Below are 57,671 nucleotides of genomic sequence, written 5' to 3'. Positions count from 1 at the left end.
TACTAGCCGCAGGCAGCACGAAGCGAAGCTAAACTAGCCTCCGATGCCCTTCTTTGCAGAAAACGACGAAGCCCACCTCCGCGAAGCCATCGCTGAAGCCAACGACGCCGAAGTAAACGGTGAAGTCCCCGTTGGCGCCATCGTCGTCCACAGAGACAAGATCATCGGCCGAGGCCAGAATCGTGTTCTGCGCGACAGCGATCCCACAGCCCACGCCGAGATCGTCGCACTCCGTCACGCCGGCCTTCATCTCCGCAACTACCGCCTCGAAGACTGCACCCTTTACGTCACCCTCGAACCATGCGCCATGTGCGCCGGAGCCATCCTCCACGCACGCGTCAGTCGCCTCGTCTACGCCGCCCCAGACCCCAAAGCCGGAGCCTGCGGCAGCGTCCTCTCCGTCATGAACCACCCCCAGCTCAACCACAAAGTCGACGTCACACCCAACCTCCTCGCCGAAGAGTGCGGCACCCTCCTCACAACTTTTTCCGCAAGCGCCGCCAGGAAAAGTCCCAGGCCCGCATCCTACAAAGCGAAGCAGCGGCCTACGACGCATCGCAGGAGACACTCATGGCGACAAAAAAGAAGTGGTCCGCAGAAGTAGACACCGACTCAACCCATCCCGACGAAGGCCTCTTCAAAAAGAGCGCGTCAGCCATAGCTAAAGCCCTCGCCACAAAGAAGGTCTCTCCCAAAGGTCCCGCCTCGGGCATGCAGATGTTGAACTTCTACATCAACCGCGCCGGAAAAAATCTCACCCAGGAACGCCACGCCGAACTAGAAAAAGCCAAAACTCTTCTCTCCGAAATCATCGCCAAACAAAAACCAGAATCCGAAGAGTCAACTCCAAAATCCGCAAAGAAAGCTCCGAAGAAACAGGCAAAGAAGGCCACGAAGAAAGCTCCCGCAAAAAGAAAGTCCCTGCAAAGTCGCCCGCCAAAAAAACCACCAGGAAATAGGAGCCTTCCATGTCAGGTCGTCTCGCAGGCAAAGTAGCAATCGTCACCGGCTCCGGTTCCGGCATCGGCCAAGCCATCGCCATCGGCTTCGCCAGCGAAGGCGCCTCCGTCGTCGTCGACTATCGCAACCACATCGATCAGGCCCAGGAGACCGCCTCCAAAGCCGAAGCCGCCGGCGGAAAAACCATCCTCGTCAAAGCCGACGTCTCGAATCTCGCTGATACGCAAAATCTCGTCGATCAGGCCTACACTCAGCTGGGCCGCTGCGACATCCTCGTCAACAACGCGGGCATCGAGAAGGAAGCGGCGTTCTGGGACGTCACCGAAGCCGACTACGACGCCGTCCTCAACGTCAACCTCAAGGGAGCCTTCTTCCTCACACAAGCCTTCGTCCGCCGCCTCCGCGACGCCAAACTCCCCGGCCGCATCCTCAACATCTCCTCCGTCCACGAAGACATGGTCTTCCCCAACTTCTCCACCTACTGCGCCTCCAAAGGCGGTATCCGCATGCTCATGCGCGACCTCTCCGTCGAACTCGGCCCACTCAACATCACCGTCAACAACATCGCCCCCGGCGCCATCGCCACCCCTATCAACACCAAGCTGATGGCCGATAAATCGCAACTAGACGCGCTTCTGAAAAACATCCCGTTAGGCCGCATGGGAACACCTGAAGACGTCTCTGGCGTAGCCCTCTTCCTCGCCTCAGACGACGGCGCTTACGTCACCGGCTCAACCTACTACGTCGACGGCGGCCTAATCCGCAACTACCACGAGCAATGAATCCACATCCCGACCAACGGGAGGGCCAGCGGCCAGTAAATCAGCAGCAAGCAAGGTATACCCGCCACGAAGTGGCCGCCCCGCGCGCAGCGGGCCCGTCCGGCAGGACAACCGATCTTTAGCGAGTCGCGTAATAAGCAGTCAGGTCGGTATTAGGCGGCTGCACCCCAAAGCCGCGGAGCATAGTAACGATCTGGCCGCGATGATAGCTGCAGTGGTTAATGGCGTGAAGCACAATCTGCCATCGTGGAACACAGAATCGCCCGCCGTCAGGCAACACCGTCAGAAGCTCCAAAGTGAGATCGGCCTCAGACGAAGAATCAAGCCATCTCCGATACCCATCCCACACCTCTGGCCACGATCGAACCAGAAACTCGAACGAGTGCTCCGGAGCGGTGCCACGCGGAAGCATTTCATTATCCGGGTCCACGAGCCTGCGAAGCCAAACTCTCTCTCCGTCATGAATGTGACGAAATGTCCGCAGAATACTCGAATGAGACACCCCCAGTTCCTGATCAAGCTGCTCAGGTGTCAGCGTGGCGCAGGCATCGAGAACCCGCTGTGTTCCCCACGCAGAGTACCCCGTATGCGCAAGCAGAAGTTCCTTAAGCTGCGACATAGACGCGATTGTAGTCCAACCGGCCCCGGTCCCCATCAGGTAACGGGTAAAATAAAACTCTATGGATCTGACCGTCTACTCCGCCTCCTGGTGCCGCGACTGCCGCGAAGCCAAGCGCTTCCTCACCACCCACAACATTACCTACAAAGAGATCGACATCGAGAACACCCCGGCGCCGCCGACCTCGTCATCGCCAATGTAGGCAAACGCGCCATTCCCCAGTTCGTCATCGACGGCAAGTGGGTCCAGCCGTACCGCCCCGGCGAAGGCTTCCTCCACGACGAAATGGCCGAACTCCTCGGCGTCTGTCAATAACTGCTCTCCTCGGTCGGCAACAGTCACTCACGAAGCACACGCCGCCCGCTCTGCCCTAAAGCTGTTGCCTTTGTAATTGCGGTTGCTAGTTCTTGGGCTTGTCATCCCGCAGGGATCTGCTGTTGCCGTTGCGTTTGCCGTTGCGTTTGCCGTTGCAGTTGCTAGTTCTTTTGCTTGTCATCCCGTAGGGATCTGCGTTTGCTGTTGCTGTTGCCGTTGCGGTTGCCGTTGCTCTGCCGGTGCAGTTGCTTTGCCGCTGCAGTCGCTGTCCCCTTTTGCCGGTCGCTGATGCTTTGTAATAGATCCGAGGTTCAGCCCTGAGATATGCCTTTGTCCGGCGGTCAACACCGCCATTCAAGAGCGACGCATTCGAATGTACAGCCGCAGACTTTACCAATAGAAGGAAACATCATGATCGCCCGCTACACACGCCCCGAGCTAGGCCGCATCTGGTCCGACGAAAACAAATATCAGTGCTGGCTCACCGTAGAAGTAGCCGCGTCGCAGGCCCTCGCCAAGTTCGGCCTCGTCCCCCAGTCCGCCGCCGACACCATCCGCGACAAGGGTGCCTTCACCGTAGCTCGCATCAACGAGATCGAAGCCGAAGTCCGTCACGACGTCATCGCCTTCACCACCACCGTAGCCGAGCACATCGCCGACCCCGAAGCCTCCCGCTGGCTCCACTACGGCCTCACCAGCACCGACGTCGTAGACACCGCGCAATCGCTCCAGCTCAAAGAAGCCTCCGCCATCATCCGCGCCGGCATCGTAACCCTGTCCGAAACCCTAAAAAACGCGCAATCGAATTCAAGCACACCCCCATCATAGGCCGCACTCACGGCATCCACGCCGAACCCTCCACCTTCGGCCTCAAGCTGCTCCTCTGGTACTCCGAGATGCAGCGCAACCTCACCCGCTTCGACGCCGCCGCCGAAGACCTCCGCGTAGGCAAGCTCTCCGGAGCAGTCGGCACCTTCGGCCACCTCAAGCCCGAACACGAAGAAGCCATTTGTAACCAACTTGGTCTCAAACCCGTAGCGATCGCTACACAGGTAGTCCAGCGCGACCGTCACGCCGCCTACATCTCCACCCTCGCCGTCCTCGCCAGCACGCTCGACAAGATCGCCACCGAGATCCGCCACCTCCAGCGCACCGAGGTCCGCGAAGCCGAGGAGTTCTTCTCCGAAAAACAAAAGGGCTCCAGCGCCATGCCCCACAAGCGCAACCCCATCACCAGCGAACAGATCTCCGGCCTCGCCCGCGTCATCCGCGCCAACGCCCAAACTGCCTTCGAAAATGTAGCCCTCTGGCACGAGCGCGACATCTCTCACTCTTCTGCCGAGCGCGTCATCCTCCCCGACTCCACCATCCTCGCCGACTACCTCCTCGCCAAAACCGAAAACCTCATCGCCAAACTCCTCGTCTACCCCACCCGCATGCTCAAGAACCTCGAATCCACCGGAGGCCTCATCTTCTCCGGACAACTCCTGCTCGACCTCGCCGAATCCGGCATGTCCCGCGAAGACGCCTACCGCCTCGTCCAGGGCCACGCCATGAACTCCTGGCAGAACGACCTCATCTTCCGCGACGAGATCGCGAAAGTCCCCGAGATCGCCAGTCGCCTCTCCCCCGAAAAACTCGCCCGAGCCTTCGACTACAACCGCCAGCTAGCTAATGTAGACGCCATCTTCGCCCGCGTCCTCAACCAATAGGCCTTTTCTTACCAGGACGAATATTCTTCCCCATCCATTGCCGCATCCCATCTATGGGAGTTTCCATGCACAAGAGGCTGTTTTGCAAACTAGTCCGAGTCGTCGCCGCCCTCACGCTATTCGTCCTACCCCTCGCCGCGCAGACCTCCGACTACGACCAGCCCTACCGCCCGCAAGTCCACTTTTCCCCGAGGAAAACTGGGCCAATGACCCCAACGGCCTTGCCTTTTACCAAGGCGAGTACCATCTCTTCTTTCAGTACAACCCCTTCGGCAACCAGTGGGGACACATGAGTTGGGGCCACGCCGTCAGCACCGATCTCCTCCACTGGCACGAACTCCCCGTCGCCATCCCCGAGCACGACAACACCATGATCTTCACCGGCAGCGTCGTCGTCGATCACCAGAACACCAGCGGCCTCTGCACTCACGGCGACTGCCTCGTCGCCATCTACACCGGCCACACCCAAACCTCAGAAGGCATCCGCCAAACCCAAAACCTCGCCGTCAGCCTCGACAAGGGCCGCAACTGGGCGCAGTACCCCGGCAACCCCGTCCTCGATCTCCACATGGCCGACTTTCGCGACCCCAGCGTCAGTTGGGATCCCATCGCGCACCATTGGGTCATGGCCGTCTCCCTGCCAAAAGAACATAAAATCCGCTTCTACTCCTCCCCGACCTCAAGCTGTGGACACAGCTCAGCGACTTCGGCCCAACCGGCGACATCAACGGCGACTGGGAGTGTCCCGACCTCATCCGCGTCCCCTCCTCCAACAGCGCCAAGAGCATCTGGGCCCTCAAAGTAGGCCTCAACCCAGGCGCCCCCAAGGCGGCTCCGGCGAGCAGTACTTTCTCGGCGACTTCGACGGCAAAGCCTTCCACCAGTCACGCCTCCCCGGCTCCCACGGCTGGACCAACTACGGCAAAGACGACTACTGCGCCATCAGCTTCAACGACCTGCCAAAGACCGAGAAGCCCATCCTCCTGGGATGGATGAGCAACTGGCAGTACGCCGCCAAGATCCCCACAACCCCCTGGCGAGGACAGATGAGCCTTCCACGCCGTCTCTCCTACCTCAGCGACGCCGCCGGTCTCGCCCTCAAACAGGAGCCCGTCGTCGCTCCCCTCCGAGGAAAAACTACGAGATCTCCGCCCTCTCCACCAACACCTCCGCCCTCTACGGCAGCGGCCACATCCTCCAGCCTCCCTTCGAGATCCAGCTACACTTCGGCCATCCCGTCGAACCCGTCTTCGGCCTCAAGATCTTCTCCGACCAGCAGCACTGGATCGAAGTAGCCTTCGACACCACCAAAAAGAGTTCTACATCGACCGCACCCACTCAGGCGCAGCCATCAGTGCCGACTTCCCCACCCGCACCAAAGCCCCTCTCGTCACCACCCGCCCCTACGACCTCACCCTCATCGTCGACCGCTCCTCCGTCGAAGCCTTCGCCCAGGACGGCACCATCGCCATGACCGACCTGGTCTTCCCCGTCTCCAACAACCTTCAGATCCAGATCTTCCCAGACAACGCCAAGCCCATCCAAAGCGAAGGACAACTCTGGGAGCTCAAATCAATCTGGTAAAAATATTCTTCCCGTGGCTCTCTCGTCTTCGCCGTTTGTCCTTTCATTCCGAAGCGCGAAGGAATCTGCTTCGAAGTTCCAGGCGCGCGCCAAGGCAAAAGAGAAACGAACTCACCCAACCCGCCTTGTTCAGGCGAGCCCAGCGTTATAGGATTTCCATATGAGTGATTTCATCCCTAAAGCAGGCGAGCAAAAGATACGCGGACTGGGCCCGGCAGCGCAAAGACTACAAGCAGCGCGCGAAAAGGCCGCCAAAGGCAAAAATGGCAGCAAGCAACTTGCCGGCGCATCCGAAACTTCCGTGAAGGCGAAAGACTCCTTCGCCGGCACCAAGAAGACCACCTTCCAACGCAAAGCTGTCTAAACGATCTGGCACCGAAGCTCAGGCACTCTACAAGAGCCGAGCCGGTGCCTTTATCAAAAGCTCAGCCGCCTTCGTCCCATCCCAATAAGTCAGGCATCCGCTCCAGGCGAATCATCACGCCACCACCGTCATCCAATCGAGAGCGGTTCTGATACCGCCGACCGCAGCCCAGCGATCTGACCCAAAGGATCTCTCATGTCCCGCAACGCACTCATAGCCGGAGTCACCGGCATCGTCGGCAACAACCTCGCGCACCAGCTCCTGTCCAATGGCTGGGAGGTACACGGCCTAGCCCGTCGCTCCTCCAACGATATCGAAGGCGTAAACTTCATCGCCGCCGACCTCCTCGATGCCGCCGCTTTGCGCTCAGCCGTCGCCGAACTCAAACCCACACACGTCTTCATCACCACATGGCTCCGCCAGCCCACCGAAACCGAGAACATCCGCGTCAACTCCGCGATGGTGCGCAACCTCCTCAAGGCGGTCGCCCCCGCCAAGTCCGTCCGCCACGCAGCCCTGGTCACCGGCCTCAAACACTATCTCGGTCCATTCGAGGCCTACGGCAAGGCAAGCTCCCCGCCACACCCTTTCGCGAAGAGCAGCCCCGTCTCGACATCGACAACTTCTACTACGCCCAGGAAGACGAGCTCTTCGCCTCCGCCACGCATCACCAATTCAGCTGGACGATCCATCGCCCGCATACCATCATCGGCTATGCCCTCGGCAACGCGATGAACATGGGTGTCACCCTGGCCGTCTACGCCACCATCTGCCGCGAAACCGGCCGCCCCTTCGTCTTCCCCGGCTCTCCAACACAGTGGAACAGCCTCACCGACATGACCGATGCAAGACTGCTGGCCCGCCATCTCGAGTGGGCCTCAACAACTCCTGCCGCACGCCATCACGCCTTCAACGTAGTCAACGGCGACGTCTTCCGCTGGAGCTGGATGTGGTCTCGCCTCGCCGCCTGGTTCCACATCGAACCCGCCCCATTCCCCGGCCAGATCACGCCGCTCGAGCAGCAACTAGCCGGCGCCGAAGAGATCTGGCACAGCATCGCAAAATCCCACAACCTCATAGAGCCTGACCTCAACAATCTCATCTCCGCATGGCACACCGACGCCGACCTGGGCCGCCCCATCGAGGTCGTCACCGACATGAGCAAGAGCCGCAAGTTCGGCTTCCTCGACTACCAATCCACCGACGAAAGCTTCTTCGACCTCTTCACCCGCCTCCGCAAAGACCGCATCATCCCCTAACGCTACTTCTTCGTACTCCATTCAACGAATAACGGCCCACTTCAACCATCTCGCGCCCATCCCACCGGGACCGCTTCCCAAATCTCTAGCTGGGTCATCTCGATCCCCAACTGTGAACACTTCGGAACGAGCAACTCGCTCACACGCGCGCTAAACAAGGCCTTTCCACTAAGAATTGCTTCAGCACTCATCTCGCCAACAGCCGCACGAATGGCCTGTCGCAACTCAAGGTAGCATGCGCCAAAAGCATCGCTGCTTCCAATCACGAATGTACTCGGGTCAGCGATCCGACACTCGCAACCAAAACTCATCCTTATGCCTATCCCATCTTGGGTTAGCGCCTCTTGTCCTTGCACTTGAAATGGTTTGGTTCGCATATCGCAAAGTAGGAGAGTCTGCTTAGGAGTCATCCAGTGATGTCCTGGGCCAACGACCCTCTCCACATGCCCACCGCGTAATACGACTCCCTGCTGGAACGCCAACACGTTGTGTCGCTGCGGCACCGCGAAGACCTTGCCCCAGATGCGATAGAGTACGCCGAGCGCGGCAGCTACAATGAACACCTCAACAGTAACGCCCACCACCATCTCAACAGGGCTTTCCACGAAATCTCCTCGATGCTTATTTTGCCGGATTGCAACTGCCTCGCATAATCCTACAGGCGTTTAGAATCGACATAGGTCGTATCGTGTCCGAAACCGACTCCCTCATCCAAATCGTAGATGCAGCCGTAACCGACGCCTACAAGCGCGGAGGCCGTCACCTCGTCTGCCGTCCCGGCTGTTCCCAATGCTGCATCGGCGTCTTCCCCATCGCCCACGAAGACGGCGCGCGCCTGCGCGAAGGCCTCGCCGCACTCGAGCAAACCGACCCAGCCAAATCCCTCCGCATCAAACAACGAGTAGCCGACTCCCTCACCCGCCTTGACCCATGGTTTCCCGGCGACCCCTCCACTGGCATCCTCAACGAAGACCACGAAGCCGCCATCCTCTTCGAAGAGTTCGCCAACGACGAGCCGTGCCCGGTCCTCGACCCCGACCACGGCACCTGCGACCTCTACGAGCACCGCCCCATCCTCTGCCGCACCTTCGGACCACCCATGCGCAGCGAAGGCGACAACGGCGAAGTCAACCTCGCCACCTGCGAGCTCTGCTTCATCCACGCCACCACCGAAGAGATCGCCGCCTGCGAACTAGACCCCACCATCCCCGCCCAGGAAGAAGCCAGCAACCAAGCCTTCAACGCCGCCCACAACCTCCACGGCCAAACCCTAATCGCCTACGCCCTGCGCCCCTGAACGATCCCCTCAAACCACCAAAAACTCGTCATCTCGACCGAAGCCATGCAGTTTTATCGCATGGCGAAGTGGAGAGACCCCGTATTTCGTCTTTGCTTTTATTTCTGACGTCAGCAAGTATGCGCAACTAGGTGCCTTCCACCCCATCGGCGATAATCATTCTGTGCCACAGCCCCTCCACACCGAAGCCCCAACCAACATCACCCTAGCCGTCACCGGAGCCAGCGGCAGCATCTACGCCGCAGAGATCCTCCGCGCCCTCGCCGCCGACACCCGCGTCACCAAAATCAACTTCGTCGCCTCCGACAGCGCCCTCCGCGTCTTCGCCGAAGAGCTCAACCTAAGCGGACGCAACGACCTCGCCGAAAAGCTCCTCGGCGCCCCCTGCCCCAAACTCCAGCAACACGCCGAAACCGACATCGGAGCCAACATCGCCAGCGGCAGCTACCCCACCGCCGCCATGATCGTCCTCCCCTGCTCCATGGGCACCCTGGCGTCCATCGCCAACGGCCTCGCGCAAAACCTCATCCACCGCGCCGCCGACGTCTGCCTCAAAGAAAATCGCCCTCTCATCCTCTGCATCCGCGAGACACCCTTCAACCGCATCCACATCCGCAACATGCAGCTTGCCTCCGACGCCGGAGCCACCATCTTCCCCGCCATCCCCACTCTCTACAACCATCCTCAGAGCACGCAGGACATGGCCCGCCAGTTCGTCCACCGAGTCCTCGCCCACATCGGTCTTCCCCAGCCCAACGCCTACCAGTGGCAACCTGACTAGGATCAATCCCTCCGACCAACGGGAGGACCAGCAAGAGATCACTCGCCGCTAAAAGGTATAAAAGTCACGAAGTGACCGCCCCACGCGAAGTGGGCCCGTCCGGCAGGACACACCTCCCAAAGCCTCTAATACCCCGCAGCAGCAAACGTCTTCTCCCCTCCGTGCATCGGCGGCTGCGCTAGCAAAAACTCCACAGTTCCCTCAACCACCGGCTTCGCACACTCCGCTGGAGCCAAATGCCCGCACCCCTCAACGATATCCAGCACAGACTGCGGCACACTCTTATGGATCGCCTCGCCCGAGGCCAGAGGAATTAACTCATCCTGCGCGCCCCACACAATCAACATCGGCTGCGAGATATTGTGCAACCGAAAATCCAGCAGATCTCGCCCAGTGATCATCGAAGCCGTACTCCGATTCACCACCCAGGCATTGGCCTGCAGCTTCCGCACCATAGCCTCCGCCGCAAAGTCAGGAATCACACGAGGCTTCGGCGTCAGAATTGCGACCAACTTCCTCACCCCAACCGCATCCGTCGGAGTAAACAACTCAGGCCCAAACGTAGCCGGGAAATAGAGCCCCGCGCTGTCATACACCATCAGTCGGTTGACCATCTCCGGATGATCCAGCGCAAGCTTCATCACGACCCAGCCGCCCATCGACCATCCACCCACATCGGCCTTCGCAACATGCACCGCCCGCATGAACTCAGCCACAGTCTGCTCCTGCAGCGAGATCGAATAGCTCACATCCGGCTTAGGCGATCTACCGTACCCCAGAAGATCCGGCACATACACATGAAACCCCTGCGCCGCCAGCGCCGGAATCATCGCCCCCAGTCTTCCCCCCGAGCCCCCAGCCCATGCACCAACACCAGCGGCGTGCCACCCCGCCCACCGGTCCCGCCTCAAAATAATGCAGCCGGTACCCGCCAGCTTCGACATACTCGCTCTTCACGCCCTCGCGCCACAGATGAAAACGAGTATGCTGATCCGCGAACCAAAGCGGATACCGGAAAAAAGCCAGCCCGGTCGTCACAACCAAAAGCAAAAGTACAGCCAAAGCGCGCAGTGCAAGCTTCATAGCCCGATCATCTCCACACTAGAGCTTCAACGGCTTTCCATACTCTTCGCCGAAGACTGTATGTCCCATATCGAATCGTCCACCATCGAACTTGTCCGGACCGTTGGCATGCCCAATTGCCAATAGCGCAACCACCCAATAGCTCAGCGGAAGCCGCAGCACCTCATGCACCTTGTCCTGTTCGAAACCTTCCATCGGCGCGGTGTCATACCCCATCACCTCCGCCATCAACATCATGTGCGTAAACGCCAGCATCACCTGCTTATTCAGCCATCCCTGCATCTGCCCGCTGCTAAAGCTCGACATGTAGTTCGGCACGCTGCTCTGTGCCTGCGCCGCGTAACTCTCCGGCATCCCCCTTGCGCCCCTTCTCCAATATCAGGTCCAGATCCTTACGCCACCCATCTGTATCGCCGCAGGCTACAATCACCGCCGACGCCTCTTCCACCTTGCCCTGGTTGTAACTCGCTCCACGCAGCTTCTTCTTCTGCTCCGTCGCCTGTACTACCACAAACCGCCAAGGCTGAAGGTTGTACCCACTGGGTGCATGCAGCCCCGCATCGAGAATTTGGCGCAGATCCTCAGCAGGAATCGGCGCACCATCAAAACTTGGTGTCGCTCTGCGTTCCTGAATTGCCTGACTCAATGTCTTTTTATTTTTTGTCATCATTTTTTCTTTCTTTCCATATCAATAGGGTGACAGTTTTAACCTGGAAGGTGAGTCTTCGTCCGGCGCATTGCTTACCGTCCTGCAGAAACGATTCTCAAGATATCACTACCCAATCAAACCCTCATCAGACATCTGAAAATAGGTGCTGCGGTCGTCTCCGTCCGTTCAGTGAATCTGGCTCATCGCCTGTTCCGTCGCGAAGGGATTCTGACCGGGAACCTCCGCGATCATCCAGACTCCGTGAAACGGCTTCCTCAGCTCCGGATACGCAGCCAGCAGCGCGTTCATCGCATCCGAGTTTCGCTTCCGGGCCGCAGCTGCATCCCCAAGCTGGTCCACCTTCAGGTGTGCTGTGACATCCACCTTGTCGTTCCCCAGGGAGTCATCAACGCCTAGCGCTGTAAAGCGGTACTCCGCTCCATCAGCTCCCTTCACCACCAGCGGCGACTCTGCACTCACGCCCTCCGACAATGCGGGCGGAGCAGCGGCGGTCTCCTCTGCCTTCAGCTTCTCAAGGTGCGTGCTCTGAATGAAGTTTGTCGGCCTTAGTAAACTCTCCGCTTGTTGATAGTAGAGCCACGCATCCCAATGTTCCTTCTGCGCGGACATCAATCGCGCCTGCGTCCAGTACCACAACCCATCATGCCCCGCCGCCAGCAGAGGTTTCGGATAAAATCCCGCCATCACCCACTGCCCTTGGTCCTGACGTAAAAGGAACGACAGCCGCCACGGCGAGCTTCCATCCCGAACATCCACAATCGCAAACCCATAACGTCCCGGAGCCAGCCCGGAAATAATAAAATCTGCCTCAGCCGACGACTTATTCAACGAGCAGAAAAACTGTGCATCCGGCACCGACCCATCCGCACCGCGTTTCAGCTGCGACCCATCCAGCAGATACACCTGTTCCACCTGCAACGCGCCGCCCTTCACATGCGCGGATGTACTGCCCACCACCTCTCCAATGCCGCCAAAGTCCTTAGCGTACTCAGCGGCTGTGGCCGCACGCAGGCCATTCACATCACCGGCCTGAACCTTTGTCGCCAGCCCGCGAGCCGCTAAAGATAAAGCGTCCCGCTCCGGCCCCGTCATCTGCGACTGCGTCGTGCACACTTCAGCCGACGCAACCCCTCCCACTAGCAACCCCAACGTCACCAATCCAGTCTTCAATCTCATCATCACGCCCGCCATATCAGCCTGTTGCCGTGCCCCGACGACTCACAGGAATCAGACGCCTGATTCGAGACTCGCCAAAGGCATCCTCAGTCTACAGCCACTCTCACAAATCCAGACAGGTCAACGCCCTCGAAGCCCGCCGTCATCGAATACCAGAATCAAAAGAGTCTGATCCTTCCCTCATGGCTGCCAGGCCACTCGAAAGCCAGGTCTCAAGCTCCGTAACGACCAGGACCAACCCGCCGGCTACGATAGAAAAGTAACTCTACTAAGCCTCGTCCGCGATAAGCTGATTCATGACGGCACGTACTCGCAAAGGATGACATTTCTTCGTCACAACTCGTCCTACAACTAAAATGCAGAGCAACACGCCAATTCGTTTCATCGCCGCCGCCAGCTTCGCCTTCTCCGCTCTGCTGTCGGCGCAGACCGCAACAGCCCCGCAGGCTAAACCCGCGGTCGCGGTCCAGACAGTGTCCACACTCCCAGCCACAGCCCCCACCACTGCACCCACGACGCCGCTCACTCCCCCCACGCCTCTCACTCCATCCCAGGAGCAGCCGAAGCGCGCCCAGGTCACTCTGGCTAACGGCATCCTTTCGGTCACCGCCGACAACTCCAGCCTCAATCAGATCCTCCGTCAAATCTCCCACGAGACCGGCATAAAGATCACAGGAGGCGTCACGGACGAGCGCGTCTTCGGTCACTACGGTCCCGCCGCGCCGGATCAGATCTTAGCTGATTTGTTGGATGGCACGGGTAGCAATATGCTCCTCGTGGCTCGCGATGGCACCACCCCGGCCGAGCTCATCCTCACCCCGCGTCAAGGCGGTCCAACGCCTCCCAATCCGAGCGCGCAAACCTTCGACGACAAATCCGACAACGAACAGGCGCAACCAGCACCAGAGCCGCCGCCGCCCTCCACCTTTGAAGGGTCTTCGCCCCGGAATAGAACGGTCCCGCCCATCACTCCCGTCACACCGGATTCAGCCGCTCCGGCAGACGCGTCCCAGCCCGACTCACCCAATGGCGTCAAAACGCCTCAGCAGATCTACGAGCAGCTTCAGCGCCTCCGCCAGCCAGCCCCGCCTCAATAACACTCGAATGTCCGGTTGAAACTTCAGAAAGACCGCGACTACCAAACTCTTGGCATCGCCGCCTAGCTCTTCAACACCTGCACAGTGGCCGACACCTGACGGGCAGCATTCCCCGCGATCTGCCGTGCATGCATCTGGAACGCACTAAACATAGCGATACAAACTCCGTAGGCCACCAGGACGCCCACCGCCAACGAAGCCAACACCGCAGACACCAACACAATCGACGAATTCACACCCACTCCTCAATTTCCAGGCCGCCAGCCCATTCCGCCAGCAACAATACTTTTACATCGTGGTTATTGTTACAAACTTCCGTGTGATTACAATGGCCCGAAAGTCGCTGTTATTGCTCTTTCGGATACATCTTTCCCATTCCGGGGTTGCCTCGATCCAAACCAACAGTCCTCCAGCAAATCTCTCCCCTGAAAATGCCGTATTCTAGAGACTTGGCCGAACATCGCCACAGACATCTCATGGGCATTACTCACATCACCGTCCGCGGCGCTCGCCAGCACAATCTGCGTAACATCGACGTCAGCATTCCGCGCAACACCCTCACCGTGGTCACCGGCCTCTCCGGCTCCGGCAAATCCTCCCTCGCCTTCGACACCATCTACGCCGAAGGCCAACGCCGCTATGTAGAAACCTTATCGGCATACGCCAGACAATTCTTAGATCAGATGGAGCGCCCCGACGTCGACGCCATCGACGGCCTCTCCCCCGCCATCTCCATCGAGCAGAAAACCACCTCCCGCAGCCCCCGCTCCACCGTCGGCACCATCACCGAGATCTACGACTACCTCCGCCTCCTCTACGCCAGCGTAGGCCAACCTCATTGCCCCAGCTGCCACCGCCCTATCACCCGCCAGTCCGCCGAGCAGATCGTCGAACGCATCGCAGCGCTCTCACCCGGCGAACGCATCACCGTCTACGCCCCCATCGTCCGCGGCCGCAAGGGCGAGTTCCGCGAAGAGCTCGAAGCCCTCGACCAGCAAGGCTTCCGCGCCCGCATCGACGGCGAGATGATAGAGCTCACCGAAGGCATGCGCCTCGAAAAGCGTAAGAATCACACCATTGAAGCCGTAGTGGACCGCATCATCCTCAAGCCCCTCCCCGCCAACGGGAACAGTAGCGCCGACAAACCCGCTACCCCAGGCACCAATCCGGGTGCCCCACCTCTCGATTCTGAGATGTGGGCTGGAGCGCAACCAAAGCCGAAATACGACACCCGCCGCCTCGAAACCAGCGTCCTCAAAGCCCTCCAGATGGCCAACGGCCTCGTCCTCATCGCCATCGCTGGCATGGACGAGACCCTCTACTCCTCCTCCATGGCCTGCCCCGACTGCGGCATCAACGTGCCCCGCCTCGAGCCCCGCAGCTTTTCTTTCAACTCCAACTACGGCGCATGCCCCAACTGCCACGGCCTCGGCAGCATCTACGACTTCGACCCCGCCAAGACCATCACCGATTGGTCCAAGCCCCTGCTCGACGGTGCCATGGGCCCCGGCAGCGGCTCAGCCTACCTCCTCCGCCTCATCAAGCTCTTCGCCGATAAAACCAAAATCAACATCAATCAGCCCTTCGAAGACCTCACCACCGAGCAGCAAAACCTCTTCCTCTACGGCCCCCCACGCGCCGAAGCCGGACGCACCGGCTTCCACGGCATCTTCGAATACCTCCGCTCCAACCTTGAAGACACCAAATCCGAGGGCTACCGCGAGTACATGATGCAGTACATGTCCGCGACCATCTGCCCCGTCTGCAAAGGCCGCCGTCTCCGCCCCGAATCCCTCGCCGTCACCATTCCCATACCATCCACAAATCCCGAGAAGGGAAAAATCCGGGTGCGGGTGCGGGTGCCCCACATCTCGATTCTGAGATGTGGGATGGAGCGGCAAAAATCGGACGGAAGCCACGGCTTCTCCATCGCAGACTTCACCGCCCTCCCCTGGAACGCGCACTACAAGCAGCGCAGAGCATGAACTTCGTAGGCCGCGACCGCATCATCGCCGACCGCCTCCAGCGCGAGATCATCGAACGCCTCGAATTCCTCAACGCCGTCGGCCTCGGCTACCTCGCACTCGACCGCTCTGCCGCCACTCTCTCCGGCGGCGAAGGCCAGCGCATCCGTCTCGCCACGCAGATCGGCTCCAAACTCCGCGGCGTCCTCTACGTCCTCGACGAGCCCTCCATCGGCCTCCATCAGCGCGACAACCAGCGCCTCATCAACGCCCTCGAAGACCTCCGCGACCTCGGCAACACCGTACTCGTCGTCGAGCACGATGAAGACACCATCCGCAAAGCCGACTACGTCCTCGACCTCGGCCCCGGCGCAGGCAAAAACGGCGGCCTCCTCATCGCCGACGGCACCCCGCAGCAGATCATGGACAACCCAGCGTCCATCACCGGCCAATACCTCGCCGGCAAAATCGAAATTCTGGCCCGCACTCAACCGCGCGAACTCACCAACAACTGGATCACCGTCGAAGACGCCCACTCCCACAACCTGCAGAACGTCACCGCCCACTTCCCCTCGGCGTCATGACCGTCATCACCGGCGTCAGCGGCAGCGGCAAATCCACCCTAGTCAACGACATCCTCTACCGGTCGTTAGCAAAAGAGCTGTATGGAAGCCGCGAAGAGCCCGGCCAGCACGGCAAAGTCATCGGCATCGACCAACTCGACAAGGTCATCCAGATCGACCAGTCCCCCATCGGCCGCACCCCACGCTCGAATCCCGCCACGTATACCGGCGTCTTCACCGCCATCCGCGACCTCTTCGCCATGCTCCCCGAGTCGCGTGAGCGCGGTTACAAGCCCGGCCGCTTCTCCTTCAACGTTCAGGGCGGACGCTGCGAAGCCTGCCAGGGCGAAGGCCAGCGCCGCATCGAGATGAACTTCCTCCCCGACGTCTACGTCCTCTGCGAAGTATGTAACGGACGTCGTTACAATCAGGAGACCCTCTCCGTCAAGTTCAACGGCTACAGCATCGCCGACCTCCTCGACCTCCCCATCGCCGACGCCGTCCCCATCCTCAAAGACATCCCAACCGTCAACGTAAAGCTGCAAACCCTCGTAGACGTAGGCCTCGGCTACATCCACCTCGGCCAGTCTGCCACCACCCTCTCCGGCGGCGAAGCCCAGCGCATGAAGCTGGCCCGCGAGCTCTCCAAGCGCCAGACCGGCCGCACCCTCTACCTCCTCGACGAGCCCACCACCGGCCTCCACTTCGACGACGTCCGCAAGCTCCTCGAAGTCCTCCACCGCCTCACCGACCTCGGCAACACCGTCGTCATCATCGAGCACAATCTCGACATCATCCGCAACGCCGACTACATCCTCGACATGGGCCCCGAAGGCGGAGAAGGCGGAGGCCGCATCATCGCACACGGCACGCCAGAGCAGATCGCCACCGTAGCCGCATCCCACACCGGCAGCTTTCTCGCCCGCTACTACGCCACTCACGCCTCCAACTTCGCCAGTCGCAACGGCACCAGTCACGCCGGACCCCAGCCCGCAAATATCGCCGCCGCCCCCGACGCGATCAAACAACCAAAAACCAAATTCATCGCGCCCGGGAAGAAAACCGGCCTCGCCAAAGCCAGCACCAGCAAGCCCGAAGAGAGATCCCCCAAAAGCATCAAGCCAAAACCCGCAAAGAAGTCCACAATAAGCAATGCAGGGACTCGAAAAGATTCAGAACCAAAGAAAAAAGCACCCGCCTCAAAGCCGGCCCCAAGCACGAAAAAAGCATGAGCGAACGAACCCCGAACCCCGCAACCCAAGCCTCCGGGTCCCCCGTGTCCCGATCCATCAGCTCGCACATCGCCCAAAGCACAGCCGCTTTTCTCTCTCCGGATCCAGTCGCCGCCGGCCCCCAAAACCGAAGCCAATCCGACGCGCCCGTCGTGCGCCCCTTGCTCCCCGAACGCTCCATCCTCCCTGAAGGCGAGGCCATCCTCCAGCCTCCCATGGACAACACCCCCAACGACGCTCCAGAGGACGCTCCTCACCGCATCCCCAACCTCGGCCACGCGCTCCTCTTCCTCGCCATCGCCGGCGTCTTCCTCTTCCTTACCCAGCTCCTTCTCCTCGGCGTCACCCACGCTCCCGCGATCGGGGGCAAGCTATCCGCCGCCTCCATCCCCCCAAGTTGCTCATAGCCTCGGAGACGTTCGCCTACCTCGCGACCCTCGCCATCTCCTGGTTTGTCTTCCCAATCCTTTGGAAACGCCCCTTCACCACCGGCATCGATGCCAACCCTGACGCCGCCCGACGCAACGCACTCCGACTCATCCCACTGGGCCTCACCCTCTCCTTCGCCGTGCAGGCCATCTCGTCCGTCATCGCCATCCCCAAAGACATCCCCATGGACGACTTCTTCCGCACTCCATCGGACGTCTGGCTGGTCACCCTCTTCGGCATCCTCCTCGCGCCTCTCTTCGAAGAGATCCTCTTCCGCGGCTTCCTCCTCCCCGCCGTCGCCATCGCCTACGACTGGCTCTCGCTCCCCGCACCCCCGCCGCCCGCGAGCTGTGGCACTCCAACAACAAGATCTCCATGCCTGCCCTGGTCTTCTCCGCCGTCTTCACCAGCATCCTCTTCGCCGCGCTCCATGGCCAGCAGACTGCCTTCACCTGGCCCGTGCTCCTTCTCCTCTTCTGCGTCTCGCTCATCCTCAGCGCCGTCCGCATCCGCCTTCGCTCTGTTCTCGCCTCAACGCTCATCCACGCCAGCTACAACTTCACCATCTTCCTCACCGCCTTCATCGCCACCGGCGGCTACCGCCACCTCGATAAACTCTCCCACTAGCACAAACGTCGTTGCTCGTCATCGTTGTAATCACCTTTGCACGTTTCTGCTGTCATTCTGAGCGCAGCGAAGAATCCCGAAGAACACAACCAGCCACGACCCACGCCCTCTAGGAGAGAAACCAGTTGTACTCTTTCCTTTCTCCGAGCCCCTTCGCTCGGGTGCCCATCCGTGCACATACGAGTAGGACAAACCGCTCGCGCGATTGTCTTCCTATTTCGGAGGCCACGGTCCAAGAGGATCAATGCCATTCGCCTTCTCCTCGCGAGCAAATTTAGCGGCATCCTTGGAAAGGTACTTATCTGCCGCTCTCTGCGCCTGAGGATCATCGAAATACACCAACACCTGCGAAGCAAAAGCAGCCGCCAATTCCGGTGACGCATTCTTGCACGCATCAATGATCAGTGGAACCGAAGCCTTGTCCCGGGCCCGGACCAATCCAGCCGCCGCAATAAGCTGAATGTCAGAATCAGGAGATGAAAGAGCTCTTTGAAGGATCCGCACTCCCCTGGGATCCCTGGTTTCAGCCACGGTTTCAACAAACAGCAACACCATGTTAAAGTTCGCATCCTGCTTGGCCCACGCGTCATAGGACGAAGGCCCCTCGATTGGCTTTCCCTGCGAATCGTTCTTCACGGCACACGAGGCCGCGCTTTCCAGCGCCGATGTCACTTGCCGCAACAGAAAATCCCAGTAGATATTCTCCTTGTCTCCGAGTCCGATCAAAGCACTCGCAATCTCCGCCTTAACGCGTTCATCCTGAGTATTCCCAAAGTTTTCTTTCAGGATGACAACAGTCTCTGCCGGATGTTTCGCTGCGGCTTTCCCAACGTAAGACATCGAGTCCCCGTTGTTCCGCTTCAAGGCTTCAATCGGATCGGGAGGGGGCAAACATTGTTCCTCAGCGGCTTGTGCAGCAGCTCGTGTCTCAGGATCGCGTTGAAATTGCCTTTAAAGTATGCGCGATTTGGCGCACCTCATCTGGATCATGGAATCGCTTGCATGCCTCGACAATCAACGGAATCGAATCCTTGTCATGAGCACGCGCTAGTCCGTCGGCCCCTGCAGAGACGATCTCGCGGTAAGGGGACTTGAGGGCTTCGCGAAGCAATGGAATCCCTCTTGGATCGCCAGATACCAAATAAACTTTGCCCTCAAGCCAATACAACGCCATCTCTGCTTGTGAGCCTTCAGGAACATTATGGGCTCGGGCCCACGCCACATACTCCGCTGGATGCCCCGACACGCAGTTCGCTGAAGAGAAACACCGTGGAGACGGAGCATCGCTCTCGATCGCCAACTTCGCCTGCTGCACCAGAAAGTCCCAGTACGCATTGCTCTTCTCACCCAGGTCCATTAAAGAGCGCGCGACTCTCGCCTTCACATCCGCATCCTGGCTCGTCACAAACCGTGCTTCAAGGATTGGAACAAGCTGTCCCGCCTCTGCCTCAGCAATTTGCTCTTGAGTCGCCGGACCGTAAACGCCCTCCTCTAGGTGTCCAATCACGCTGCGGACTCTCTGGCTAAGGACCTCGTCAACTTGGTCCTGCGACGTTTGCCCATAGCCAACACCAACCAGCAGACCACACCATACCGCGACGTACAGGACTTTCAACATCATCACACCGCGTAAAGGAAGCTGCTTGATAGACATTCCACTCGTCATGTCACACCCTCTCGATGAACCACGTGCCCGCGTCTGGGACGGCCAATGTTAGCACTGCTCCAAAATTGGGATGCTCCATAGCCGGTGCCCCATATCTCAATTCTGAGATGTGGGATTTGAGCGAAGCTCGAACCGCTTCTCCCTCACACATAAATTCACTTGACGCTCCCCAAAAGCGAGCGCACCCTCATCCCACTTAAAATTCGAGAAGGGAATCCCTCCATGCGCAAAGCTCTCTTCGCACTTCCGCTCCTGGCCTCCGCCCTGATCTTCCCTCGCACCGCCCACGCAGACACCCTCTCCTTCATTGTCTCCGTCATCGGTTCGGGCTCCATCGGAGACACTGCGTTCACAGACCAACGTGTGACGTTCACTGAATCCGCACCGGCGCAACTTGTGAATGAAGCCGTAACGGACTCCGGTGGCACCCCGAGCAGCTTCGGTATCTGCTTCGATTCCGGATCCACCGTAACGGTCCAGAGCCTTGGCACTTCCGGCGGCCCCGAACTCACCTGCGTATTTCACAACTTCACCGCGCCCAATGAGTTCTACATCGTCGATGGGAACGGTGATCTCTCCATCACAGTTCCTCTTGCCTTCGATAGTTTTCAATCTTCGGTCGGACCGGTCGCCGGCAATGCCTACGTCAATTTCAACTCCTGCGATCCCGGCGGACTCACGCCGTGCCCACCGTACTTCGGCGGGTTAACCTTCACCTTCTACGAGGCGGATACGGGAATCGCGGCGCTCCTCGTCACCTCCTCTACTCCCGAGCCATCGACCTTCGTATTGCTCGCTACCGGCTTTCTCGGGGTTGGTTGTTTGTTGCGCCGGGGTAGATCGATCAACGCCTAGGCCCTTGCGGCACCAAAAAACGTATGCCGGGTGCCGGGTGCCCCACATCTCGATTCTGAGATGTGGGCCTTCGAGCGAAGCTCGAACCGCTTCTCCCTCACACATAAATTCACTTGACGCTCCCCAAAAGCGAGCGCACCCTTATCCCACTTAAAATTCGAGAAGGGAATCCCTCCATGCGCAAAGCTCTCTTCGCACTTCCGCTCCTGGCCTCCGCCCTGATCTTCCCTCGCACCGCCCACGCAGACACCCTCTCCTTCATTGTCTCCGTCATCGGTTCGGGCTCCATCGGAGCAGACACTTTTACGGACCAACGCGTGACCTTCACCGCATCCATACCCGAGCAGGATCTGCTTCAAATATTCTCGGAGTCCGGTGACAACCCGGGCAGCTTTGCAACCTGTGGGATACCCTCCACCGCAACGGTCCAGGGGATTGGCACCTTCGGTGGTCCTCAACTCACCTGCGTAGTTCACAACTTCACTGACACTGGTATTTTCTCGATCGGCGATGGGGACAACGGTCTCACAATTTCGATGCCTTTTGCCTTCGATAGCTTTCAATCTACGGTCGGACCCGTTTATGCCGACGCCTTTGTCAACCTCGATTTTTGCGACCCCGAAGATCGTTTTCCGTGCCCACCAATCTTCAATACGTCCGGGGGGCCATAACCATTACTTCGTACGAGGCGAGTACGGGATTCTCAGAGCTCCTCGTCACCTCCTCGACTCCCGAGCCATCGACCTTCGCATTGCTCGCTACCGGCTTTCTCGGGGTCGGTTGTCTGTTGCGCCGGGGTAGATCGATCAACGCCTAGGCCCCTTCAGCAATTCGAAAATCTCTCTTCACCCCGCCGCCACACCCGCTCCTAAGGGATGAACACAAACCCGCACGCCCGGCGAGAATGGGCGCGGTACAGGCCACTAAACTGCCAGTGTGAAACATCCCTTGGCGGTTTGCCCCGTTCAAGGGATTTGCTTTTAAGTTTGCGGGAACTTCTTTAGCCTGAGAGCATGGCTGACATGGGCATCAATTCCCAAGTCGTAATTTGGTCTCTTGGCTCCATTCCGTTCTTCTGGTTCGCTGCTAAGCTGCGGAATATTGAAGTTCCCCATGATGCTCCTCCAGCCTTCGTGGGACTCTCCTTAGAAAAGAGAAAAAGGAAGATGCGAAGGTCAATCTGGCTTAGCATTCTCGCGGGATGTATGGCTTTAGCTATTGCGGCCCGATTCGCTTTCCACTGAAAACTAGAGCCGAGGGAGTGATGTACTTAAATCCCCAAATTTAGCTAAAACCCCTTTCGATGGTATATCTTAGCGGTACCAAAAAACATATATCATTGCAAACACTAGACTTACTCTGGGATACCCCCGGGGGGTGCCCTCAACCACTAGCCAGCTGCTCTACAATCGACCTGACCATGCCGACAGATAGCCGCACTGCCCTCCTCGACCTCATCGCCACCCACTCCTTCAAGCTAGGTGACTTCACCCTGGCCAGCGGCCAGAAGTCGGACTACTACATCGACTGCCGCATCACCACCCTCCACGCCGAAGGCGGCCGCCTCTCCGGCCTCGTTCTCTACGACCTCATCCGCGAAATCCTCCCCAACTCAGAAAAGATCGAAGCCGTAGGCGGCCTCACCATGGGAGCCGACCCACTCGTCTCCAACACCGCCAGCGCCAGCGCCTGGGCTCTCGCCGATCACAACGAAATAGCCGAGCTCTCCAGCGCCCTCGAACTCGAAGCCGACGAAGATCCCGGTCCAACCCCCACCCTCATCCACGGCTTCCTCGTCCGCAAAGCCGAAAAGACTCACGGCACCGGTCGCCGCATCGAAGGCTTCCTCAAACCCGGCGCCCACGTCATCATCGTAGACGACGTCTGCACCACCGGCGGCTCCACCATCACCGCCATCGAGGCCACCCGCGAGGCCGGAATGAACGTAGCGGGCGTCCTCTGCCTGGTAGACCGCGAACAAGGTGGCCGCGCCAACATCGAAGCCGCGATCCCGGGCGTCCCCTTCCACTCCGTCTTCACCGCTTCTGACGTCCGCGCCGCTCACATCGACCTGCAAAAGAAGAAATGAGCCCAACCGATCAACAATCTAGAGCGCTCGCTTTCCTGCGCATCTCTATCGGCCTTCTCTTCCTCATCTTTGCCGAATACAAACTGACCAGCACGAAGTTCATCTGGGGCGGAATGGCCCAATACATCCGCCAGTTCCTCAACCAGGGCTCTTACCCCTTCATTCGGCCGCTCTTACGAGACATCATCCTTCCCCACGCTGTCTTCTTCGGCGCACTGGTCAGCATCTCTGAACTGTTGATTGCGCTCAGCTTTCTCACCGGAGTCCTGATCCACGGGGCAAGCCTCTGCGGCCTGATCTTGATGCTCCTTTTGCTCTTCTCCTCGAACTATCCCGGCCCCGACTCCCTCCCTGGCAGTTCTTCGGTGCCTCTCTCGAGCACTCTGTTCTCGCCCTCTGTTTTATCGCTCTGCTGATCGGCCCTCCCAGTCAGCGCTGGGCTCTTCGCCGGTCCAAACGATAGGGCGGTCCAGGCCTCGCCAACAAGCCCGGCGCGTACAGTCTCTTACGCTCGAACAGAGCTTCGGAACCGGGGTTATGTTAATTTTCTTGACTGACCCATATTGCCACTGGTAGGGTTCGTTCGCTCTTCAAACAATAAATATTTTGGGCCTGAAAAGTTGTAACACCTTCCGGAGGTTTCCACGTGATCATGCTAAAGAAACTAAGACTCATCATTCCCCTTCTCATCCTCGGTCTATCGCCCTATGTCTTCGGTCAAGCGGTGAACGCAACACTGCTCGGAACGATCAACGACCCAAGTGGGGCAACTGTTGCCGGGGTCAGAGTCACCGTGACAGAAGCCGCGACCGGTGCCGTTCATCAGACCCTGACCAATGAAAGCGGTAACTACACAATTCCCGATCTCGCCCCCGGAACCTACAACATCACCGCTGAGGCCCCAGGATTCAAGAAGGACACCCACCAAAACATCGATCTCCTCACGAACTCCTCCACACGTATCGACATCTCGATGGTGACCGGCAGCGTCTCGGAGACCGTTCTTGTGACGACCGCGCCCCTCTCCTTCAGACCGACCGTGCCGACATCAGCACGAAGATCGAGTCAAAACAGGTCGCCGATCTACCTCTCGGAACCAACCGCAACTTTCAAACTCTGCTCAATCTCGTTCCCGGCATGGCGCCCGCCACCTTCCAGCACTCGCAATTCTTCAACGCTGCAAGCACCCTGCAAACCGAGGCGAACGGCCTGCCGCGCATGGGCAATCTCTACCAGATCGAGGGCATCGACGATGATGAGCGCACTGGCCTTCTGCAGATCATCATTCCCCCGGCAGAGTCCATCCAAACTGTAGATATCTCCACCAACAACTTCGAAGCAGAACTTGGTCGCGCTACCGGCGCCGTCACCAACGTCATCCTCAAATCCGGATCGAACGCCTTCCACGGTTCGGCCTTCGAATTTATTCAGAACAACGCCGTCAACGCCCGCTCCTACTTCGGCGGCCCCCTCGGTCATCTGTCGTACAACTATTACGGCGGCAGCATCGGCGGTCCCATCATCAAGGACAAACTCTTCTTCTTCGCCGACTACCTCGGAACCTCAGACCATGAGCGCGTTAGCAGCACTCTCACCATTCCAGATTCGCGGTATTACACTCCGAATGCCCAGGGCAACATCGATCTCAGTGCCGCCCTCGGAGCCGTCGATCCAGCAAGTCAAGCAAAGATCGGGCAGGTCTTCAACCCTGCAAGTGGAGACGGCAAGACGACACCGCGCACACCTTTCGCGAACAATCAGATACCGTTCAGTGCGGTCAATCCCGTTTCGCTAAAGATTCTGCAGATGGTGAACGCTGCAGCCCTTACCAATGGAAAGCTGAACTCTAGCGCACCTCTCATCAACCCTGCCAACAACTACACGACAAACCTTCCCTTCACCAAGGGCACAAACAGCTTCGATACAAAGGTCGATTGGACCATCAACGAGCGGAACCACCTCAGCGGCCGATACAGCTATCAGCGTGTCAACACCTTCCAGGCTCCCGCATTCGGCTCTTTCCTCGGTGGTCCGGCTGGCGGCGGCTTTGAAGGTACAGGTCTCCAGACCTCTTACAGCACTGGCGGCAACTACGACCACATCTTCTCTCCGACCCTCTTCACGGAAGTGCGATTCGGCGTCGCTCACCTCCGAAACAACTCTCAGCCCAGCGACTACGGCTCCAACGACGCTGACACTCTGGGTGTTCCAGGCGTAAACATTGCGGGACAGCCCTTCACCTCCGGACAGGTCGGCCTCACCATCAACGGCGGCTTCTCCGGAACTCTCATCGGATACTCAGCCTCGGTCCCATGGATTCGTGGCGAATCGAACATCGACTTCGTCAACAACTGGACCAAGGTCATCCGCAACCACACCATCAAATTTGGTGGCGACCTTCGCCGTGTCCGCGACGACCTGCTCCAGGATCAAACCTTCAGTCCACGCGGTGCATTCACCTTCTCCGACGTTCAAACTTCGAGCAACGTCTGCCCGTCCGGACCAGCCAGCTGCGTCGCGGCAAAAACAAACATCTCCAACGACATCGCCAGCTTCCTCTTCGACCTTCCGAGTCAGACGGGACGCGACCTCAACACCTTCTTTCCGGCCTACCGCCAGTGGTGGTTCTTCGCCTTCGCCAGCGACAAGTGGCAGGCAACCTCCAAGCTGACTGTCGACCTCGGCCTTCGCTGGGAGTTCTATCCGCCTGCAACGCCACGGCACTCCGGTGGTTTTTCCAACTACGATCCCACGACCAACAACATCGTCATCGCAGGCACAGGCGGCAACCCATCCAATCTTGGTTTAGAGACTCGATATAAATACTTCGCCCCGCGCACAGGATTCGCTTACCGCGCGACAGACGATACAGTCATCCGCGGAGGCTTCGGCATCAGCTACATGCCATTCCCGGACAACGTCTACGCCTACAACTACCCTGTCCGCGCCAACAACAGCTATCAGCCAGCAGGAGCATCGCCCTTCACGCCTGCAGTAATTGGCGATGGGGTAACGCCAGCTACCTTCCAGGCCGGCTTCCCCGCCCCCGTAAAGATCGATATCCCCTCCAGCGGCATCATTCCCGCGAACACCAGCTTCTTGCAAAATCAAGCCTATTTTTACATCCCTAAAACCTTCAAAAATGCATACGCCGAATCCTGGAACGTCGCAGTGCAGCAGGGATTCCGTGGAAATCTCTCACTTCAACTCGCGTACGTCGCAAACCACGGCGTCGATATCTCCGGCGCTCAGAACATCAACCAACCCACGACCTATGGCGGAGGCGCGAAGTCTGACCCTGAAAATATCGCGTTCGGACGCACCGCGGCGACCAATCAGTACTTTCTACCCTTCTCTTCCAACTATCAGTCACTGCAAGTCCAACTCACCAAACGCTTCTCCAACAGCCTTGCATTTGGATCCGCCTTCACCTGGGGCAAAGCAATGGGCTACATCAGCAATAACGTCTCGCCGGCAAACAGCCCTGACGATGGCGGCCTCTTGTTCTATGCGAACCCTCGCAAAAACTACGCTCCACTCGACTTCGACCGTACCCTGAACTTCGAGCAGAGCTTTACCTACGAGCTTCCCTTCGGCCGCGGCCACAGCATGTTCAGCTCCGGCTTCGCGAACATCGCTCTCGGAGGCTGGAAGGTTTCCGGAATTATCTCTGTCCTCTCCGGCCTTCCCTTCAGCGTTCTCACAAACGGTGCAAACCTTAATACTCCCGGAACCTCTCAGACGGCGAACCTCACAGGCACATACCATGTCACGCATCAGGTCGGTGCAAACGCGCACTGGTTCGACCCAACAGCCTTCTCTGTCCCCAGCGGATGCCCGGCTAGTACCCCAACAAATCCCGTGCCCTGCACTGCCCAAAACGCCGGATTAGGCAACACGGGGAGGAATCAGTTCCGTGGTCCCGGTTATATTCAGGACAACTTCTCCTTGTTCAAGAGCTTCAATCTCTTCCGCGAAGCAACCATGGAGACTCGCATCGAGGCCTTCCAACTGAGCAATACCCCACAATTCGTCTTCAATTCAAACTTTAGCAACACCAACAACTGCTGCACGGCTTCCAGCTTCGGTCAGATCACAAACACCCTCGGCAGCGGTCAGGGCAGCGTAAACGGTGTCGGAGGCGGACGCACCCTGCAAGCATCCGTGCATTTCCTCTTCTAACGCTCAAACTTAATGGCCGGTCAGCACGTCCACCAGTTGACCGGCTTTTGCACCGCCGTTTATTCACATCGATTTTCAACCACCAAGAAACAGGAGAAACATGCCAGGCGTTTCCAGAAGAAATTTTCTAACAGGAGCCGGAATGGCCGTCGCAGCCACCGCAGCCCGACCGTTGTTTGGTCTCCCGACCGCGGCGCAATCCCCCTTCAAAATTGCAGTCATCTCGGACGAGATCTCGCAAGACTTTGATCATGCCTGCTCCGTGATCGCAAACGACTTCGGCTTGCACTATGTAGAGCTGCGCGAGATGTGGGGTAAGAATCTCCAAACCGTCTCCGACGCCGAGATAGCCGAAGCTCAGAAGATTCTCGCGAAGTACAGCCTCCAGGTCACGGACATCGCGAGCCCACTCTTCAAAGTCGACTGGCCCGGGGCCCCCAAGTCCCAATACAGCTCCAAGGGAGACCTCCACGGGGCCGCCGAGTCCGCCTACAAGCAGCAGGACGACGTCCTCGCTCGTTCCATCTCTCTCGCCAAACAGTTCAAGACCGACAAGATTCGCTGCTTCGACTTCTGGCGCCTGGATGACGTCGCTCCCTACCGCGCAGCGATCAACGAGAAACTCCGCGCTACGGCCGAGGTCGTTGGCCAGCAAGGTATCCTTCTGGTCATTGAAAACGAATTCGCCTGCAACACTGCCACTGGCCGCGAAGCAGCAAAGACGCTCGAAGCGGTTCAATCCCCCACTTCGTCCTCAACTGGGACGCCGGAAACGCAGTCATGCGCGGCGAACTCGACGCCTTCGCCGGTGGCTGGGACACTCTGCCCAAAAACCGCATCCATCACTGCCACTGCAAAAACGCCGTCAAGGACGACACAGGAAAGATCGTCTGGTCACCGGTAGACAAAGGCTTCATCGATTGGACCGCACAGTTCCGCGCACTCAAACAATCCGGCTACCGCAACGCCGTCAGCCTTGAAACGCACTGGCGCGGAGCGGGCACCCCTGAAGCGTCCACGCGGATCAGTTGGGCTGGCATGAAGCAATGCCTGATGAACTCGGGAACCTTCTAAACCGTCTCGGGGCAACAGCCATCACTTCGAAAAATATTCTGTGCCGCTTCAGACCATGGGAGAAAAAATGATTACCAGACGTGAGTTTCTCGACACACTAGCAGTAGGAGCAGCGGGCCTCGCTGTCGCATCAACCGCAAAGAGTTACGCGCAGATCCTCGGCTCCAACGATCGCCTCAACTTTGCCGTCATTGGCGTTCGGAGTCGGGCGTACGCTCACCTCTCCGCGCTCAAGGCAAACAAAAAAGATGCACGCATCGCCTATGTCTGCGACGTGGACAGCAACACGGTAAAGAAGTTCGCCGATGACACGCAGAAAGAGATGGGCGAAGCACCGGTAGCTGAGAAAGACTTCCGCCACATCCTTCAACAGAAGGACGTCGACGCCATCACCATCGCTGCGCCCGACCACTGGCACACCCCAATGGCAATCGCGGGACTACAGGCAGGCAAACACGTCTACGTCGAAAAACCCTGCAGCCACAACCCCGCCGAAGGCGCGCTCCTTGTACAAGCCCAGCAAAAGTACGGAAAGCTCGTCCAGATGGGCACGCAGCAACGCTCCTCCCCGCACACCATTGAGATAGTCGACAAGATTCACAACGGCCTCATCGGTCGCGCCTACTTCGCCAAAGCCTGGTACAGCAATGTAAGAAAGTCGATCGGCACAGGCAAGGAAGCGCCCGTACCGCCGCAGCTTGACTGGGACCTCTGGCAGGGCCCCGCGCCACGCCGTGCCTATACCGACAACATCCAACCCTACAACTGGCACTGGTTCAGAACCTATGGCACCGGAGAAACCCTCAACAATGGCACTCACGAGATCGACGTCTGTCGTTGGGCGCTGGGTGTCGACTTCCCCGACCGGGTCACCTCATCCGGCGGACGCTATCAGTTCAAGGACGACTGGCAGTTCTACGACACCCTCGTCACCAGCTTCTACTACCCCGACAAGATGATCACCTGGGAGGGCAAGAGCTGTCAGGGAATGAAATACTACAACCGCGACCGCGGATCGGCCATCATGGGAACCACCGGCACCGTGCTCGTCGATCGCGATGGATACGAGATCTACGATCTCAAAGGAAACAAAACCAGCGAGTTTGCCACTGGAAAAGAAACATCCTCCTCCGATCTCACCGGCCGCGACTCCATGACCGACGCTCACTTCGCGAACTTCATCGCCGGAGTCCGCAAGGGAGAAAAACTTAACGCTCCCGTCTCAATCGGAAACGTCGCCGTTACCATGCTTCAACTCTCCAACGTCGCCTGGGAGGTCAACCGCGAGCTTCAACTCGATAACACCGACGGGAAGGTGCTGCATGATTCTGAAGCCATGAAGATGTGGGGACGCGACTACGAAAAAGGGTGGGCGCCACACCTCTAGGACTCTCAACGTGATGTTCGGACTACTGCAAGCGGTAGTCCGAACATCGCCCTTCCAACTCCACCGCGGTCGTTGTATCAACGGGCAAAATTCAAGCGCCTGTCGGCGAGAACATTGCAACAAACTCAAAGAAAGCGCGAGTCAAGACCTCTCATGACCAATAAGTTCTCACGTCGCAGCTTCGTTCAATCCAGCGCCCTCCTCGCAGCAGCAGGTGTTTCCTCGAGCGCCCTGCCTTCGTTAGCGCTGCAGCCCTCGCCCGTCACCGGAGCGCCATCTCCAATTCAACTCGGACTGGCCAGCTACACCTTCCGCAACTTCAGTCGCGCACAGATGATCGGCTTCATGAAGCAGCTCCACGTCACCGACCTCAACGTGAAGGACATTAAAGACCATCTCCCAATGGACCCCACCGAAGAGACCAAGGCCCTCGCAGACTACACCGCCGCCGGCATCAAGCTCCACGCCGCCGGAGCGATCTACTTCGCCAAAGACGAGGATGCCGACATCCGCAGCAAGTTCGAGTACTGCAAACGCGCCGGAATCTCCGTCATTGTCGCCGGTGACCCCGCTCCCGAAACTCTTCCGCGCGTTGAGAAGTTCGTCAAGGAATACGACATCCGCATCGCCATCCACAATCACGGCCCCGAAGACAAGCTATGGCACTCCCCGCTCGACATCCTTAAGGCCGTCAAAAATTTGGACCCGCGCATCGGCTGCTGCATCGACGTCGGCCACACCGTCCGTGCCGGCACAGATGTAGTTCAAGCGATTCACGAGGTCGGGCCGCGGCTGTTCAATTTGCACATGAAGGACCTTACCAACTTCGAAAGCAAGGAGAGCCAGGTCGCCGTGGGAGACGGAATCATGCCGGTAAGAGGAATCTTCGAGGCTCTCATCAAAACCAAATACAAAGGTTTCGTGGACCTGGAATACGAGGTCCACGCCGACGACCCAATGCCAGGTGTCATCGCCAGCTTCTCGTACATGCGAGGCGTCCTGGCAGGAATGGGATATCTAACCCACGGCTGATCCACAATATCTCCTGGAAGCACTCTCAATCCGAACCCCACCAGATTCAAATCTCCTTCATCCGATGTCAGCGTGAGCGCGAGAATGTTATCCTGCCGCTGGCTGGTTCGGCTCAGCTCTCTGTGCCGCCAACGGACTTGACAGTCGACATAAGCCCTCAGGATCGGTCATTCCAGAAGGCGGTCGTCGAGACGGAGGAGCAGCATTGAACACGCTTGAGATAAAAATCATGAACCACGGGGAGTAGAAGCCGTAGAGCTGAGCGGCGCACTCGTCCTCGGCGTTCCGGTCAATAACCTCCGACAAAAAATCGACAATCTGACTGCTCATGGCGCAAACCAATTCGTCTTCAATCTCACCGGGATCAGCCGCATGGACTCGAGCGGCATCGGCCTTCTGGTGATGATCATGAGTTCAACGAAAGAGGCGGGCGGGGCCCTGAAACTCGTAAATCCATCGAAGCAGGTAACCCAGACCTTGAAGATGTGCAACCTCTTACCGCTCTTTGAGGTGTTTTCCGAAGAGCAGGAAGCTATCTCCTCTTTCTCTAAACCCTGAGTGACCACCGCGCCTTTCACACGCTGGCTCCAGCATCGACGCGTGCAGAAATTCTTGCACTAGATCCTCTCAAGTCCAAATTTAAACACCAGCAGCTCTGAGACCGCGAACCGATGCTCATCGACCCTCGCGCTTAGACCCGTATACGGAGCTACCGTTGGGAATCCACGCCTGAACGAACAGAAGAGCAGTCCTATGACCTGAGCCACGCCGCAGGGCTCACCTGTTCCGGGCACTAAGACCGATATCCGCGAGGAGAGGTTCCAGATCTTTTGATGAGCCTGAAAGCCCCCAAGCCCAACCTTGACAGTCATTTGTCGGGACGCGCATAGTCGCTACCGGTCAAACGTTTGCCTAGATCCACCTTGTCTCCAGAGGAAGCTCTGCCATCGTGGATTTCCTCAGACGTTTCCAATCAGGAGGCATAATGCAACACTTTCGTTCCAGCAACATCACTCATCTCACGAGGTTCCCGCATTCTGTGCTGGGCCCGGCATTCGTCGCCATCATCTTCACCCTGTGCGCAGTCTCCGCTCACGCACAATTCCGTGGGTCAATCCAGGGAACCATCACCGACCCGAAAGGCGAAGTCATTCCTGACGCTACGCTCACCCTCACCGACACCGACACCAACCACCCCATCACCGCAATCTCCAATGGCAGCGGCGTCTATAACTTCAACGCGCTTGCACCCGACCACTACAACCTGACCGTAACCGCAAAGGGCTTCAAGGAACAGGTCATCCAGGACCTGCACATCATTCCCGACCAGCCCAACTCAGTCAACGTAGCCTTAGAGCTTGGCGAAGCGAACATCACCGTCACCGTCTCCGGCGACGCCATCGCCCCGCTCGAAACTGCAACCGCATCCACTAGTGGCGTCGTAAGCAGCAATCAGATTCAGCACCTGCCCTCAGCAGGCCGCGATGTCTTCCAACTCGCCCAGCTCGCCCCCGGAGTCTTCGGCGATGGTTCACAGGGTTCAGGCGGAGGTACCAACAACCTTCCCGGCACCACCGGCCCCGGAGGCTCCGCCGGCGGCGCAGGCATCTTTCAGACTGAAAACAATCCGCAGGTCATCGCAAACGGCGCGCAGAACTCCAGCAACGGCATCAGCATCGACGGCATCAGCACCGTCAGCGCCGTCTGGGGCGGAGCCTCCATCATCACCCCCAACGAAGACTCCGTAGAGAACGTCAAAATAGTCTCCAACAGCTACGACGCGGAGAATGGTCGCTTCAGCGGAGCCGGTCTGCAGGTCACCTCAAAGAGCGGCACCAACGACTGGCACGGCAGCTTCTTCTTCCGCGCCAACCGTCCCGGCCTCAACGCCTACCAGCGCTACAACGGCGTATCCTTCTACAATCCGGCAAACATTACACCTGCGGAAAAAGGCCTCAATCGCGATACTCAGCAGTTCAACCAGTTCGGCGGCAGTGTCGGCGGCCCCATTTGGAAAGACCACGTCTTCGCCTTCTTCGCCTACGAGACCATTCGCAACAGCTCCTCCCTCACCGCAACAAGCTGGTACGAGACCTCCGCCTTCCATGCGCTTGCACCACCCAACAGCATCGCCTCTACCTTCCTCAACTTCCCCGGCGCGACCGTAGCCTCATCGGGCCTCATCGATCAGAACTGCTCAAGCATCGGTCTTATTGAAGGAACCAACTGCCGTCACATTCCCGGGCAGGGCCTCAATCTCGGCTCCCCCTCACCAGCGGCCTCGGCACGCAGGACCTCAGCTTTCAGAACCCCACGAATCCGGGTGTAGGAAACGGTCTCTCCAACACCCCGGATATCGCGGACTTTACCACCGTCAATCCCACCTCCACCACCGACGCCCAGTACAACGGACGTCTCGATGCCGACGTCACCAAAAAAGACCACATTGCCTTCGCCATCTATTGGGTGCCGGTCTCCAGCACCACCTATAACGGCCCTGTGCGCCCCTATAACCTCTTCCATCACGACCAGACCAACGACGCCTTCTCCGTCATCTGGAACCACATCTTCTCTGGTACCTTCCTCAACGAGGCCCGCGCCAACGCGGCAGGCTGGCGATTCAACGAGGTCGCATCCAACCCGCAGGCGCCCTTAGGGCTGCCGCAGGACACCGTTGACGCCATCGGCAGTCTAAACGCAACAAACACGGCAAACACCTTCCAGACCTTTGGCTTTCCCGGGCCTGCGGACTTCAACCAGTGGACCTACACCTACAAAGACGTAGCCACCAAGGTTCAGGGAAATCACACCATCAAATTCGGCGGCGAGCTCACCCGTCTGTCCTACCTCAACAACCCCACCTACGCCGCTCGGCCAAGCTACAACTTTTACAACATCTGGGACTTCCTCAACGACGCCCCACACACAGAGAACGGCAGCTTCAGCCCAATCACCGGTACACCCACCACAAACCGGCAGGACGACCGCGAAAATCTCTGGGGCTTCTTCGTCCAGGACGACTGGAAGATCCGTCCCAACCTCACCTTCAACATCGGCCTGCGCTACACCTACCTCGACGCGCTCTATACCAAGCAGAACAACCTCAGCACCGTCGTCCTGGGCTCAGGAGCCAGCGCCTACACGGGCCTCTCCATTCGACACGGAGGCCACCTCTGGAGCCCCCAGAAAGGCAACTTCGGCCCCCAGTTCGGATTCGCCTGGAGCCCAGACGCATTCCACAGTAAGTTCGTCCTTCGCGGCGGCTACGGACTCAACTACAACGAGGAAGAGATCGCCATCACAGGCAACGCATACAACAACCCCCGGGCATCATCAACGCCTCCTTCACCAGCGGCAGCCCGGCTTCCATCAATCCGAATATCCTCTACGCCATCGCGCCAGCCTCGCACTCGCTCTTCGGCTTTCCGCCAAACCCCAATACCATCGGCACCTTTAATAATGCCGGTCTCCCGGTCAATGGGGGCATCGGCCTCACTGCCTTTCCCGCCAATCTGCCCACAGCCTACACTCAGCACTTCTCACTCGATACCCAGTACGACCTCGGCCATCAGCTCGTCGCAACCGCCGGATACTCGGCCAGCGTAGCGCATCACGCCATCATCCAGTCCAACGCCTACGTCTCTGCAGTAGCGGACGGCATTCCTCTCAACCCTCTCGCCAATAACGTGGACTACTTCGGCAACTACGGCGGTGCCAGCTACAACGCCTTGCTCCTCGGCCTCAAGCACGCCATGGCGCATCACTTCCAGGTGGACGCTCAGTTCCAGTGGTCCAAAAGCCTGGACAACACCTCACAGCCCTACTACGAAGATCCGTATCCCTTCAACTCATCGCTCGCCTGGGGTCCCTCAGACTACAACGTAGGCAAGGCCTTCAAGATCTACGGCGTCTGGCAACCTGTCATCTTCACCGGCGGTCACGCCTGGCTTGAGAAGATCGTCGGAGGCTGGTCTCTCAGCGGTATCTTCAACCTCCACACCGGCTTCCCCTGGATGCCAACTTTTAGCACCGGAAGCAGCCTTTACTACCCCAACAGCGGCTACACCACCCTTCGTCCCGCTGCCTATCTGGGCGGTGCGGGCCACAACTACAGCAACGATGCCTTCAAATCCGGACCCGGCGTAGGTACCGGCGTCAATAAGAACTTCCCCTTGGCTGCCGCAAACACCGGAACCGCCTACTACACTAAGCCCGCATTCACCCCGGATCCGGGATCCCGCAGCTTCCGGGAGTCGGCAGAAACGCACTCGTAGGTCCTGGATACAAATCCCTCGACGGTACGCTCACTAAAGCCTTCGGACTTCCTAAACTCCCCGTATTGGGTGAAAATGCGAGGATCGAGATCCGCGCTGACGCCTTCAACTTCTTCAACAACCTCAACTTCAGCCCGTCCAGCGTCTCCAATAACATCACGGCAACCAACTTCGGCCAGGCACAGTCAGCTCTCGGTGGCCGTATCGTCAACCTGCAGGCTCGCTTCAGCTTCTAACCCGCTGCCTGCCTCTCACTCGAAAGAGGATGCTTCTCCGGAAGCATCCTCTCTTCACGTCTTCGCACGGAACCAATCTCGCACCTCCAAATCGAAGACCGTGCGTTTCTGCTCTTCAGAAAAAAGCCGCTGCCTCATTTATGGTGCAAAATTTACGGCAATGATTTTTTACCGCCCAAAACACGAAAACCCGCGTCATTCCTGCCTCCGCACCACGAGAAGCGATGTCAATTCACCACGTTTCACCACCAGAAAACCACGCTCTCACCACCAAATCACCACATGCTGCAACACCTAAGGGGTTTTCCATGATTCGAACCCGCGCACTCGTCCTGGCGGCACTTAGTCTCAGCTTTTTCAGCGGAATTTCTCTCCACGCCCAAACAACAGAGCAGGTTCGCGTGGACGCCCATGCCGACACAACTCCCTTCCCCCATTTCTGGGAGCAGACCTTCGGGTCGGGTCGCGCCATCCTCTCCCTGCGCCAGAGCTACCGCGACGATCTCCGCGCAGTCAAAAATGTGACCGACTTCAAATCAGTGCGCTTCCACGGCATCCTTCTCGACGAGGTTGGCCTTTACGACCCCGACGCGACAACGCAGAATCCCGGACTGCCTCCTGAAAAAGTTCAGGGTGCCGGCATCTACAACTTCTCGTACATCGACCAGATCTACGACGGCCTTCTCGCGAACGGCGTTCGTCCCTTCGTCGAACTCTCCTTCATGCCCCGCAAGATGGCAGCCGACCCAAACCAAACGCAGTCCTTCTTCTATAAACCAGTCGTATCTCCACCAAAGGACTACGCTCTTTGGGACGCGATGATCACCGCCTTTGCCCAACACCTCATCGACCGCTACGGCATCGACGAAGTCGCGACCTGGAACTTCGAAGTTTGGAATGAGCCGAACCTCGACTTCTGGGGCGGCCGTCCCAACATGCCCACTTACTTCGAACTCTACGATCACACCGCGCTCGCACTTAAAAGTCAGCCAGAGAATCCGTGTAGGCGGCCCATCGACGGCACAAGCCGCATACGTAGGGGACTTCCTCCAGCACTGCAAGGATCACAACATCCCCGTTGACTTCGCCTCAACCCATGTCTACGCGAACGACACCGCAAAAGATGTCTTTCACACCGACGAACAGATTCCGCGCGACGTCATGGTCTATCGCGCAGTAAAAAAGTGCACGACGAGATCGTGGCCTCACCCTACCCAAAGATGCCGCTCCTCTTCAGCGAGTACAACGCCAGCTATTCGAACGAGCCCGACGTGACGGACACCACCTACATGGGACCCTGGCTGGCGAACAACATCCGCCAGTGCGACGGCCTCACAGAGTCGATGAGTTACTGGTCGTTCTCCGACGTCTTCGAGGAGCAGGGGTCGTACGGACGCCGTTCTACGGAGGCTTTGGCCTCATCGCCGCCGACAGCATTCCCAAGCCGTCCCTCAATGCTTTCGCGATGCTGCATCGCCTTGGAGACCGCAGAATCAAACTCGAGAACGACGACGCACTGGCAACCAGATCGAGCGACGGCGCAGTAGAAGTCGCTCTCTGGAACTATGCGCCACCCTTCGGCATCGGCGCCGCCTATACCCCTCCTCCCACGGACAAAGGTGCAGACAAAAATTCCAGATTACCGTCGCCGGCGTTCCATCAAACGCGAAAGTTGAACTCCTGCGACTGGATGACGACCACGGAAATGTAGTGAAAGCATTTGACACCATGGGGAGGCCGCGTGGCAGCCTGACGCAAGACCAGATCAAACAGTTGAAAGCAGCCGGTGCCATGGCGCCTTCAGAAGAACTCCACCTCTCCAACGGTCATCTGCAGGTCACCATACCGCCACACGGCCTCGTTCTGCTAGTAGTCAAATAAACCGCCGTTTGTAAACGACGACCGGACACAGCGACAAACTCCTGAGACAATCCGTCTCTACGACGCGAAGTGACACGCAGACTATTCACTGGTCCCGACGCTCCGATTCACCAGCAGACGTTCTCCAAACCGAACCCTCAGTCCCGAACGAGGTACCAATGCCCACTCGCCGAAGCAAACTCCTATCGCTCTCCCTGATTCTTCTCTGCATCGCATGGCCAGGCCTCACTCAGTCTCAGTCGTCTCCCGACGAAGTCATCACCATCGACGCCCACGCGACAACAATTCCATTCCCGCACTTCTGGGAACAGATGTTCGGCTCCGGCCGCGCCATCCTCAGCCTGCGGGAAGAGTACCGTGAAGACCTGCGCGCCGTGAAAAAAGTCGCGGACTTCCGCTACGTGCGCTTTCACGCCATCCTTCACGACGAAGTCGGCGTCTACAACGAGGACGAGCATGGCAACCCCGTCTACAACTTCGCCTACGTCGACTCCATCTACGACGGCCTCCTGAAAAACGGTGTGCGCCCCGTGGTGGAGATTAGCTTCATGCCCAAAAGCTCGCCTTCAATCCCGACGCACTTCATCCCTTCTGGTACAAACCCAACGTCTCGCCGCCAAAGAGCATGGAGCGTTGGGACGACCTCATCCAGCACTTTGCCCAGCACCTCGTCGACCGCTACGGCATCAACGAAGTCTCCCAGTGGTACTTCGAAGTATGGAACGAACCGAATATCGACTTCTGGAATGGCATCCCGCGACAAGAATCGTACTTCGAACTCTACGATCACACCGCACGAACCCTCAAATCCGTCAGCCCTCGCCTGCGCGTAGGAGGCCCGGCCACCGCCGCCGCACAATGGATCCCCGAGTTTCTCCAGCACACTGCGGACAATCACATCCCGGTCGACTTCGTCTCAACTCACGGCTATGCCGACGACACAGTCCACAACATGTTCGGCACCAACGAAGACATCCCCATGGACGACCGAGTAGGCCGCGCCATCGCAAAGGTTCGCGGAGAGATCAACCACTCCGCCACACCTCACCTTCCACTCTTCTGGACGGAATGGAACGTCCCCGGCATGATGGAGGCTCGTGACACCATCTACGTCGGCCCTGCTCTCGCCAACACAGTACGCGAGTGCGACGGCAACGTAGACATGCTCTCCTTCTGGACCTTCTCCGACGTCTTCGAGGAAGGCGGACCCACCAGTACCCCTTCCGCGGCGACTTCGGCCTGCGCGCCTTCGACGGCATCAACAAGCCCAGCTACTACGCCTACGGTCTCCTGCATCAACTCGGAGATCAGCGCCTTGCCAATTCCTCCAACAACATAATTGCGACGCGCACACCCAACGGAGATCTGGCGATTGCAGCCTGGAACCTCGTTGACCCCGGCCAACAAGGAAGCTCTCGCGAGCTAAACCTCCATCTCTCCGGCGTCCCGCAAAACGCGAAGGTCGCAATTCAACGAGTCGATGAGACCCACGGAAACGTCCTGCCGCAGTGGGCCGCAATGGGGAAACCCAAAAACCCGACGCCCCCACAGGCCGAGCAGCTAAACCGCGAGACCGCACTTCCCGCCCCAGAAGTTACCGCACTTCGCAATGGAACCTTACACCTTAGCCTCAGCCCGAACGCGCTGCTACTGATCCACGTCGAAAACCCACAACATTGAATCGGCTCAACCCAAGCCGTCTCACTGACTGGCTCAGATTGAGGCTCGGAGCATCCACACCCAGATCGTCCACATTGTGCGCAGCGGCATCCGCCCAGGTCGAAGAAATTCAAGAAGCTGAGCATGGAATCTCCATCTACGGCCTTCAACCCGAACAGGCCCAACGACGCAGACACATCTAGGATGCCGAAATCATTATCCACTGCACGGTGGTCACCGGCGCAGATGGTCGATCGGGCCGTGTATGGGGATAATTCCTTCGGTTCTGGACTCAGCCCACCTAGCGACCGTCTGGTTCACCTCACAGCATGCGCGCCGCCCATCATGACCGAGTTGCACGAGTTCGGAATGACATATCCGTCCCCCCATGGCGAAATATTGTCATAAAAGAAATCTCCTCTCTACCAAAGACCGCCGAAGAGTGTATCTTCGCTGAACAACTATGACCGTCTATGCGGACCTCTCAACCAAAACATTACCCGCCAGTTTGAGGGCAACCCAGGCTGCGGACAGCGTGACTGCATCTCTTCCATCGGACTGGCGGCCGTCTGCAGCTGCTCGTCATCGGTCCGCTCCTGCCGCTTACCTCTTCATGGCCTCAGCCAAAATAGGCGAAACCTGCAAAGCTCTCTTCGCCAAAACCGATCATCCAAATAAAACCATCTCCATTTGAAATCCTGTGAGGAAAACATGCACTTCAAAAACCGGAATGGGATTACACTTCATGGCAACGAAAGAGGGACGATGATCGAAGAATGTATCGGCCGACCAGAAGTTGAACTAAGGCGCGAACTCGTCCAGTTCGGCAAATGGCTCTCGCGACTCGGCTTTATGCCGGGAACCTCGGGAAACCTTTCCGTCCGGCTCGATCACGAGCGCCTGCTGGTCACTCCCACCGGCATGAGCAAGTACCTCATGCGCCCCTCCGACATGGTCATCGTCGACCTCGAAGGACGTCAGCTCACTGGCTCGCGAAAGGTCACCAGCGAACTCAGCATGCACCTCGCCGTGTACCAGATGAGAGCGGACATCGAAGCCGTCGTCCACTCCCATCCCCCATCGCAACCGCCTTCGCCTGCGCCGGCCGTGCCCTCGACGAGATGCTCTGCCAGGAGGCGGTCATGACCCTCGGTTCAGTTCCTCTGGCCCGATATGCCACCACCGGTACCGACGAGGTCGCGGCAAGCCTCAGACCCTTCATTCCCCATCACACCGCCATCCTCATGGCCAATCACGGTGCCGTTGCGTACGCCCCTACGCTCCTCGACGCCTTCCTCAAGATGGAGACCGTCGAGCACCTCGCCCACATCCGCCTCGTCGCCCACCAGCTAGGCTCCTCGCAGACCCTAAGCGACGATCAACTCGACGATCTGCGCCGCGCAAAACAAAAATACCTTCGCAACGCGACTTCAGGAACCTGCTGTAAATATCCTCCAGCTTCACCCACGTCCAAAGTCGATAAACGCGTTTTGCGGATCAGTATGCAGCAGCGTCACGTCTACCATGTCCCCCACATCGAGCCCCTGCGCGCCTCGTACCACCTTACCCTCCACCGGAGGATCGAATACTCGAACATAGGTCCCTTTATCGTTCGCGCCGGTGATCACTCCGTGAAAGCTCTTCCCCAGGCTACTGGCCAAAGCCACCGCTGCCACTCGCTTCAGCATGGCCCGTTCCACCTTACGCCCCGCTGCCTCTCTCTCGTTGCAGTGCGTCGCAATCGCCTCAAGCTCATCGTCGGTATAAGGAGCAGCCCCTCCGGCCAGCATCGCCTTCACTACCCGCTGTGTCACTAGGTCCACGAACCGCCGGTTCGGCGCGGTCGAGTGCGCGTAGTCCTGCGCCGCCAGCCCGAAGTGCCCCTGCTGCTCCGCATCGTCGTCGCCCTTAGCCAGAACATACTCCCCCGGCCCCATCAGCTTGATGATCGCCAGCGACAGATCCGGATAGTGCACCGCGTCCGACTCCCTCTGCGCCTGCAAAAACGCGTTCAGTGCGCCCGAGTCAGGCTGAGCCGGCAGCACCGTCCCATGCCGCCCCACAAGCTCCACAATCCGCGCCCACCTCTCCGGCGATCGCACCACCCTCCGAATCGACGACCGCTTCGCCTCCCGCAGCATCCGCGCCATTGTCTCGTTCGTAGCAATCATCAACTCTTCAATCAAATCGCTCGCCCGATTATGAAACGCCGTCCCAATCGACTGCACCTTGCCATCCACCACCACCGGATCAGCCTCCACCCGGTTGAACTCCAGAGCGCCCATCTTCACCCTCTGAGCCCGCAGCGCCAGCGCCGCGTCATCCTGCAGCCGCAGTTGCTCCTGGAGATCAACCGAAGCAGCCACCTTCGCATCCGGCTCCGTCTTCCCTTCGAGCCACGGCCCTACATGGCTGTAAGCAAGCTGCGCCCTGTTCCGAACCTGCGCCCTGTAGAGGGCAGTGTCCTGCACCCTCCCTTGACCATCCACTACAAACTCAACAACCACAGCCATCCGATCCTCGTCTTCATTCAAGGAGGTCAGATCCGTTGAGAGCTCCGACGGCAGCATGGAAAAATTACGCACCGCCGTGTAAACCGTCTGCGTCTGCTCCGCCGCATGCCGATCCAGAGGCGTATCCTTCAGCACCGAACCCGCAACATCGGCGATCCCCACCCTCACGCGCACCCCACCATTCACACGCTCGGCCACTTCGATCTGGTCGAGATCCCGTGAAGTGTCATTGTCGATCGAAGACCACAACAGCCCACGCAGATCGCGAACATCCGCATCGGCCTTTGCTCCCTCAGCCGCACGAATCGCCGCCACTTGCGCGTCGCTGCCTTCAGGAAAATCGATATGAAAACCTTCGCGAACCATCTCAGCGGAGGCAGAAGCAACAAGATCAAAGGGATGAGCAGACATGCAAGGGAAGCGTACCACGTGAGTGCTAACTCTCCGAAACCATCTCCTCCAGCGCCAATGCCAATCGCCCCGCCCAACTCGAAACCCGCGCTGCATCCGCGCCGGTCACATCGTCCCGGCTACCCTCCAGCACTGCGAGCTGCACCGCAAAGTTCCCAACCGTCGAGCTCTCCGCCGCACCACGAAACAGCTCCAATCCCGTAGCCTCCTGCGTCAGCCGATTCAGAAAATCATTTTGACTCCCGCCACCCACCACAAACAGCCGCTTTAACTTTTTGCCACTATGAAAGGCCACGCGCTCCAGCACCTCAGCATACCGAGCCGCCAGGCTATGAAAGATCAAACTCGCAAACGCCGGAGCATTCTCCGGTCCTTCACGTACAGTCTGCAACCCGTTCCGCACCCGTTGCGCGTTGATCCTCTGCGGCATCCCCCAGCCAGCAGCAGATCAGAATCGTCCACATCCAACAGCCCATCGGGCTTCGCAACCTTCTCCGCCGCGGCCACCAACTCCGGTACGGTCCACTCCCGCCCCTCCGCTGCCCATTCATGCAGACATTGCCGGACCAACCACATGCCGTTCACATTCTTGTGAAAGCAGACTCTTCCTCCCACCGCTCCAAGGTTCGTGAAATTTTCCGCCGCCACAGCCGCATTATTTCTTGGCCCTTCCAGTACAGTCCCCACCAGCGACCACGTTCCCGAGCTGATGTAGGCCCAATCATCCCCCACCGCAGGAATCCCCGCGATCGCCGAAGCAGTATCATGACAGGCCGGAGCGATCAGAACCGTATCCCGAAACGCCGTCAGCTTCGCCAGTTCGCAACTCAACTTGCCAACCTCAGTTCCCGGAGGAACCACCTTCGGCGCAAGCCCAACATTCAGCTCCGCTGCCTGAAAGATCTCCTCGCACCACTTCCGAGTCTTCAGATCCACCATCTGCGAATGAGTCGCGTTCGTAAACTCCGCCACCCGTGCGCCACCCCAACGCGACAAAATGTACTCCGGCAGATTCATCCACTGACTACCCGCAGGCAGTCCCTGCAACCGATCCGCATACAGCTGATAGAGAGTGTTAATACGAAGCAACTGTACTCCCGTGCACTCGCGCAGCCGCTCAGGCGCAATCTCGACGTGCAGAATCTGCTCCGCCTCAATCGTTCTCTCATCGCGATAACAAAATGGATCAGCCAGCGCCTTTCCATCTGCATCGACACGCACATAGTCCACGGCCCAACCATCCACTGCAATCGAGCGCACGCCCTCCACTGCAATCTCCGCGCAGAGTCGAAGCCCATGCTCCAACCCAGCTTCAATCATTCTTAGATCCCACCGCAGTCCACCATCTGCCTCACGCGGAGCGTTGGCAAACCGATGCACCAGCGTAATCTCTGACCCTCCCGCCACCCATCGCAGCAGCGAAACCCGGCAACTCTCCGCTCCCAGGTCCACCGCTATCAGAGCCCGCGTATCCTGCGGAACCAGCGCCATATCTGGCGTCCGTCTCATCGCGTGCCTCTCCTATCGCAGATACGCTTCCGTCAAACCGCCGTCCACTGGAATCAAATGACCGGTCGTGCATCGAGCGAGAGGCCCCGCAAGGAACATAATGGCCTCCGCACAATCCTTGGGATCAATGGGCTGATGAGTCAAAGTCCGCGTCGCATAAAACTGCGCCAGTACGTTCCGCAATCCGTCATCGGTATCCGTCTCTTCAAACGGGAGCTTGTACTTCTTCAACGAAGCAATCACGCGATCTCGCGGGAACATCGTCGAGCCCTTCACCACCGTAGCCGGACTGATACCATTCACCCGCACCTTCGGTGACAGCGAAACCGCCAGCTCACGCACCAGGTGACTCAAAGCCGCCTTACTCACGTCGTACGCCTCACTACCCCGCTTTGCCACAACAGCATTGGCCGAACTCGTCAGCACCACGCTCCCATCAAGCCCCTGCTCCGCAAAGATCTTCGCCGCCTCGTCGGTCAGCAAATAGTTCGCCGTGACATTCACCTCAAGCGTCAAAGCCCACTGCTCATCACTAATCACACCATCCGGCGATGAAGGAAAAAGAGCAGCCGTGTTGATCAAAATGTCGATCCCACCAAACTGTTTTACCGTCGCCTCAAGAGCAGCCTTGATCGTCTTGCGATCGCGAATATCGATGCTCTTCCAGCTAACCGCCTCTTTGCCTGCAATAGCCTTTATCTCCTCAGCAACCGCCTCTGCACCCCTTACATCGCGGTCGGCAACCACAACATGCGCGCCGCGTTGAGCCGCCAGCAGCGCGACCTCTCGCCCAATTCCACTTCCACCGCCAACCACCATGGCGATTCGCCGGCTCAGCTCCTTCTCCGGCGGCTGTCTGCGAATCTTCGCCTCTTCCAACTTCCAGTACTCAATCCGGAAAGCCTCACTCGGAGGCAGCGCAACATAGTTCGCATGCACCGTAAACTGATCCGCGGAAGCCGCCGGGCCCGCCTGCGGAATATCCGGGGTCCCCGGCGAGCTTGCTCGCTGGGGTGAAATATCCTTACAGTCCACGCCCGCACCCAAGGCCCCCGCACCCTGCATCACGCCAATCGCATTGATGTAAAATTCTCCGGTAATCCGCGACTCGGTCTTGTTCTTTCCAAAGCTGAACATTCCCACACCCGGCACTAGCACCACGGTAGGGCTTGCATCCCGCACCGCTGGCGAATCCTTCACCGCGTGCTTCTTGTAGTACTCCGCATACTCCGCGCGATAGGTCTCCAGCGAACTCTCAATCAGCTCCTTCAGCTCCGCCGGATCACCCGCCGGGTTCCAATTGATAAACATCGGCCGAATCTTCGTTCGAATAAAGTGGTCCGGGCAACTTGTCCCCAGGTGTGCCAACTGCTCCGCATGCGCCGAGTTCACAAACTCCATCACCTGCGGCAGATCGCTGAAGCTTCCGATCCATCTTTGCTTCCGCGACACAACTCCACGCAGATTCGGCATCACCCGCAAGGCCACCGCCGCCCTGTCCTCGCGGCTCTTCACCTGCCCGCCGCCAAAGTGCTTATGCCCCTCCACCGAACCATGCCGTTCAATAAACTGCCCCAGCCGATCGATGATCGTAATCGTACTCAGGTAGCTCTCACGCTGCGTATCGCCCCACGTAAACAGCCCATGGCCGCCAAGCACCACGCCATCGCACCCCGGCGTCTCCTCCACAATCTTCTTCAACATCATTCCCAGCTCAAACCCTGGCCTCTGCCACGGCAACCACGCCAGCTTATGCCCAAACTCCGTATTGAACTCCTCCATCTTGATCTTCCCATTCGCCGAGGCCGCCAGCGCGATCCCCCAGTCCGGATGCAGATGGTCCACATGTGCAAACGGCAAAAACCCATGCAGCGGAGTATCAATCGAAGCCGCGACGGGATTATTCCCGAACGTGCACAGCGGGTACATCTCCACCATCTCGTCTTCGAGATCCACCCCGCGATACGCCTTCTCCAGCGCCAGCAGCTTCTCCATGTAGAGCGTCGCAAACCCCGCACGCTTGATGCTGCCGAGATCGCCACCACTGCCCTTCACCCAGAGAATCTGCTTCGTCTTACCATCCAGCGGATCGACCTGCTCCAACTTCGAACTGGTATTTCCACCGCCGAAGTTGGTAATCCGCAGATCCGAGCCCAACAGGTTCGATCGATATCTCAGCAGCTCCGGTGCATCCAGCTTTGCCGCGACCGCCTCATCCCAACGATCTTCCAAAAACCGCAGCCCACTCTGTGCCGTCGTCATGTGTCAACCTCTGTCGTCTCGGCCAATTGCAGGCCCCGACTATCATTCCACACGCAACACCAATACGGCAACTATTTCCAATGAGAAAACTAGCTCAAACTTGCACTTCGCTAAGCGACTCCCGAGTCACCATCTTATGAGCCACATAGTTATAGGGAGGAACCGTCTGTCCCCGCAGCAGCGACAGACCAAGATGAATCAAACTCGGCCCATAAGAGCTCGCCTCATGGGAGACCGACCCGATCAACGGCGATTTATCCCTCCGCATCTCCTGCATCGCCTCTGCAATGCAATCCTGCCCCACAATCGCCACATGCCTCTCGCGCTTCTGCTCCCGCACCGCATCCACCGCACCCAGCGCGCTCGAGTCCGTAGCCGCAGCAATCAAAATGTGTTTGTCCTTCGGATGTCGCTGCAAGAAATCTGAGATCAGCTTCTTGCTCCGATCGCGCATCCCACGCCCGTCAATCCGCACAAACACCTCAACCGGCAACTCTGGATGTCCGCTCCTCACCCCTTCAAACGCCCCAGTTATCCGGCTCTGCACTAACTGCCCCGCCTCTGCCAGATCCAACCCAATCACCCAATCGACCTTCCCCTCCCAACTCGCCGTCGCATGCGCCCCAAGCGTCTCCCCGGCCTCAATCCCGACCCGGTAGTTATCCACCCCAAAATAAGTCGCATGAGGGTGCGGAATATCGATTGCGATCAGCGGAATCTTCGCGCCCGCGATCTTATCCCCAATCATCGGAGCAACCTCATGCTCCACCTGGAACTCGATCACCAGATCCACCTTGCTCGAGACAAACTCCTCCGCGTTCCTCAAGGCAGTCGCCGAGTCATAACGGTTATCCAGAATCAGCAGATCGACGCCCACCGCCGCAGCCGCATCCTTCAGACTCTCGGTCACCTCCACAGAAAACGGCATATCCGCGCTCTGCCCGCCAAACCCGAAACGCATCTTCTTGGGCCGCGTCACCTGCCTATACATCCCATCGGGAGACTGCGAAAGATATCCCCGATGAACAAACGTCTTCAACACCCGGTACACAGTCGTCTTCGAGATCCGCGTCTGTCGATGGATCGATTCCAGCGTCATCGGCTGGTTTTCCGATTGCAGCAGCTCCAAAATATCCAGCGCCTTCGACAGCACGGGAATCAGATAAAGTCGTTTCGAGGTCTTTCGTACCGCCATAGTCTCCCGCTGAGGAGCAACCACTCAGCCGATCCATTATGCTGCAGATGCGTTGGTTTCGCTAATGGAATTCCCCGTCCAGCCCGAAGCATATCGTACGGACCGTCAATCCTCACCTCTAGACAGCCCACAGAATTCCGGTAATGTAACACTCTGTGTTTTCAATCTGCGGTGTGCTACAAGAGAAATACCTTGCCCCGGCCCAACACATCCGCTGACTTTTCTGCCTATGGCTTTACCTTCTCGTTCCCGTCGATCGTAGCGATCCTCTTCGCCGTAACGCTCCACCTCAACGCTCAGCAATTTACGTTTCAGCGCTTCGATCAGGACGAAGGCCTCAAGAATCACGACGTCTTCAAACTCATCCAGGACAAGACCGGCTATCTCTGGGCCGCCACGGAAAACGGACTTTTTCGCTACGACGGCGCAGAGTTTCATCGCTTTGGCGCGGCCGACGGAATCCTCGAAAGCCTGGTCATCGAGGTCGATCAGGACGACTCCGGCCGCATCTGGGCAGCGACCAACGATCACCTCTACTATCTCTCGGGCTCTCGCTTTGAAGCCATTCCCTTCACACCCGGCGCACAGTTCACCCCCGGCCAGCACCTGACCTCTATCGACTCCCGGCACATCCTCTTCCTCAACAAGGGCACTCTGATGCTCGCTCAGCCCGCCAGCACTCCGCAACACTGGATCATCACTCCCTACTTCAATCCTCAACAGATGGCCGCCCATCCCCAGCTATCCCAGCTGCACAACGTCTTCGCAGATCACGACGGCTCCCTCTGGCTGGCCTGCGCCGAACAACTCTGTCACATCAACGGCAGTCAGATCGACATGCTGGGCGATCAACAAGGAGTTCCCGCCGAGCCTTGGCAAGTTATCTTTCGTGACAGCCAGAACGCTCTCTGGATAAGAAACAGCCAGCACATCCGCGCATTCGCCCCAGGAGGCAGCACCTTCGTCGACCGCAGCATCGCTCCGACGACCCGCGGAACCTTCAGCGGATCAGGCATCCTCACCATCGCCGAAGACCGCAGCGGCCGCGTCCTTACTCAAACCTCCACCGGCATAGCCCGATGGAGCGGAGACCACTGGCAACTCTTCGACCGCACCAACGGGCTCGACTTCTCCGATATCAGCTCCATCGTCTCCGATCACAACGGCGCTCTCTGGTTCAGCAGCCGCGGCCACGGCCTCCGCCGCTGGCTCGGTTACGACGAGGTAGAAAACTGGACCGTCGCGCAGGGACTCGGCAACGATGTCGTCTGGACCATCTTTCGCGATCGTCAAAACCACATCTGGTTCGGGGACGAAACTCAGGTAAGCCAGCTCGACGAAACTCAAAACCGCATCCTCCCTTCAAAGAGTCTTCCGCCAGGTCCCTTCCAAAAGACCACCGGCATCACGCAATCTCCCGACGGCTCCCTCTGGATCGTCAACATCTACGGCCAGCTCTTACACTCCAATCCCACCACCCAGCGATTCACCCAGATCGCAAAGCTGCCAACCATCGCCAGGCTCTTCACCGACTCCTCCCATCGCATATGGCTACTCTCCCGCGAGGGCCTATACGTCATCAAAGATCCGGTCTCAGATCCTCACCCCGAAAAAGTCGGCAGTACCCTGACCGCCACCGACGCCTTCGCAAACGCAACCGAAGCTGCCGACGGCACACTCTGGTTCATCTCCGACCATCATCTCTACCGTCTCTCCGGCAACCAACATAGCGAACCCGATCAATGGACCGAGATCGCTCTCGACAAAGCCCTCATCCAGGGACAGATGCGTGGCATTGCCGCCGCAGCTGACGGCACCCTCTGGATCGGTGGCGGACTTTCTTCCCTCCTCCATCTCCGCATCGACAACAATCAAGGACATCTCCTCGCGTCTTTCACCAGTCCCGAAATCGTCTCCACCGACATTCAGTTCGTACAGTTCGACCGCCGCGGCTGGCTCTGGGTCGGAACTGACCTCGGCGTCAACGTCTTCAACGGAACAGACTGGAAGCTCCTCACCCAACGCGACGGCCTCCTCTCGAACGATACCAATGAAGGAGCCTTCTTCGCCGACAGCGATGGCTCCGTCTGGGTCGGCGTCAACGGCGGAGCTATCCATCTTCTCCACCCCGAACACCTCTTCTCCAACGCGCCTCTCAAGGTGATGATCGAGTCCGCAACCCTTGGCACTCGCCCCCTCAATCTCGCCGCTAACAAAGACATATGGCGCTGGCGCGACGTTCCCCTCGACGTCGCATTCACCTCACTCAACTACGACCGTCAGGGCTCTACGCTCTTTCGATATCGCCTCCTCGGCCTCGAGCCCGCCTGGAATCAAACCGCCTCGCACCATCTGCACTACGCCGCCATGCCACCCGGCAGCTTCCGCTTCGAAGTCGAAGCCATTGACCCTGATCAGCAGAGACACTCCGCCATCGTCTCCTTCGAAGTCTCCATCCGGCCTCCGTGGTGGCGCACTCGCATCTTCTATCTTTGTCTCGCGGTTCTCTCCTTCCTCTGCTCTCTTCTCTTCTGGCATCTGCGCGAGCGCCGGCTCATCAAGCGACAGCTGCTGTTGGAAAAACTCGTAACGCAGCGCACCAGCCAACTCGAAGCCGAAAAGAGTGAGCTCCTCACAACTCGCGAAGCCCTCCACCACCAGGCCACTCACGATGCGTTGACAGGCCTGTGGAACCGATCCGCAATCCTCGACATCCTTCAGCGCGAATTGGACCACGCCCGCCGCGAGGGCGCTCAACTAGCCGTCGTTTTAGCAGACATCGACTATTTCAAAAAAATCAATGACACCCTCGGCCACCTCGCCGGTGATCTCATCCTGCGCGACGTAGCTCATCGCATGGCACAAAATATCCGCCCTTCGGATTTCATCGGGCGCTACGGTGGAGAAGAGTTCCTCATCGTTCTGCCAGGACTCCCTGAAGGTGATACCCCTGCGCGTCTCAGCCAGATCCAGCACGCCATCTCCCAGGCGCCCTTTTTCTATCTCGCCGAATCCATCCGCGTTACCTCAAGCTTCGGAGCAGCCTGGATCAACCTCGAAACCATCAGCGTTGAAGACATGATTCGCAACGCCGACGAAGCTCTTTACGCCGCCAAAGCCTCTGGCCGCAACCGCATTGTCTTCTACCGCAGCCCCCACAACCAAACCGTCTCTCCGGAACAGCCTGAGCACCGCCTTACCACTCGCGACCGCCATCACGACGACAATATCTCTCAGACATAACTCGAAACGCTGCGTGCATTCCTATTCGCTCGCTCGCGCGTAATCTTCTCCACGTACCCACTCTCCGCCAACGCCTTCAGAGGCTCCCCCGGCAATCCGCGCGCCACCCGCCACTCCCTCACAACCGGCCGCACATCGTGCCAGAAGGTGTCTCTGAAGCACTCCTCCGCCTCCACCAGCCGACACTCCTGCTGCAACTCCGCAAGCCTCGCCTGGTCAATCAACGCCGCCTTCGCATACAGTTCCTGTGCCGTCACTACCGTCTGCACCATGGCCTCCACCTTGCCTTTAAGGTTGTGGCTCTGGTCGATCATGAACGCGACATCCGCACGATCCCTCTCGCCCGCACTCAAAATCTCATGGAAGATTCGAAACACCTGGTAAGGATCGATCGAGCCCAGCGTCAGGTCATCGTCCGCGTACTTCCGGTCGTTGAAATGAAATCCTCCCAACTCCTTCACATGCAGCAACCACGTTACGATCTGTTCAATATTTGTGCTCGGCGGATGATGCCCCGTATCCACCAACACCTTCGCCTTCGGCCCGCACCGTCGCACCAACTCCAGCGCCATCCCCCAGTCAGCAATATCGGTGTGATAAAAAGCCGGTTCGAACGGCTTGTACTCGATCAGCATCCGCTGATCTTCACCCAGCGCAGCATGAACCGCGCCCAGCACCTCTTCCATCCATCCAATCCGCTTGCGAATACTCTGCGTCCCCGGGTAGTTCGACCCATCCGCAATCCACAACGACAGATCCTTCGACCCAAGCTCCCGCCCAATCTCCGCCGAATCCAGCAGATGCTTCAGCGCAATCCCGCGAATCTCCGCGCTCGGATTCGCAATCGATCCGTACTTATACTCCGCGCTCTGAAAAAGATTCGGATTGATCGAGCCAGATCTCATCCCATACTTCTTCTCGAGCGCTTGAATCGCAGCAACGTCCGCCTTCCCATTCGGCAGATCCCACAGCACATGCAGCGCAACCGTAGGGCTCGCTCCCGTCAGAGCATTCACCTGCGCGGCATCGCTGAACTTCTCTTCAATCGTCGTTGCAGCCCCGCCTTGGACGAACTTCCCGAAACGCGTACCGGTATTCGCAAATCCCCACGATGGAACTTCGATTCGAAAACTATCCAGTGCACTGAACACTCTTTGTGCATCCCGCTCTGCAACTCCAGCACCGTTGTTTCCCATCTCTCAATCCCTCGCAGATCCGATATATTACGATATAGAAATATACTCTCTATTGAAACATGAGCAGACTGCGCCTTTTGTCTGCCATTTGTCAAAAGATTTCTTTCACGCTTCAAACAATCAGGATCACATCCAGAAATCGCGGGCCATGCACCCCTTTGATCCGCGTCATCTCGATATCTGCCGTCGCAGACGGCCCCGAAACAAACGTAGTCGCCAGCCCCGCGGTCCGTTGTAGCAGCGCCATAGACTCCGGCACCGTCTCCACCACATCCTCCGCCCTCACAACACAGAGGTGATAGTCCGGTACCAGCGTCGCCGCTCGTCTTCCCTGCCCCGCCACACTCTGCAGCACGAACGTCCCCGTCTCCGCAATCGCCAGCGTCGCCCCCGTCATCACCCCATCGACACCATCCAGCTCCTCCGGGGACAATCCCTCATCCACCACAAACTCCACCTCACCTGCTGAGGCCGGCTGCCATGCAACAGGGAATCCCATCGGCACCACCACCCGCCGAACTCCGCGCTCAGCCAGAAGCTCAGCTACACTTTGCCCTACACCGTCACCCGCAACCCGAACCACTCGCGCGTCATAATCCCGCAGCCGATCCTCCAGCAATGCCAACACCTCCTCTCGCTCGCGCGTCCCCTTCCGTCGATACTTCCGCACAATCCGATCCCACCCAATCTTCGCCGCAGTTCCATCCGACGTTCCACCTATAGCCGCCCTTATCCGCCGCAACATCTCGTCCCGTGCCGAATTTGTAACCGTATCAGTCGCCATTGCCGCCCCGCCTCTCCCACCAGTCCCGAAACGTCTCCTTCGGCATCTCCCGCAGATCTCTAACCTGAGTCCAACCGCCCAGCAGCCCCGGCAGCCATCCAATCCATCCCTCGCCCTGTCCATCCCTATGCACCAGCGGCCTTTCAGCCACCCGCCCCAGCCGCTGAGCCGCCCTGAACCTCCGCTCGCTCCGAAAGATCATAGCCATCGCCTTCATCGCCCCGGCCTCTACGTCAAATAACCCCGCGACCCCAGCCGTATTCTGCTTCACCACCTTATTCCGCAGATGAATCAGTACTTCTGGAATATTGATCTTCACCGGACAAACCTCGTAACACGCTCCACACAACGAAGAAGCATAGGGCAGAGACTGCGCATGCTGCATCTCCTGCAACTGCGGCGTCAAAATCGCTCCAATAGGCCCCGCATACACGCTTCCATACGCATGCCCACCCGTCTGCCGATACACCGGGCAGGCATTCTGGCAGGCCCCGCAACGTATGCAGTTCAGCGTCTCTCGTCCCTCCTCATCCTCCAGAATCTCCGTCCGCGCGTTATCCATCAACACCACATGAAACGCCTTCGGGCCATCGGTAGCATCCACCCCAGTCCAGATCGAGTTATACGGATTCATCCGCTCTCCGGTAGCAGACCGAGGCAGCAGCTGCAGCATCACCTCCAGATCCTGAAATCGCGGCAACACCTTATCAATTCCAGCGATCGTAATCAGCGTCTCCGGCAGCGTCAGACACATCCGTCCGTTGCCCTCACTCTCCACGACGCAAACCCCACCGGTCTCAGCGATCAAAAAATTCGCGCCACTCACTGCTGTCCTGACTCGCAGAAACTTCTCCCGCAAAAACATTCGCGCCGCATCCGCCAGATCCTCCGGTCTCTCTCCCAGCTCCGGCAGATTCATCTCCCGCCGAAAGATCTCACGAATTTGCTGCCTGTTCTTGTGCAGTGCAGGCACAACAATATGCGAAGGCCGATCCTCCCCCAACTGAATGATCAACTCCGCAAGATCCGTCTCAAACGGATGAATACCCGCCCCCTCCAGCGCAGAGTTCAGCTGAATCTCCTCCGTCGTCATCGACTTAATCTTGATCACCTCATCCGACCCCGAGGCCTTCACCAACCCGACAACAATCCGTCGCGCCTCCTCAGCATCCCGAGCCCAGTGCACCACTCCGCCCGCGCGCCTACAGTTCGTCTCAAACTCCTCAAGATAAAAATCCAGATACTCCATCGTGTGCTGGCGAATCTGCCTGCCCGCCTCACGCAACTCCTGCCAATCAGGCATCTCGCCGACAACTCGAGCCCGCTTCGCCTGGATCACATCCGTAGCATGCCGCACATTCTTCCGCAGCTGCGTATCCCCCAGCATCGCCTTCGCCGCCATCGGAAACGTCGGCGCCGTCTTCGGATCCAGCCCAACTCCACTCATCGCCCCACCCCGTCTTCTCCTGCCAAAATCTCCGCCAGATGCACCGTCCTCACTCCCGTCCTCTGCCGATGTAACGCTCCCTGAATATGCATCAGGCACGAGTTATCGCAAGCCGTACAAGCCTCCGCCTTCGTCTTCAGGACCGCCGTCGTCTTCTCAGCCAGCATCGCGCTCGAAACATCAGCGTTCTTCACGGCAAACGTCCCACCGAATCCGCAGCACTGCTCCAGCCCCTGCAACTCCACAAGATCAATCCCACGCACCGCCTTCAACAGCCGCATAGGCCCGTCTCCCAGCAGCAGATTCCTCAGCCCGTGGCAACTCGCGTGATACGTCACTCGATGCGGATAGTAAGCCCCCACATCCTCCAGCCCCAGCCGCTTCGTCAGAAACTCCGAAAACTCAAACACCCTTGGCAGCAGCTCCTCAACCTCCGCAATCAACTCCCGCCGGCCGATCGCCAAAGCCATCTTCGGATAATGATCGCGCATCATCGCCACACACGAGGACGAAGGAACCACCACAGCCTCCGCCCCGCGAAACTGCGCAACAAACCGCTCCAGCAAAGGCATCGCCTCCGCCTGGTAGCCAGTGTTATAGTGCATCTGCCCGCAGCATGTTTGCCCTCGCGGAAACTCCACACTATGCCCCAGCCGCTCCAGGACCCTCACCACAGCCTTACCGGTGTCAGGAAACAGAGTGTCGTTATAACAGGTGATGAACAATGAAACTCGCAGACAAACCTCCAACGAAGCAGCGTTCCGGGAATAAGATTCAATAGAGAGTATATTTCCCTAACGCAACTCGCGTCAGGTACGATAGTACCCGCTAAACCCAGGCACCACCATCATTCACCACAACGAGGCCTCGTGGGACCCAATCCTTTCATCGGCGTCATCTATCACTGGATCGGCGGTTTCGCCTCCGCCACCAACTTCATCCCCTTCCGCGGCATCAAGCGCTGGTCGTGGGAGATCTACTGGCTCATCCAGGGCTTCGCCGCCTGGATCATCGCGCCAGTCGTCCTCGCCACCCTCCTCGTCCCCAACCTCTTCGGCATCCTCCACGCCGCGCCCACATCCAGCATCCAATACGCCATCTTCTGGGGAGTCCTTTGGGGAGCAGGCGGCCTCACCTTCGGCCTCGCCATCCGCTACCTCGGCATCGCGCTCGGATACGCCATCGCCCTCGGCCTCTGCACCGCCTTCGGCACCCTCATCCCGCCCATCTACGACGGCTCCATCCACACCATCCTCCACGAGACCTCCGGCCAGATCATCCTCGCCGGCGTGCTCCTCTGTCTCATCGCCGTAGCCGTCAACGGAGCCGCCGGCCTCTCCAAAGAGCGCGAAGTCACCCCAGAAGAAAAAGCCGAAGCCGGAGAGACCGACTACAACTTCGGCAAAGGTCTAGCCGTCGCCATCTTCGCCGGCGTCATGAGCTCCTTCTTCGCCTTCGGCCTAAAAGCCGGAGCCCCCATCGGAGCCCTCGCCAAGACCGAGCTCCTGGCCCACAACCGCCTCGACCTATGGCAAAACCTCCCCATCCTCATCGTCGTTCTCTGGGGAGGCTTCCTCACCAACTTCGTCTGGTCCGCCATCCTCATCCTCAAAAACGGATCCATCAAACAGTTCACCGGCGAACCCGGCCTCAACCCTATGCGAGCCTCCCACGCCACCGGCCAAACCCTGGTCGACTTCGACCCCCTCGACCCCTCCACCTACGACCACCTCGCCCCCAGGACCCTGGCCTTCAACTACCTCTTCGCATCTCTAGCCGGAGTCATCTGGTACTTCCAATTCTTCTTCTACTCCATGGGCCAAACCAAGATGGGCAAGTACGATTTCTCGAGCTGGACACTCCACATGGCCAGCATCATCATCTTCGCCACCCTCTGGGGGCTCTTCCTCAAGGAGTGGCGCGGCACCAGTCGCCGCACCAAAACCCTGGTAGCCGCAGGCCTATTCCTTCTCATCAGCTCCACCATCGTCGTAGGCTACGGCAACTACCTCAAAGCCAACGAGGCCCCCACCACCATCACCACACGTTAGCCGCCGCTACCTCATCCACTGCTGGACTCGATCATCCGGCGCCACCCCCAGTATGCCGTCGGTAGCACTACACCGGGGAACGCGCAGTTTCTTGAATTCCCATAACCGCCTCCGCATGCATGAGTCACACGGGCTGGGCGCATCGATAGAATGACTGCATGTCGGCGTGCCGTTCATTTCATGTATTCGTTTGTGTTTGCGCCTTCTTGTGCTCGATCGAATGCACTGCCGCCGGACTAGCTTCCAAACAAGGAATTAGCCAGTATTCTCTGACTCAATGGGGACATCGCGATGGCCTTCCCTCCACAGCTATCTATGCCATCGCGCAGACCCCGGACGGTTTTCTCTGGTTAGGCACAGCGGATGGTCTCATTCGTTTTGACGGCATCCGTTTTTTCCAGGTCCCGCTTTTGGGCAAGGGAGACACAGCCTTCGGTAAGGTGAAAGCGCTTACAGCAAGCGCAGATGGTGCGTTGTGGGTCGGTACGGAGAGCGGGATGCTTGTCCGGATCGATGGCCCAGCGATGAAGAGCCTGACACTCAACCTGCCTATCTCGTCGATCCGGGAGCGCGCCGATTCCCTGATCGATGTAGAGGCTTCGAATCAGGTCTTTCGTGTCTCACCCGCGACCATGCAGATTACGACAACATGTCAGGTAGGGTCGGCTTCGGCTTCCGATTCAGATCTCCATCCACCTCAGTCGATGTCACTGGGAAAAGTCGACTCAGCGGAATGCGGTATCCAGTCCGCCCACAACGTTGCACCGTCCATCCTCGCCACCGCGCATCTCACCTCCAATCAGATTCGCAGCGTCATGCCCGATAACGATGGCAACCTGTGGTTGGCAACCCGAGAGAGCGGGGTCATCCGCGTTAGTACCGCCGCGGGGAGGCTCGCGCTGAAAAAGAACAGATCTCCGTCGTAGATGGCCTGTCGAGTGATTCCGTATGGACCCTCTTTGAAGACCGCGAACACAATCTCTGGATCGGAACGCAGAACGGCCTCAATCGGCTTCGCTACGACAAGTTCGCCACCATGACGCGCCGCTCAGGCCTTCTGAGCGACAACATAACCTCGCTGGCGGTAGTCGGAAACGAGGTCTTTGCCGGATCAGCAGTCGGCCTCAACGAGATAACAGCTACAGGTGCGAAGAGCCTTCTGCGCGAAAGCGTTCTCTCTCTTACGGGGGGCGTCGACGGCACCCTGTTCGCAGGCACGCCCCACGGGCTAAGCATAGTAAAGGATGGCCGCAGTCACGTCGTCCAGTCCGGCGTTCAGGCCACACAGATCACATCCATAGCGCAATCTTCCACGGGCGAGCTCTGGTTCTACGACCAACACGGTGGTCTCTTTCGCTGGGAGCCGGGGCATGTTGCCAACGCAGTCACCGTGCCTGCGATCCAAAACAAGGCCGTTTCGGTCATCACGGCAGGCGCGCGCGGAGAAGTGTGGTTCGGCCTTAGTACCGGCGAGATCGTCCTCTATGACGGTGTCACCTTCCACCAGTTCACCGCTGCGGATCACCTGCCGGGTGGCTCGCCCCACGCCATCTCTGCCGTCAGCGACGGCAGTGCCTGGATCGCTTCAGAACGCGGCCTCACGCGCTACAGCGGAGGAAGATTTACCTCTTGGTCCAGAAAGAACGGGCTGCCTGGCAGCCGCGTTCTGTGGGCAGTGCCAGGCCCAGGCGGCCGGCTTTGGCTCGGCTACAACATCGGTGTCGCCTCGGTGACTATCAGTGATCTTTTGCATGCTGCAACCGATCCAAAGTTTCTTGTACCGTATGATTTTTACGACGACGGGGATGGCCTTCACAACAACCCAGACCTGCACGGCAGCACTCCCGTTGCGGTTCTACCCGATGGCCGCATCTGGCTCACGGCATCGGAAGGCCTCGCCACCATTGACCCCGCGCACATCCGCAAGAACCCCGTCCCTCCGCCCGTGCATATTGTCCAGGTCACTGTGGACGATGCGAACGTGGAGGTCGCAAGAGCCATCACCCTGCCCCCGCTGACCAGCCGCATCGAGATCAACTACACTGGCCTGAGCTTCACCGACCCCCGCAAGATCACGTTTCGCTATCGGCTTCTGGGTTTTGATTCTGAGTGGCATGCGGTCTCCACACGGCGCTTTGCGACTTACACGAATCTCCCTCCAGGTAAGTACAGTTTTGAAGTGCTGGCGGCAAACGACGATGGAGTCTGGAG

At 58.6% G+C, this 57,671-nt stretch carries 54 protein-coding genes and 11 pseudogenes (2 of these 65 cut by a window edge); 45 read left to right on the top strand and 20 right to left on the bottom strand.

Annotation, left to right across the window (positions count from 1 at the left end):
* The 4 genes in view from RBB80_RS15900 to RBB80_RS15885 are tightly spaced (at most 37 nt apart) and all read left to right on the top strand, a layout consistent with a single transcriptional unit that may run on beyond the window.
* A protein-coding gene (locus RBB80_RS15900) for an HD domain-containing protein (RefSeq protein WP_433969304.1) crosses the window boundary here: on the top strand, positions 1-6 show its final stretch. The gene continues 609 nt to the left of window position 1, outside the view; only the last 6 of its 615 coding nucleotides appear in the window; the start codon falls outside the window, past its left edge; the stop codon is at positions 4-6.
* Between the two features lie 37 nt (positions 7-43).
* Positions 44-604 (top strand): tRNA adenosine(34) deaminase TadA, encoded by a 561-nt coding sequence (gene tadA, locus RBB80_RS15895; protein WP_433969302.1) that lies wholly within the window; start codon positions 44-46, stop codon positions 602-604.
* Positions 571-996, top strand: a complete 426-nt coding sequence (locus RBB80_RS15890; RefSeq protein WP_433969301.1) for a DUF3175 domain-containing protein — start codon at positions 571-573, stop codon at positions 994-996. The genes tadA and RBB80_RS15890 overlap by 34 nt, the downstream gene beginning before the upstream one ends.
* Positions 969-1,742 (top strand): SDR family NAD(P)-dependent oxidoreductase, encoded by a 774-nt coding sequence (locus RBB80_RS15885; protein WP_433969299.1) that lies wholly within the window; start codon positions 969-971, stop codon positions 1,740-1,742. The genes RBB80_RS15890 and RBB80_RS15885 overlap by 28 nt, the downstream gene beginning before the upstream one ends.
* 118 nt (positions 1,743-1,860) lie before the next feature.
* Here the strand turns inward: RBB80_RS15885 and RBB80_RS15880 are convergent, their stop codons facing one another.
* Positions 1,861-2,361, bottom strand: a complete 501-nt coding sequence (locus tag RBB80_RS15880) for a DinB family protein (RefSeq protein ID WP_433969298.1) — start codon at positions 2,359-2,361, stop codon at positions 1,861-1,863.
* 61 nt (positions 2,362-2,422) lie between these two features.
* Between RBB80_RS15880 and RBB80_RS15875 the strand changes: the two are divergent.
* From RBB80_RS15875 to RBB80_RS15840, 8 genes and pseudogenes are all read left to right on the top strand, one after another.
* A pseudogene (locus RBB80_RS15875) lies at positions 2,423-2,676 on the top strand (glutaredoxin family protein).
* Positions 2,677-3,087: 411 nt separating this feature from the next.
* Positions 3,088-4,388 (top strand): annotated as a pseudogene (gene purB / locus RBB80_RS15870) (adenylosuccinate lyase).
* Between the two features lie 82 nt (positions 4,389-4,470).
* Positions 4,471-5,193, top strand: coding sequence for a glycoside hydrolase family 32 protein (locus tag RBB80_RS15865; RefSeq protein ID WP_433969296.1), 723 nt, complete (start codon positions 4,471-4,473; stop codon positions 5,191-5,193).
* A complete protein-coding gene (locus RBB80_RS15860; protein ID WP_433969295.1) occupies positions 5,129-5,683 on the top strand; it encodes a hypothetical protein in 555 nt (184 codons plus the stop codon). Before RBB80_RS15865 ends, RBB80_RS15860 begins: the two co-directional genes overlap by 65 nt.
* Entirely contained in the window at positions 5,670-5,972 is a 303-nt protein-coding gene (locus RBB80_RS15855) for a GH32 C-terminal domain-containing protein (protein ID WP_433969703.1), read from the top strand. Before RBB80_RS15860 ends, RBB80_RS15855 begins: the two co-directional genes overlap by 14 nt.
* A 160-nt stretch (positions 5,973-6,132) precedes the next feature.
* Entirely contained in the window at positions 6,133-6,336 is a 204-nt protein-coding gene (locus RBB80_RS15850; RefSeq protein ID WP_433969294.1) for a hypothetical protein, read from the top strand.
* Positions 6,337-6,531: 195 nt separating this feature from the next.
* Positions 6,532-6,885, top strand: a pseudogene (locus RBB80_RS15845) (NAD-dependent epimerase/dehydratase family protein); the annotation flags it as partial.
* Positions 6,885-7,595 carry a hypothetical protein gene (locus RBB80_RS15840; RefSeq protein ID WP_433969701.1) on the top strand — a complete coding sequence of 237 codons (711 nt, stop codon included), beginning with the start codon at positions 6,885-6,887 and terminating at the stop codon, positions 7,593-7,595. The pseudogene RBB80_RS15845 and the gene RBB80_RS15840, both read left to right, overlap by 1 nt.
* Positions 7,596-7,636: 41 nt before the next feature.
* Here RBB80_RS15840 and RBB80_RS15835 read toward each other — a convergent pair whose 3' ends face one another.
* The gene (locus RBB80_RS15835; RefSeq protein WP_433969293.1) at positions 7,637-8,200 is read right to left on the bottom strand and encodes an SPFH domain-containing protein; all 564 of its coding nucleotides are present in this window, start codon (positions 8,198-8,200) and stop codon (positions 7,637-7,639) included.
* A gap of 83 nt (positions 8,201-8,283) precedes the next feature.
* Here RBB80_RS15835 and RBB80_RS15830 point away from each other — a divergent pair, with 83 nt between their 5' ends.
* Both RBB80_RS15830 and RBB80_RS15825 read left to right on the top strand, forming a co-directional pair.
* Positions 8,284-8,892: a YkgJ family cysteine cluster protein gene (locus RBB80_RS15830; protein ID WP_433969291.1), complete on the top strand. Its 609-nt coding sequence runs from the start codon at positions 8,284-8,286 to the stop codon at positions 8,890-8,892.
* A 163-nt stretch (positions 8,893-9,055) separates the two neighbouring features.
* Positions 9,056-9,673, top strand: coding sequence for a UbiX family flavin prenyltransferase (locus RBB80_RS15825; RefSeq protein ID WP_433969289.1), 618 nt, complete (start codon positions 9,056-9,058; stop codon positions 9,671-9,673).
* A gap of 125 nt (positions 9,674-9,798) precedes the next feature.
* Here RBB80_RS15825 and RBB80_RS15820 read toward each other — a convergent pair whose 3' ends face one another.
* From RBB80_RS15820 to RBB80_RS15805, 4 genes are all read right to left on the bottom strand, one after another.
* Positions 9,799-10,617: an alpha/beta fold hydrolase gene (locus tag RBB80_RS15820; RefSeq protein ID WP_433969288.1), complete on the bottom strand. Its 819-nt coding sequence runs from the start codon at positions 10,615-10,617 to the stop codon at positions 9,799-9,801.
* A 157-nt stretch (positions 10,618-10,774) separates the two neighbouring features.
* Complete coding sequence (locus RBB80_RS15815) at positions 10,775-11,062, bottom strand: nitroreductase family protein (RefSeq protein ID WP_433969287.1); 288 nt, start codon at positions 11,060-11,062, stop codon at positions 10,775-10,777.
* Positions 11,049-11,426: a nitroreductase family protein gene (locus RBB80_RS15810; protein ID WP_433969285.1), complete on the bottom strand. Its 378-nt coding sequence runs from the start codon at positions 11,424-11,426 to the stop codon at positions 11,049-11,051. The genes RBB80_RS15815 and RBB80_RS15810 overlap by 14 nt, the downstream gene beginning before the upstream one ends.
* A 165-nt stretch (positions 11,427-11,591) precedes the next feature.
* The gene (locus RBB80_RS15805) at positions 11,592-12,605 is read right to left on the bottom strand and encodes a hypothetical protein (protein WP_433969283.1); all 1,014 of its coding nucleotides are present in this window, start codon (positions 12,603-12,605) and stop codon (positions 11,592-11,594) included.
* A gap of 353 nt (positions 12,606-12,958) precedes the next feature.
* On the opposite strand from RBB80_RS15805, the gene RBB80_RS15800 reads away from it, so the two are divergent.
* Positions 12,959-13,699: a hypothetical protein gene (locus RBB80_RS15800; protein ID WP_433969282.1), complete on the top strand. Its 741-nt coding sequence runs from the start codon at positions 12,959-12,961 to the stop codon at positions 13,697-13,699.
* Between the two features lie 62 nt (positions 13,700-13,761).
* Here the strand turns inward: RBB80_RS15800 and RBB80_RS15795 are convergent, their stop codons facing one another.
* A complete protein-coding gene (locus tag RBB80_RS15795) occupies positions 13,762-13,935 on the bottom strand; it encodes a hypothetical protein (protein ID WP_179580184.1) in 174 nt (57 codons plus the stop codon).
* A 240-nt stretch (positions 13,936-14,175) separates the two neighbouring features.
* On the opposite strand from RBB80_RS15795, the pseudogene uvrA reads away from it, so the two are divergent.
* Together uvrA and RBB80_RS15785 are read left to right on the top strand one after the other, a co-directional pair.
* Positions 14,176-17,458: pseudogene (uvrA, locus tag RBB80_RS15790) on the top strand (excinuclease ABC subunit UvrA).
* Positions 17,455-17,865 (top strand): hypothetical protein, encoded by a 411-nt coding sequence (locus RBB80_RS15785; RefSeq protein WP_433969281.1) that lies wholly within the window; start codon positions 17,455-17,457, stop codon positions 17,863-17,865. Before uvrA ends, RBB80_RS15785 begins: the two are co-directional and overlap by 4 nt.
* Positions 17,866-17,881: 16 nt before the next feature.
* On the opposite strand, the gene RBB80_RS15780 is transcribed toward RBB80_RS15785, so the two are convergent.
* On the bottom strand, positions 17,882-18,127 hold the full coding sequence (locus tag RBB80_RS15780) for a hypothetical protein (RefSeq protein WP_433969280.1): 246 nt from the start codon (positions 18,125-18,127) through the stop codon (positions 17,882-17,884).
* 135 nt (positions 18,128-18,262) lie between these two features.
* On the opposite strand from RBB80_RS15780, the gene RBB80_RS15775 reads away from it, so the two are divergent.
* Positions 18,263-18,514 carry a CPBP family glutamic-type intramembrane protease gene (locus RBB80_RS15775; protein WP_433969279.1) on the top strand — a complete coding sequence of 84 codons (252 nt, stop codon included), beginning with the start codon at positions 18,263-18,265 and terminating at the stop codon, positions 18,512-18,514.
* A 213-nt stretch (positions 18,515-18,727) separates the two neighbouring features.
* Here RBB80_RS15775 and RBB80_RS15770 read toward each other — a convergent pair whose 3' ends face one another.
* Both RBB80_RS15770 and RBB80_RS15765 read right to left on the bottom strand, forming a co-directional pair.
* On the bottom strand, positions 18,728-19,405 hold the full coding sequence (locus RBB80_RS15770; protein ID WP_433969277.1) for a HEAT repeat domain-containing protein: 678 nt from the start codon (positions 19,403-19,405) through the stop codon (positions 18,728-18,730).
* Between the two features lie 37 nt (positions 19,406-19,442).
* The gene (locus RBB80_RS15765) at positions 19,443-20,168 is read right to left on the bottom strand and encodes a HEAT repeat domain-containing protein (RefSeq protein WP_433969275.1); all 726 of its coding nucleotides are present in this window, start codon (positions 20,166-20,168) and stop codon (positions 19,443-19,445) included.
* 234 nt (positions 20,169-20,402) lie between these two features.
* Here RBB80_RS15765 and RBB80_RS15760 point away from each other — a divergent pair, with 234 nt between their 5' ends.
* The 7 genes from RBB80_RS15760 (at position 20,403) to RBB80_RS15730 (ending at position 27,306) form a co-directional block, all read left to right on the top strand.
* Complete coding sequence (locus RBB80_RS15760; protein WP_433969273.1) at positions 20,403-21,035, top strand: PEP-CTERM sorting domain-containing protein; 633 nt, start codon at positions 20,403-20,405, stop codon at positions 21,033-21,035.
* A 176-nt stretch (positions 21,036-21,211) separates the two neighbouring features.
* Positions 21,212-21,706, top strand: a complete 495-nt coding sequence (locus RBB80_RS15755) for a hypothetical protein (protein ID WP_433969271.1) — start codon at positions 21,212-21,214, stop codon at positions 21,704-21,706.
* A complete protein-coding gene (locus tag RBB80_RS15750) occupies positions 21,670-21,852 on the top strand; it encodes a PEP-CTERM sorting domain-containing protein (RefSeq protein ID WP_433969270.1) in 183 nt (60 codons plus the stop codon). The genes RBB80_RS15755 and RBB80_RS15750 overlap by 37 nt, the downstream gene beginning before the upstream one ends.
* Before the next feature lie 603 nt (positions 21,853-22,455).
* Positions 22,456-23,124, top strand: a complete 669-nt coding sequence (pyrE, locus tag RBB80_RS15745; protein WP_433969268.1) for an orotate phosphoribosyltransferase — start codon at positions 22,456-22,458, stop codon at positions 23,122-23,124.
* Positions 23,121-23,540 (top strand): hypothetical protein, encoded by a 420-nt coding sequence (locus RBB80_RS15740; RefSeq protein ID WP_433969267.1) that lies wholly within the window; start codon positions 23,121-23,123, stop codon positions 23,538-23,540. Before pyrE ends, RBB80_RS15740 begins: the two co-directional genes overlap by 4 nt.
* A gap of 236 nt (positions 23,541-23,776) precedes the next feature.
* Positions 23,777-24,439, top strand: coding sequence for a carboxypeptidase-like regulatory domain-containing protein (locus RBB80_RS15735; RefSeq protein ID WP_433969265.1), 663 nt, complete (start codon positions 23,777-23,779; stop codon positions 24,437-24,439).
* Complete coding sequence (locus tag RBB80_RS15730; RefSeq protein WP_433969264.1) at positions 24,343-27,306, top strand: TonB-dependent receptor; 2,964 nt, start codon at positions 24,343-24,345, stop codon at positions 27,304-27,306. Before RBB80_RS15735 ends, RBB80_RS15730 begins: the two co-directional genes overlap by 97 nt.
* A gap of 127 nt (positions 27,307-27,433) precedes the next feature.
* On the opposite strand, the gene RBB80_RS15725 is transcribed toward RBB80_RS15730, so the two are convergent.
* On the bottom strand, positions 27,434-27,961 hold the full coding sequence (locus RBB80_RS15725) for a hypothetical protein (protein ID WP_433969262.1): 528 nt from the start codon (positions 27,959-27,961) through the stop codon (positions 27,434-27,436).
* A gap of 125 nt (positions 27,962-28,086) precedes the next feature.
* On the opposite strand from RBB80_RS15725, the gene RBB80_RS15720 reads away from it, so the two are divergent.
* The 14 genes and pseudogenes from RBB80_RS15720 to RBB80_RS15655 form a co-directional block, all read left to right on the top strand.
* Positions 28,087-28,380, top strand: coding sequence for a TIM barrel protein (locus tag RBB80_RS15720; RefSeq protein WP_433969261.1), 294 nt, complete (start codon positions 28,087-28,089; stop codon positions 28,378-28,380).
* A 67-nt stretch (positions 28,381-28,447) separates the two neighbouring features.
* Complete coding sequence (locus RBB80_RS15715) at positions 28,448-29,767, top strand: Gfo/Idh/MocA family protein (protein WP_433969259.1); 1,320 nt, start codon at positions 28,448-28,450, stop codon at positions 29,765-29,767.
* 153 nt (positions 29,768-29,920) lie between these two features.
* The gene (locus RBB80_RS15710; RefSeq protein WP_433969257.1) at positions 29,921-30,799 is read left to right on the top strand and encodes a TIM barrel protein; all 879 of its coding nucleotides are present in this window, start codon (positions 29,921-29,923) and stop codon (positions 30,797-30,799) included.
* A gap of 258 nt (positions 30,800-31,057) precedes the next feature.
* Positions 31,058-31,357, top strand: coding sequence for an STAS domain-containing protein (locus RBB80_RS15705; RefSeq protein ID WP_433969699.1), 300 nt, complete (start codon positions 31,058-31,060; stop codon positions 31,355-31,357).
* Between the two features lie 427 nt (positions 31,358-31,784).
* On the top strand, positions 31,785-33,128 hold the full coding sequence (locus RBB80_RS15700; protein WP_433969256.1) for a carboxypeptidase regulatory-like domain-containing protein: 1,344 nt from the start codon (positions 31,785-31,787) through the stop codon (positions 33,126-33,128).
* Between the two features lie 137 nt (positions 33,129-33,265).
* The gene (locus tag RBB80_RS15695; RefSeq protein WP_433969254.1) at positions 33,266-34,405 is read left to right on the top strand and encodes a TonB-dependent receptor domain-containing protein; all 1,140 of its coding nucleotides are present in this window, start codon (positions 33,266-33,268) and stop codon (positions 34,403-34,405) included.
* A gap of 80 nt (positions 34,406-34,485) precedes the next feature.
* Entirely contained in the window at positions 34,486-35,073 is a 588-nt protein-coding gene (locus RBB80_RS15690) for a hypothetical protein (RefSeq protein ID WP_433969253.1), read from the top strand.
* Between the two features lie 65 nt (positions 35,074-35,138).
* Positions 35,139-35,309: a hypothetical protein gene (locus RBB80_RS15685; protein ID WP_433969251.1), complete on the top strand. Its 171-nt coding sequence runs from the start codon at positions 35,139-35,141 to the stop codon at positions 35,307-35,309.
* A 224-nt stretch (positions 35,310-35,533) separates the two neighbouring features.
* Positions 35,534-36,584, top strand: a pseudogene (locus tag RBB80_RS15680) (GH39 family glycosyl hydrolase).
* Positions 36,530-37,020: pseudogene (locus RBB80_RS15675) on the top strand (GH39 family glycosyl hydrolase). Before RBB80_RS15680 ends, RBB80_RS15675 begins: the two co-directional pseudogenes overlap by 55 nt.
* The gene (locus RBB80_RS15670; protein ID WP_433969249.1) at positions 37,020-37,190 is read left to right on the top strand and encodes a hypothetical protein; all 171 of its coding nucleotides are present in this window, start codon (positions 37,020-37,022) and stop codon (positions 37,188-37,190) included. Before RBB80_RS15675 ends, RBB80_RS15670 begins: the two are co-directional and overlap by 1 nt.
* 158 nt (positions 37,191-37,348) lie before the next feature.
* Positions 37,349-37,693, top strand: a pseudogene (locus tag RBB80_RS15665) (GH39 family glycosyl hydrolase); the annotation flags it as partial.
* A 122-nt stretch (positions 37,694-37,815) separates the two neighbouring features.
* Positions 37,816-38,870: pseudogene (locus RBB80_RS15660) on the top strand (GH39 family glycosyl hydrolase).
* A 690-nt stretch (positions 38,871-39,560) separates the two neighbouring features.
* A pseudogene (locus tag RBB80_RS15655) lies at positions 39,561-40,123 on the top strand (class II aldolase/adducin family protein); the annotation flags it as partial.
* A 186-nt stretch (positions 40,124-40,309) separates the two neighbouring features.
* Here RBB80_RS15655 and RBB80_RS15650 read toward each other — a convergent pair.
* The 5 genes from RBB80_RS15650 to RBB80_RS15630 all read right to left on the bottom strand — a co-directional run bounded on the left by RBB80_RS15650 (position 40,310) and on the right by RBB80_RS15630 (position 46,739).
* Positions 40,310-41,773 carry an RNB domain-containing ribonuclease gene (locus tag RBB80_RS15650; protein ID WP_433969247.1) on the bottom strand — a complete coding sequence of 488 codons (1,464 nt, stop codon included), beginning with the start codon at positions 41,771-41,773 and terminating at the stop codon, positions 40,310-40,312.
* A 25-nt stretch (positions 41,774-41,798) separates the two neighbouring features.
* Positions 41,799-42,164: an FGGY-family carbohydrate kinase gene (locus RBB80_RS15645; protein WP_433969245.1), complete on the bottom strand. Its 366-nt coding sequence runs from the start codon at positions 42,162-42,164 to the stop codon at positions 41,799-41,801.
* Positions 42,113-43,282 (bottom strand): rhamnulokinase, encoded by a 1,170-nt coding sequence (locus RBB80_RS15640; RefSeq protein ID WP_433969243.1) that lies wholly within the window; start codon positions 43,280-43,282, stop codon positions 42,113-42,115. The genes RBB80_RS15645 and RBB80_RS15640 overlap by 52 nt, the downstream gene beginning before the upstream one ends.
* Before the next feature lie 12 nt (positions 43,283-43,294).
* The gene (locus RBB80_RS15635; protein WP_433969242.1) at positions 43,295-45,544 is read right to left on the bottom strand and encodes a bifunctional rhamnulose-1-phosphate aldolase/short-chain dehydrogenase; all 2,250 of its coding nucleotides are present in this window, start codon (positions 45,542-45,544) and stop codon (positions 43,295-43,297) included.
* A 94-nt stretch (positions 45,545-45,638) separates the two neighbouring features.
* Positions 45,639-46,739: a substrate-binding domain-containing protein gene (locus tag RBB80_RS15630; protein ID WP_433969240.1), complete on the bottom strand. Its 1,101-nt coding sequence runs from the start codon at positions 46,737-46,739 to the stop codon at positions 45,639-45,641.
* 192 nt (positions 46,740-46,931) lie between these two features.
* Between RBB80_RS15630 and RBB80_RS15625 the strand changes: the two genes are divergently transcribed.
* On the top strand, positions 46,932-49,982 hold the full coding sequence (locus RBB80_RS15625; protein ID WP_433969238.1) for a diguanylate cyclase: 3,051 nt from the start codon (positions 46,932-46,934) through the stop codon (positions 49,980-49,982).
* Here the strand turns inward: RBB80_RS15625 and RBB80_RS15620 are convergent.
* The 4 genes from RBB80_RS15620 to RBB80_RS15605 all read right to left on the bottom strand — a co-directional run bounded on the left by RBB80_RS15620 (position 49,973) and on the right by RBB80_RS15605 (position 54,146).
* Positions 49,973-51,178 (bottom strand): TIM barrel protein, encoded by a 1,206-nt coding sequence (locus RBB80_RS15620; RefSeq protein WP_433969236.1) that lies wholly within the window; start codon positions 51,176-51,178, stop codon positions 49,973-49,975. The genes RBB80_RS15625 and RBB80_RS15620 overlap by 10 nt on opposite strands.
* Positions 51,179-51,290: 112 nt before the next feature.
* Entirely contained in the window at positions 51,291-51,962 is a 672-nt protein-coding gene (locus RBB80_RS15615) for a LutC/YkgG family protein (protein ID WP_433969235.1), read from the bottom strand.
* The gene (locus tag RBB80_RS15610; protein WP_433969234.1) at positions 51,952-53,409 is read right to left on the bottom strand and encodes a LutB/LldF family L-lactate oxidation iron-sulfur protein; all 1,458 of its coding nucleotides are present in this window, start codon (positions 53,407-53,409) and stop codon (positions 51,952-51,954) included. Before RBB80_RS15610 ends, RBB80_RS15615 begins: the two co-directional genes overlap by 11 nt.
* Positions 53,406-54,146, bottom strand: coding sequence for a (Fe-S)-binding protein (locus tag RBB80_RS15605; protein WP_433969697.1), 741 nt, complete (start codon positions 54,144-54,146; stop codon positions 53,406-53,408). Before RBB80_RS15605 ends, RBB80_RS15610 begins: the two co-directional genes overlap by 4 nt.
* A gap of 132 nt (positions 54,147-54,278) precedes the next feature.
* On the opposite strand from RBB80_RS15605, the gene RBB80_RS15600 reads away from it, so the two are divergent.
* From RBB80_RS15600 to RBB80_RS15580, 5 genes and pseudogenes are all read left to right on the top strand, one after another.
* On the top strand, positions 54,279-55,460 hold the full coding sequence (locus tag RBB80_RS15600; protein WP_433969232.1) for an L-rhamnose/proton symporter RhaT: 1,182 nt from the start codon (positions 54,279-54,281) through the stop codon (positions 55,458-55,460).
* A gap of 158 nt (positions 55,461-55,618) precedes the next feature.
* Positions 55,619-55,816: pseudogene (locus RBB80_RS15595) on the top strand (two-component regulator propeller domain-containing protein); the annotation flags it as partial.
* A 54-nt stretch (positions 55,817-55,870) separates the two neighbouring features.
* Complete coding sequence (locus RBB80_RS15590; protein ID WP_433969696.1) at positions 55,871-56,386, top strand: two-component regulator propeller domain-containing protein; 516 nt, start codon at positions 55,871-55,873, stop codon at positions 56,384-56,386.
* A pseudogene (locus tag RBB80_RS15585) lies at positions 56,374-56,451 on the top strand (two-component regulator propeller domain-containing protein); the annotation flags it as partial. The gene RBB80_RS15590 and the pseudogene RBB80_RS15585, both read left to right, overlap by 13 nt.
* 45 nt (positions 56,452-56,496) lie before the next feature.
* Positions 56,497-57,671: the 5' portion of a ligand-binding sensor domain-containing protein gene (locus RBB80_RS15580; protein ID WP_433969231.1), read on the top strand. It continues 535 nt past the right edge of the window; 1,175 of the gene's 1,710 nt are visible here — the first part of the coding sequence; its start codon is at positions 56,497-56,499; its stop codon lies beyond the right edge, outside the window.

Origin of the sequence: Tunturiibacter gelidiferens (assembly GCF_051013345.1) — a bacterium.
GTDB classification, from domain to species: domain Bacteria; phylum Acidobacteriota; class Terriglobia; order Terriglobales; family Acidobacteriaceae; genus Edaphobacter; species Edaphobacter gelidiferens_A.
Note: the sequence above shows the minus strand (reverse complement) of the source record. Positions and strands in the feature narration are given on the sequence as shown.

Excerpts from the sequence above, each read along its gene's own strand:
- tadA (WP_433969302.1), top strand. The coding sequence starts at position 44 with ATGCCCTTCTTTGCAGAAAACGACGAAGCCCACCTCCGCGAAGCCATC.
- RBB80_RS15890 (WP_433969301.1), top strand. The coding sequence starts at position 571 with ATGGCGACAAAAAAGAAGTGGTCCGCAGAAGTAGACACCGACTCAACC.
- RBB80_RS15885 (WP_433969299.1), top strand. The coding sequence starts at position 969 with ATGTCAGGTCGTCTCGCAGGCAAAGTAGCAATCGTCACCGGCTCCGGT.
- RBB80_RS15880 (WP_433969298.1), bottom strand. The coding sequence starts at position 2,361 with ATGTCGCAGCTTAAGGAACTTCTGCTTGCGCATACGGGGTACTCTGCG.
- RBB80_RS15850 (WP_433969294.1), top strand. The coding sequence starts at position 6,133 with ATGAGTGATTTCATCCCTAAAGCAGGCGAGCAAAAGATACGCGGACTG.
- RBB80_RS15820 (WP_433969288.1), bottom strand. The coding sequence starts at position 10,617 with ATGTCGAAGCTGGCGGGTACCGGCTGCATTATTTTGAGGCGGGACCGG.
- RBB80_RS15815 (WP_433969287.1), bottom strand. The coding sequence starts at position 11,062 with ATGTCGAGCTTTAGCAGCGGGCAGATGCAGGGATGGCTGAATAAGCAG.
- RBB80_RS15810 (WP_433969285.1), bottom strand. The coding sequence starts at position 11,426 with ATGATGACAAAAAATAAAAAGACATTGAGTCAGGCAATTCAGGAACGC.
- RBB80_RS15805 (WP_433969283.1), bottom strand. The coding sequence starts at position 12,605 with ATGATGAGATTGAAGACTGGATTGGTGACGTTGGGGTTGCTAGTGGGA.
- RBB80_RS15800 (WP_433969282.1), top strand. The coding sequence starts at position 12,959 with ATGCAGAGCAACACGCCAATTCGTTTCATCGCCGCCGCCAGCTTCGCC.
- RBB80_RS15785 (WP_433969281.1), top strand. The coding sequence starts at position 17,455 with ATGAGCGAACGAACCCCGAACCCCGCAACCCAAGCCTCCGGGTCCCCC.
- RBB80_RS15780 (WP_433969280.1), bottom strand. The coding sequence starts at position 18,127 with ATGCCGAAGAGGGTGACCAGCCAGACGTCCGATGGAGTGCGGAAGAAG.
- RBB80_RS15775 (WP_433969279.1), top strand. The coding sequence starts at position 18,263 with ATGCCTGCCCTGGTCTTCTCCGCCGTCTTCACCAGCATCCTCTTCGCC.
- RBB80_RS15765 (WP_433969275.1), bottom strand. The coding sequence starts at position 20,168 with ATGTCTATCAAGCAGCTTCCTTTACGCGGTGTGATGATGTTGAAAGTC.
- RBB80_RS15760 (WP_433969273.1), top strand. The coding sequence starts at position 20,403 with ATGCGCAAAGCTCTCTTCGCACTTCCGCTCCTGGCCTCCGCCCTGATC.
- RBB80_RS15755 (WP_433969271.1), top strand. The coding sequence starts at position 21,212 with ATGCGCAAAGCTCTCTTCGCACTTCCGCTCCTGGCCTCCGCCCTGATC.
- pyrE (WP_433969268.1), top strand. The coding sequence starts at position 22,456 with ATGCCGACAGATAGCCGCACTGCCCTCCTCGACCTCATCGCCACCCAC.
- RBB80_RS15740 (WP_433969267.1), top strand. The coding sequence starts at position 23,121 with ATGAGCCCAACCGATCAACAATCTAGAGCGCTCGCTTTCCTGCGCATC.
- RBB80_RS15735 (WP_433969265.1), top strand. The coding sequence starts at position 23,777 with ATGCTAAAGAAACTAAGACTCATCATTCCCCTTCTCATCCTCGGTCTA.
- RBB80_RS15730 (WP_433969264.1), top strand. The coding sequence starts at position 24,343 with ATGGGCAATCTCTACCAGATCGAGGGCATCGACGATGATGAGCGCACT.
- RBB80_RS15720 (WP_433969261.1), top strand. The coding sequence starts at position 28,087 with ATGCGCGGCGAACTCGACGCCTTCGCCGGTGGCTGGGACACTCTGCCC.
- RBB80_RS15715 (WP_433969259.1), top strand. The coding sequence starts at position 28,448 with ATGATTACCAGACGTGAGTTTCTCGACACACTAGCAGTAGGAGCAGCG.
- RBB80_RS15710 (WP_433969257.1), top strand. The coding sequence starts at position 29,921 with ATGACCAATAAGTTCTCACGTCGCAGCTTCGTTCAATCCAGCGCCCTC.
- RBB80_RS15700 (WP_433969256.1), top strand. The coding sequence starts at position 31,785 with ATGCAACACTTTCGTTCCAGCAACATCACTCATCTCACGAGGTTCCCG.
- RBB80_RS15650 (WP_433969247.1), bottom strand. The coding sequence starts at position 41,773 with ATGTCTGCTCATCCCTTTGATCTTGTTGCTTCTGCCTCCGCTGAGATG.
- RBB80_RS15640 (WP_433969243.1), bottom strand. The coding sequence starts at position 43,282 with ATGAGACGGACGCCAGATATGGCGCTGGTTCCGCAGGATACGCGGGCT.
- RBB80_RS15635 (WP_433969242.1), bottom strand. The coding sequence starts at position 45,544 with ATGACGACGGCACAGAGTGGGCTGCGGTTTTTGGAAGATCGTTGGGAT.
- RBB80_RS15630 (WP_433969240.1), bottom strand. The coding sequence starts at position 46,739 with ATGGCGGTACGAAAGACCTCGAAACGACTTTATCTGATTCCCGTGCTG.
- RBB80_RS15620 (WP_433969236.1), bottom strand. The coding sequence starts at position 51,178 with ATGGGAAACAACGGTGCTGGAGTTGCAGAGCGGGATGCACAAAGAGTG.
- RBB80_RS15615 (WP_433969235.1), bottom strand. The coding sequence starts at position 51,962 with ATGGCGACTGATACGGTTACAAATTCGGCACGGGACGAGATGTTGCGG.
- RBB80_RS15610 (WP_433969234.1), bottom strand. The coding sequence starts at position 53,409 with ATGAGTGGAGTTGGGCTGGATCCGAAGACGGCGCCGACGTTTCCGATG.